The organism is Bacillus sp. B1-b2, from assembly GCF_009183415.1.
In the GTDB taxonomy this organism is placed as follows: domain Bacteria; phylum Bacillota; class Bacilli; order Bacillales; family Cytobacillaceae; genus Niallia.
Window position 1 is genome coordinate 1 of the sequence record NZ_WEHU01000018.1, and the last position, 57,671, is coordinate 57,671.

47 protein-coding genes and 1 pseudogene (1 of these 48 running past the window's edge) are annotated in these 57,671 nt (G+C 33.7%); 23 read left to right on the plus strand and 25 right to left on the minus strand.

Annotation, left to right across the window (positions count from 1 at the left end; translation table 11 throughout):
- Positions 1 to 280 precede the first annotated feature (280 nt).
- The gene (locus F9279_RS16475; protein ID WP_152115016.1) at positions 281 to 634 is read right to left on the minus strand and encodes a YlbF family regulator; all 354 of its coding nucleotides are present in this window, start codon (positions 632 to 634) and stop codon (positions 281 to 283) included.
- 214 nt (positions 635 to 848) lie between these two features.
- On the opposite strand from F9279_RS16475, the gene F9279_RS16480 reads away from it, so the two are divergent.
- The 7 genes from F9279_RS16480 (at position 849) to F9279_RS16505 (ending at position 8,330) form a co-directional block, all read left to right on the plus strand.
- Positions 849 to 2,237, plus strand: a complete 1,389-nt coding sequence (locus F9279_RS16480) for a YheC/YheD family protein (RefSeq protein WP_152115018.1) — start codon at positions 849 to 851, stop codon at positions 2,235 to 2,237.
- On the plus strand, positions 2,230 to 3,330 hold the full coding sequence (locus F9279_RS16485) for a YheC/YheD family protein (RefSeq protein ID WP_152115019.1): 1,101 nt from the start codon (positions 2,230 to 2,232) through the stop codon (positions 3,328 to 3,330). Before F9279_RS16480 ends, F9279_RS16485 begins: the two co-directional genes overlap by 8 nt.
- Positions 3,296 to 4,660: a YheC/YheD family protein gene (locus tag F9279_RS16490; protein WP_152115021.1), complete on the plus strand. Its 1,365-nt coding sequence runs from the start codon at positions 3,296 to 3,298 to the stop codon at positions 4,658 to 4,660. Before F9279_RS16485 ends, F9279_RS16490 begins: the two co-directional genes overlap by 35 nt.
- A complete protein-coding gene (locus tag F9279_RS16495) occupies positions 4,657 to 5,829 on the plus strand; it encodes a YheC/YheD family protein (RefSeq protein ID WP_152115023.1) in 1,173 nt (390 codons plus the stop codon). The genes F9279_RS16490 and F9279_RS16495 overlap by 4 nt, the downstream gene beginning before the upstream one ends.
- Before the next feature lie 44 nt (positions 5,830 to 5,873).
- Complete coding sequence (locus tag F9279_RS25270) at positions 5,874 to 6,047, plus strand: hypothetical protein (protein ID WP_193224610.1); 174 nt, start codon at positions 5,874 to 5,876, stop codon at positions 6,045 to 6,047.
- Positions 6,048 to 6,178: 131 nt separating this feature from the next.
- The gene (locus F9279_RS16500; protein ID WP_152115025.1) at positions 6,179 to 7,096 is read left to right on the plus strand and encodes a PucR family transcriptional regulator; all 918 of its coding nucleotides are present in this window, start codon (positions 6,179 to 6,181) and stop codon (positions 7,094 to 7,096) included.
- Positions 7,097 to 7,232: 136 nt separating this feature from the next.
- The gene (locus tag F9279_RS16505) at positions 7,233 to 8,330 is read left to right on the plus strand and encodes an ABC transporter ATP-binding protein (protein ID WP_152115027.1); all 1,098 of its coding nucleotides are present in this window, start codon (positions 7,233 to 7,235) and stop codon (positions 8,328 to 8,330) included.
- Between the two features lie 602 nt (positions 8,331 to 8,932).
- Here the strand turns inward: F9279_RS16505 and F9279_RS16510 are convergent.
- The gene (locus tag F9279_RS16510) at positions 8,933 to 9,175 is read right to left on the minus strand and encodes a hypothetical protein (protein WP_152115028.1); all 243 of its coding nucleotides are present in this window, start codon (positions 9,173 to 9,175) and stop codon (positions 8,933 to 8,935) included.
- A gap of 257 nt (positions 9,176 to 9,432) precedes the next feature.
- Here F9279_RS16510 and F9279_RS16515 point away from each other — a divergent pair, with 257 nt between their 5' ends.
- Positions 9,433 to 9,639, plus strand: coding sequence for an alpha/beta-type small acid-soluble spore protein (locus F9279_RS16515; protein ID WP_152115030.1), 207 nt, complete (start codon positions 9,433 to 9,435; stop codon positions 9,637 to 9,639).
- A gap of 103 nt (positions 9,640 to 9,742) precedes the next feature.
- Here the strand turns inward: F9279_RS16515 and F9279_RS16520 are convergent, their stop codons facing one another.
- The 5 genes from F9279_RS16520 to F9279_RS16540 all read right to left on the minus strand — a co-directional run bounded on the left by F9279_RS16520 (position 9,743) and on the right by F9279_RS16540 (position 17,943).
- Positions 9,743 to 11,755: an ABC transporter ATP-binding protein gene (locus tag F9279_RS16520; protein ID WP_152115032.1), complete on the minus strand. Its 2,013-nt coding sequence runs from the start codon at positions 11,753 to 11,755 to the stop codon at positions 9,743 to 9,745.
- Entirely contained in the window at positions 11,752 to 13,512 is a 1,761-nt protein-coding gene (locus tag F9279_RS16525) for an ABC transporter ATP-binding protein (protein WP_152115034.1), read from the minus strand. The genes F9279_RS16520 and F9279_RS16525 overlap by 4 nt, the downstream gene beginning before the upstream one ends.
- 399 nt (positions 13,513 to 13,911) lie before the next feature.
- Positions 13,912 to 15,195, minus strand: coding sequence for an MFS transporter (locus F9279_RS16530; RefSeq protein WP_152115036.1), 1,284 nt, complete (start codon positions 15,193 to 15,195; stop codon positions 13,912 to 13,914).
- A gap of 460 nt (positions 15,196 to 15,655) precedes the next feature.
- Positions 15,656 to 16,108 (minus strand): helix-turn-helix transcriptional regulator, encoded by a 453-nt coding sequence (locus F9279_RS16535; RefSeq protein ID WP_152115173.1) that lies wholly within the window; start codon positions 16,106 to 16,108, stop codon positions 15,656 to 15,658.
- Between the two features lie 680 nt (positions 16,109 to 16,788).
- The gene (locus F9279_RS16540; protein WP_413463219.1) at positions 16,789 to 17,943 is read right to left on the minus strand and encodes a methyl-accepting chemotaxis protein; all 1,155 of its coding nucleotides are present in this window, start codon (positions 17,941 to 17,943) and stop codon (positions 16,789 to 16,791) included.
- A 401-nt stretch (positions 17,944 to 18,344) separates the two neighbouring features.
- On the opposite strand from F9279_RS16540, the gene F9279_RS16545 reads away from it, so the two are divergent.
- Positions 18,345 to 18,896: a GNAT family N-acetyltransferase gene (locus F9279_RS16545; protein WP_152115042.1), complete on the plus strand. Its 552-nt coding sequence runs from the start codon at positions 18,345 to 18,347 to the stop codon at positions 18,894 to 18,896.
- Between the two features lie 425 nt (positions 18,897 to 19,321).
- The gene (locus F9279_RS16550) at positions 19,322 to 20,701 is read left to right on the plus strand and encodes a hemolysin family protein (RefSeq protein ID WP_152115044.1); all 1,380 of its coding nucleotides are present in this window, start codon (positions 19,322 to 19,324) and stop codon (positions 20,699 to 20,701) included.
- 79 nt (positions 20,702 to 20,780) lie between these two features.
- On the opposite strand, the gene F9279_RS16555 is transcribed toward F9279_RS16550, so the two are convergent.
- Positions 20,781 to 21,476 (minus strand): response regulator transcription factor, encoded by a 696-nt coding sequence (locus tag F9279_RS16555; protein WP_152115047.1) that lies wholly within the window; start codon positions 21,474 to 21,476, stop codon positions 20,781 to 20,783.
- 303 nt (positions 21,477 to 21,779) lie between these two features.
- On the opposite strand from F9279_RS16555, the gene corA reads away from it, so the two are divergent.
- Both corA and F9279_RS16565 read left to right on the plus strand, forming a co-directional pair.
- Positions 21,780 to 22,727 (plus strand): magnesium/cobalt transporter CorA, encoded by a 948-nt coding sequence (gene corA / locus F9279_RS16560; protein WP_152115049.1) that lies wholly within the window; start codon positions 21,780 to 21,782, stop codon positions 22,725 to 22,727.
- Positions 22,728 to 22,821: 94 nt separating this feature from the next.
- Entirely contained in the window at positions 22,822 to 23,457 is a 636-nt protein-coding gene (locus tag F9279_RS16565) for a pentapeptide repeat-containing protein (protein WP_152115052.1), read from the plus strand.
- A 187-nt stretch (positions 23,458 to 23,644) separates the two neighbouring features.
- Here the strand turns inward: F9279_RS16565 and F9279_RS16570 are convergent, their stop codons facing one another.
- The 4 genes from F9279_RS16570 to F9279_RS16585 all read right to left on the minus strand — a co-directional run bounded on the left by F9279_RS16570 (position 23,645) and on the right by F9279_RS16585 (position 31,615).
- Positions 23,645 to 29,716 carry an InlB B-repeat-containing protein gene (locus F9279_RS16570; RefSeq protein ID WP_152115054.1) on the minus strand — a complete coding sequence of 2,024 codons (6,072 nt, stop codon included), beginning with the start codon at positions 29,714 to 29,716 and terminating at the stop codon, positions 23,645 to 23,647.
- A gap of 734 nt (positions 29,717 to 30,450) precedes the next feature.
- A complete protein-coding gene (locus tag F9279_RS16575; RefSeq protein ID WP_152115057.1) occupies positions 30,451 to 30,747 on the minus strand; it encodes a hypothetical protein in 297 nt (98 codons plus the stop codon).
- A gap of 122 nt (positions 30,748 to 30,869) precedes the next feature.
- Positions 30,870 to 31,127 carry a hypothetical protein gene (locus F9279_RS16580; RefSeq protein ID WP_152115059.1) on the minus strand — a complete coding sequence of 86 codons (258 nt, stop codon included), beginning with the start codon at positions 31,125 to 31,127 and terminating at the stop codon, positions 30,870 to 30,872.
- A 65-nt stretch (positions 31,128 to 31,192) separates the two neighbouring features.
- On the minus strand, positions 31,193 to 31,615 hold the full coding sequence (locus F9279_RS16585) for a DUF4181 domain-containing protein (protein WP_152115061.1): 423 nt from the start codon (positions 31,613 to 31,615) through the stop codon (positions 31,193 to 31,195).
- Between the two features lie 317 nt (positions 31,616 to 31,932).
- Between F9279_RS16585 and F9279_RS16590 the strand changes: the two genes are divergently transcribed.
- From F9279_RS16590 to F9279_RS16605, 4 genes and pseudogenes are all read left to right on the plus strand, one after another.
- Positions 31,933 to 32,820 (plus strand): YitT family protein, encoded by an 888-nt coding sequence (locus F9279_RS16590; protein ID WP_152115175.1) that lies wholly within the window; start codon positions 31,933 to 31,935, stop codon positions 32,818 to 32,820.
- 192 nt (positions 32,821 to 33,012) lie between these two features.
- Positions 33,013 to 33,807 carry a GDSL-type esterase/lipase family protein gene (locus F9279_RS16595; protein ID WP_152115063.1) on the plus strand — a complete coding sequence of 265 codons (795 nt, stop codon included), beginning with the start codon at positions 33,013 to 33,015 and terminating at the stop codon, positions 33,805 to 33,807.
- On the plus strand, positions 33,800 to 34,711 hold the full coding sequence (locus tag F9279_RS16600) for an ABC transporter ATP-binding protein (RefSeq protein ID WP_152115065.1): 912 nt from the start codon (positions 33,800 to 33,802) through the stop codon (positions 34,709 to 34,711). The genes F9279_RS16595 and F9279_RS16600 overlap by 8 nt, the downstream gene beginning before the upstream one ends.
- A pseudogene (locus F9279_RS16605) lies at positions 34,704 to 35,684 on the plus strand (ABC transporter permease). The gene F9279_RS16600 and the pseudogene F9279_RS16605 overlap by 8 nt, the downstream one beginning before the upstream one ends.
- A gap of 46 nt (positions 35,685 to 35,730) precedes the next feature.
- Here F9279_RS16605 and F9279_RS16610 read toward each other — a convergent pair.
- Together F9279_RS16610 and F9279_RS16615 are read right to left on the minus strand one after the other, a co-directional pair.
- On the minus strand, positions 35,731 to 36,060 hold the full coding sequence (locus tag F9279_RS16610) for a DUF3889 domain-containing protein (protein WP_152115068.1): 330 nt from the start codon (positions 36,058 to 36,060) through the stop codon (positions 35,731 to 35,733).
- A gap of 36 nt (positions 36,061 to 36,096) precedes the next feature.
- The gene (locus F9279_RS16615; protein ID WP_226793632.1) at positions 36,097 to 37,071 is read right to left on the minus strand and encodes a M14 family zinc carboxypeptidase; all 975 of its coding nucleotides are present in this window, start codon (positions 37,069 to 37,071) and stop codon (positions 36,097 to 36,099) included.
- A gap of 195 nt (positions 37,072 to 37,266) precedes the next feature.
- Here F9279_RS16615 and F9279_RS16620 point away from each other — a divergent pair, with 195 nt between their 5' ends.
- Positions 37,267 to 37,512, plus strand: coding sequence for a YhdB family protein (locus tag F9279_RS16620; protein ID WP_152115073.1), 246 nt, complete (start codon positions 37,267 to 37,269; stop codon positions 37,510 to 37,512).
- Between the two features lie 779 nt (positions 37,513 to 38,291).
- Here F9279_RS16620 and F9279_RS16625 read toward each other — a convergent pair.
- Complete coding sequence (locus F9279_RS16625; protein WP_152115075.1) at positions 38,292 to 39,830, minus strand: bifunctional GNAT family N-acetyltransferase/carbon-nitrogen hydrolase family protein; 1,539 nt, start codon at positions 39,828 to 39,830, stop codon at positions 38,292 to 38,294.
- 225 nt (positions 39,831 to 40,055) lie between these two features.
- On the opposite strand from F9279_RS16625, the gene F9279_RS16630 reads away from it, so the two are divergent.
- Entirely contained in the window at positions 40,056 to 40,502 is a 447-nt protein-coding gene (locus tag F9279_RS16630) for a disulfide oxidoreductase (RefSeq protein WP_152115077.1), read from the plus strand.
- Positions 40,499 to 40,972, plus strand: a complete 474-nt coding sequence (locus F9279_RS16635; RefSeq protein WP_152115080.1) for a thioredoxin family protein — start codon at positions 40,499 to 40,501, stop codon at positions 40,970 to 40,972. The genes F9279_RS16630 and F9279_RS16635 overlap by 4 nt, the downstream gene beginning before the upstream one ends.
- A gap of 376 nt (positions 40,973 to 41,348) precedes the next feature.
- Here F9279_RS16635 and F9279_RS16640 read toward each other — a convergent pair whose 3' ends face one another.
- The gene (locus F9279_RS16640; RefSeq protein WP_152115083.1) at positions 41,349 to 41,744 is read right to left on the minus strand and encodes a DUF5365 family protein; all 396 of its coding nucleotides are present in this window, start codon (positions 41,742 to 41,744) and stop codon (positions 41,349 to 41,351) included.
- 170 nt (positions 41,745 to 41,914) lie between these two features.
- On the opposite strand from F9279_RS16640, the gene F9279_RS16645 reads away from it, so the two are divergent.
- Positions 41,915 to 42,841, plus strand: coding sequence for an RluA family pseudouridine synthase (locus F9279_RS16645; protein WP_152115085.1), 927 nt, complete (start codon positions 41,915 to 41,917; stop codon positions 42,839 to 42,841).
- An 83-nt stretch (positions 42,842 to 42,924) separates the two neighbouring features.
- On the opposite strand, the gene F9279_RS16650 is transcribed toward F9279_RS16645, so the two are convergent.
- The 3 genes from F9279_RS16650 to F9279_RS16660 form a co-directional block, all read right to left on the minus strand.
- Entirely contained in the window at positions 42,925 to 43,179 is a 255-nt protein-coding gene (locus F9279_RS16650) for a GlsB/YeaQ/YmgE family stress response membrane protein (protein ID WP_152115088.1), read from the minus strand.
- Positions 43,180 to 43,740: 561 nt separating this feature from the next.
- Positions 43,741 to 44,568: an aldo/keto reductase gene (locus tag F9279_RS16655; RefSeq protein WP_152115091.1), complete on the minus strand. Its 828-nt coding sequence runs from the start codon at positions 44,566 to 44,568 to the stop codon at positions 43,741 to 43,743.
- A 78-nt stretch (positions 44,569 to 44,646) separates the two neighbouring features.
- The gene (locus tag F9279_RS16660) at positions 44,647 to 45,492 is read right to left on the minus strand and encodes an SDR family oxidoreductase (protein WP_152115093.1); all 846 of its coding nucleotides are present in this window, start codon (positions 45,490 to 45,492) and stop codon (positions 44,647 to 44,649) included.
- 412 nt (positions 45,493 to 45,904) lie between these two features.
- On the opposite strand from F9279_RS16660, the gene F9279_RS16665 reads away from it, so the two are divergent.
- The 3 genes from F9279_RS16665 to F9279_RS16675 all read left to right on the plus strand — a co-directional run bounded on the left by F9279_RS16665 (position 45,905) and on the right by F9279_RS16675 (position 48,323).
- Entirely contained in the window at positions 45,905 to 46,522 is a 618-nt protein-coding gene (locus tag F9279_RS16665) for a DUF47 domain-containing protein (RefSeq protein WP_152115096.1), read from the plus strand.
- Positions 46,523 to 46,536: 14 nt separating this feature from the next.
- Positions 46,537 to 47,535, plus strand: coding sequence for an inorganic phosphate transporter (locus F9279_RS16670; protein WP_152115098.1), 999 nt, complete (start codon positions 46,537 to 46,539; stop codon positions 47,533 to 47,535).
- Between the two features lie 212 nt (positions 47,536 to 47,747).
- Entirely contained in the window at positions 47,748 to 48,323 is a 576-nt protein-coding gene (locus F9279_RS16675; protein WP_152115101.1) for a YitT family protein, read from the plus strand.
- A 31-nt stretch (positions 48,324 to 48,354) separates the two neighbouring features.
- On the opposite strand, the gene F9279_RS16680 is transcribed toward F9279_RS16675, so the two are convergent.
- The 6 genes in view from F9279_RS16680 to F9279_RS16705 are tightly spaced (at most 13 nt apart) and all read right to left on the minus strand, a layout consistent with a single transcriptional unit that may run on beyond the window.
- On the minus strand, positions 48,355 to 51,222 hold the full coding sequence (locus F9279_RS16680; RefSeq protein ID WP_152115103.1) for an ATP-binding protein: 2,868 nt from the start codon (positions 51,220 to 51,222) through the stop codon (positions 48,355 to 48,357).
- Entirely contained in the window at positions 51,212 to 51,577 is a 366-nt protein-coding gene (locus F9279_RS16685) for a response regulator (protein WP_152115105.1), read from the minus strand. Before F9279_RS16685 ends, F9279_RS16680 begins: the two co-directional genes overlap by 11 nt.
- A gap of 13 nt (positions 51,578 to 51,590) precedes the next feature.
- Positions 51,591 to 54,836, minus strand: coding sequence for a hypothetical protein (locus F9279_RS16690; protein WP_152115107.1), 3,246 nt, complete (start codon positions 54,834 to 54,836; stop codon positions 51,591 to 51,593).
- Positions 54,836 to 56,248 (minus strand): glycosyltransferase family 2 protein, encoded by a 1,413-nt coding sequence (locus F9279_RS16695; RefSeq protein ID WP_152115109.1) that lies wholly within the window; start codon positions 56,246 to 56,248, stop codon positions 54,836 to 54,838. Before F9279_RS16695 ends, F9279_RS16690 begins: the two co-directional genes overlap by 1 nt.
- Entirely contained in the window at positions 56,248 to 57,288 is a 1,041-nt protein-coding gene (locus F9279_RS16700; protein ID WP_152115110.1) for a HEAT repeat domain-containing protein, read from the minus strand. Before F9279_RS16700 ends, F9279_RS16695 begins: the two co-directional genes overlap by 1 nt.
- A 2-nt stretch (positions 57,289 to 57,290) precedes the next feature.
- Positions 57,291 to 57,671, minus strand: partial view of a diguanylate cyclase gene (locus F9279_RS16705; protein WP_226793635.1) — the 3' end only. Its footprint extends 945 nt past the window's final position; 381 of the gene's 1,326 nt are visible here — the last part of the coding sequence; its start codon lies beyond the right edge, outside the window; its stop codon occupies positions 57,291 to 57,293.

Sequence of the window (57,671 nt, forward strand, 5' to 3'; positions counted from 1 at the left end):
GACGAACTTTATCGAGGATAAAAGAAAAATCAATATGCTTATCTATTTTTCGTAAGAGATGATTAGCAGGAACAAGTTCATCTAAAAGAACAAATTCTACTTCATTTTGAGTATGAGAACGGGAATTTAACATCTAAATCACCAACCTATGTTTGATAATTATATTATATCAAATTAACGCGGTGAATAGATGAAGTTATCATTAAAAAGAATAGCTGTCGAGACTTTCTCGACAGCCTGAGAAGGATGCCTTTTGGCACCCTTCTTTCTCATTTCAATATTAACCTTGGACAGAACCATATAATTCTTCTAGCGGCTTCATGATAATTTGATTTAATTCTTGAATTACCATGCTCATGCTTTGTTCTGCTTGCATTAATTTTGCAATTGTTTCATGCTGTTGAACAAGTGCAACTGTTTTTTGGGCTTGTTCTACTTCTTCTTGCGTAATTTCTTGTCCAGACATTTGCTTTTGTTGTAATTGTAGTTGGATATTACGGAAGTTATCGAACATCGCTTTTGCAGAAGAATCTCCGTTCACCATATCGTACATTTTTCTTAGTTCCGTATATTCGTTACTTTGACGTATTGCTTGTTCTAGCGCATTAGCAGAATCGTGTATGTTGACTGCCATTTAAAACAACTCCTTTTTCATTAACAATTGTCTCCACTATAACAAACTATGCTATATAATACCAGAAATACCTCTATTTCTGAAATTTGGCCATTGTCCACCACAAAAGTAATTCACAACTTTCTTTGCTTCTCATACGATATATCAACAACTTTTATAGGCATTTATCTATTATCACTAGACTTTAAGACTTGATTGTAAATGGGGAATACTTATGACCAAGAAATTTTTACAATTGTACCGAAATGAGGAAGACTTTCACCCTGAGCTAGACGGATTATCCATAGCGCTAAGTCCTTCCTTTCTACATTTCTTAAAATGGAATAACAAGAATGAGATAGATATTACTTTAGGGAACAGATCTCTTACTGTTAAGGTTTTCACCCATTCATTTCATAAACAAGATATCATATTTAGTCCTGAGCTAGCTAATGAATTACGATTACCTAGTGATAGTAAGTCCTTTCTGATTCCGTATTCCGAAATGACAAGTTTAATACTTGGACCTGTTATTGGTATTATTACAGAAATTAATTCGTCAAAAAATGAAGTGTCCCTTCCTTCCCTACAATCATTCTGTGAGGAATTAAAAAAAGAACTGATCAATATTGGTGGTTTTTTTTATATTTGTGGATTACAGGACTTTCATGACGATTATGTAAATGGATTCTATTTAGAGGATGGGACTTGGAAGAATCTGAGACTTCCCTATCCTCAAGTTATGTATAACCGCCTACATTCTAGACATACAGATGCTAGTTCCATTTTCCAAAACATTAAGAGCGATCTAGCAGCAAAAAATATCCCAATCTTTAATAGTAGATTTTTTTCCAAATTAGAAATATATGACCTTCTAAAAGAGTTTCCACAAATACAAGCACATTTACCAGTTACTGCAAAACTTTCTAAACAATCTTTATTTCAAATGTTAGACACTTATTCCACTATATATATAAAACCGATACATGGCAGTTTAGGTAGAAATATTATACACTTACAAGTTAATAAAAATGAATATCAAACCATGCTCTCTACAGGAAAAAACAAAGGAAAAAAAAGAGTATTTCATTCTAAGGAGAAATTATGGGAGTGGATTACTTCCCATGCTCAAAAAAGAAGTTATATCTGCCAACAAGGAATTGATTTACTCAAATGGAATGACTGCACCCTTGATTATCGAATACTTTGTCATAAAAATGCTGATTTATTATGGAATACTACTTCCATTGTTGGCAGAATTGCTCCTAAAGAATCTTTTGTTGCCAATCTTGCGCAGGGTGCAGAGATGAAATCGGCAAAATCATTACTAGAGGACCTTTTTGGTTTAGAAGAAGCTAGAAAGAAACTCGAATCAATGAAAGGAATTTCGTTAGAGGTTGCGCACATGTTAAGTAACCAAACACATGGCCTTCTAGGAGAATTAGGAATAGATATTGGGTTAGATGGTGAAGGAAATATATGGATTATAGAAGTAAACTCTAAACCTTCTAAAAAAATACAGGACCAACTAGAAAAAAGGAAACCTTCTACAAAAGCACTAATAGAGTATTTTATTACTTTAGCTTTTTTCCCTGAGATAAAGGAGCACGAAGCAGATGAATAATTTCGGTATTATGTCTCTTTCCCTAGATCATGAACAAAACTATATCCACCAATTAGCTAAATTCGGAAAAGAATATCAGTTTACTGTGTTTCATTTTGTACCATCAAACTATAATCCTCTTACAAAACTAGTGAAAGGTAAACAGTATGACTCCAAATTAGAGGATTGGGTAATGACAGAATTTCCTATTCCTTCTATTATATATGATCGTTGCTTCTACTTAGATGATTCACACTCTATACAATGCAAAAACATTGTACAATGGTTAAAACAGAGAGAAGATATCCAGTTTATTGGGTATGGATTACCAGATAAATGGACTATTTATCAAGTTCTTCATAACTCTAAACTTTCATCCTATATACCAACTACTTATTTATTAGAAACAGCAGATCAATTGCCGCTTCATGAAAGGAGACCATTGATTATAAAACCAATAAATGGATCTCAAGGTAATGGACTTTATTTTATTCACCAAGTAAAGAAAGGCATATTAGTTAAAACAGATAAAAAAGAAAAGAAAGTGGAGCATTTATTTCACCATATTTTTGTCTTTCGCAAATGGTTAAATCAGCTTTTAAAAAATAGTAACTATCTATATCAAGATTACCTCCCATTATACAACATCGATAATCAACCATTTGATATACGTTCATTATTACAAAAAAAACCAACTAACAAATGGGAAATTGCTGGGATGGGAATTCGTCTTGGTGAATCAGGAAGAATTATTTCTAACTTAAGTGCTGGTGCAGAAATAGTACCTTTCAAGGAATGGTTTCAACACTCAAATATCGAAATGAAAAGCTTCCTTTTACAAGAACTAAAGGATATTCTACTCCAGCTTCCTTCTATACTGGAAGGATCTTTTCCATCTCTCTTTGAATTAGGAGTAGACATTGGCATCACCCCAACTGGCTCACTATGGATTCTCGACGTAAATTCTAAACCTGGTAGAAAAGTGCCATTGACCGTTCATCCAGAAAATAGGGAAAAGATACTCAAAGCACCAATCCTGTATGCACAAAGCTTAGTTGATGGAAAAAGGAGGACTGAAAATGAAGAAGTTATATCCTATAGAAATAATTCATGATACTTCTCAAACCATCTTTACTCCAAGTGATTTTACTCATTCTACAACCTTAAAAATGATTGCCTTTGGTACATTAAAAAAAGAAGTCATCATAAAAAAGCATAAAAATTGGAGAACTACTATTGGAATAAGTAAGGATCTTTTTGAAGATCTACACCTCCCATCTGAACATTCTAATCTACATCTTTTTACAGACGAAGATACCTTATATATAGGACCTCTAGTCGGAATCTTCACATCTGGATTTTCTACGATAAAAGTACGACCGATTGGAGAACGATCCATTCTATTTTCTAAGCTTCTTTCTGTACAAAAAACAGTAGGGGTGGTTGCTTTCCTCTTTGGAGAACAGCATATTAACTGGGACAAAGGAACAATTAATGGTTTTTTCTACGAAGATGGTTGGAAAGTAATCGAAGTACCACTTCCAAATGTTGTGTATGATCGAATTCCTAATCGTAGGATTGAAAACCTTAAGAGAATTAAGAAAGTGAAAGAAAGATTACAAAAGGACTATCTCATTCCTTGGTATAATCCTAGCTTCTTCAATAAACTAGATATATACGAACGCCTCTTACAGGAAGATAGCATATCTGACTATTTACCAGAAACACATGCATTCACTTCTATCTCCATGGTAGAAAGAATGCTAAGTAATTTTGGTAATGTTTTTCTAAAACCTAAGAATGGAAGCTTAGGAAAAGGAATTTATCAGGTACTCTATGACAAAAAAGAAGGCTTTTATTATGTAAGATATAACGATATAAACGAAGGTAATAAACTAATAAAATTTGATCATCTTGAAGGACTCATTAATCATCTTTTTGAAGATCACGACCCATCCAATTACCTTGTTCAACAAGGCATTCACTTAGTCCGTTTTGAAAAAAACTCCATTGATTTTCGTGTTCATACGAATAAAAATAAGAATGGCGAATGGGAAACAACAGCGATTGCAGCAAAGATTGCTGGAAATGGGAGTGTAACAACTCATATGAATAATGGCGGTGTTGTGAAAACACTCGAAGAATTAGAAGAACTTCCATGGAAAGCAGATGAAATAGAGAAAAAGTTACACAAAGCGTCTCTTCAAATTAGCGCAGCACTAGAAAACCAATTAGTAGGAACAATCGGCGAAATTGGTTTTGATTTAGGATTAGATAGACGTGGCCGTGTATGGTTATTTGAAGCAAATTCAAAGCCAGGGAGAAGTATATTCAAACATCCCTCTTTAAAAAAATTCGATTTAGAAACGAGAAGAAAATCATTAGAATATGCTGTCTATTTGATGGAGCAAAGCACCAAAAGCATTGAGGATATGGTTCAATGAACCTTTTTTATAATGAAACGACGGAAACGTGGTATACCAATGAAAAGTATTATACTTTTGGCCATTTAGAAGAGAGCCTTGCTGTAAATGAGCCTGATCCTGCTCATCCTTCCTTCACTCTTACAACTTCTGATAATCATCTGGGTCCATTAATTGGGATCATGGTTGCTAGAAATAAACAAAAAAAGCTGGTTGGAAATGAAACACTTATTAAGGGATTACAGGAAGAAGTAAGTCATCTAGGTGGAATTCTTATTCTTTTTCCACCTGAATGGGTGAATTCGGATTATGTGAATGGTTTTGTTTATTGCAGTACTAATAATAGATGGATGAATGCGAAGGCACCTTTTCCAAACATTGTCTACAACCGCATTCCATTTCGTTCAAAAGAAAAACAAGAGGTGTTTTATCAAGCTTTAAGCTACTTCCAAAAGAAGAAAATCCCTTTTTTCAATCCCTCATTTCTTAATAAATGGGAGCTTTATCAACTATTAAGTAAGGATAGTACAACAAAAGATTTTCTCCCTAAAACATTTCTTCTAAGCGATTATAATCAATTAATGGACATAGTAGAAACGTATAAAAATGTTTATATCAAACCGATTGAGGGGCATAAAGGGCAGGATATTTATCGAATAAGAAAAACGACGAACCATGAATATATGTTAAGCTCAACCAGACATACAGAAGTTCTTACATCTCTTGAGGGGTTTTGGAAGGAAAAATGGCAAGAGAACCATTTTCTTATTCAAGAAGAAGTAAATGCAGCTCTTTATCAACATAATCGATATGATTTTCGTATATTAGTCCATTTCAATAAAGGAAATTATTCTGTATCTGGAGTCGGAGTAAGACAATCTAAACAGCAAGATGTTACTACTCATATTCCCTCAGGAGGAAAACTCATTCCATACGAGGAGGTAGAAACAGATTCACATAACCTCTTCATTCAAGCACTCGCAGAAAACTGTGGTAATCTTTTATCCTCTCACTATGGTTTCTTTGGCGAATTCTCCATAGATGCATGTGTAGATAAGGAAGGAAAATACTTTCTCTTTGAAATAAACTCTAAACCAATGCTATTTGACGAATCATATATTGAAAATACAAGATACAAAAGACTATCCCAATTATTTTTCGAATTAACTAAATTCCACTACCAAGAATGAGAAAAGCATCATTAATCCATCCTAGTATTAGGAGGGATGTTACAATGAAGAAAGCCAAAAAAGATATAGAATTTGAAGGTAAAGATCAAGCCTATCTAGACATAGACAGAATGATAAACGAAGGATTAGCTGGTGGAACTGTTGTAAATAGAGAAACAGCTACCAATATAGAAGAAGCAAGAGAACTTCCAGAAGAAGAGAAACCAATTACACAATAGAACAGGCAAGATTTTTGCCTGTTCTTTTCTATGATGGAATAGTAAATAAAAAAGGCTTTCACTCTTCTCCTTGCTCAAATTCTTCCATTCATTATAAAATAAAGGAAAAGATTTATTTAGGAGGTTACTCTTTGAAGCATAAGTTACTCGCCTATTATAACAACACATTGGAACAATCAACTCCTCCTCTTCCATCCCAATTAGAAGAATACCATTGGTTTAAGATAAACGATCAAGAAGGTTGGATAGGCATTTCTAAACAAGAAACAGAAGCATCCCAGCTAGAATTACTACAAGCATGCTTTGATTACTTTCAACCAGATGTACATAGTAACAATGAAGCCTATTATTGGAATCAATATTTACATCTACAAGGAGAACAGCCTACACTAAAAGACATAGAATCATTACGAATGGTCCAATTTACGATACATGGTGACGCAATAGATAAGCATATTATAGAGTCAGCGTTTAAAGGATTTATCCATTCCAATAGTCTACTTTTATGGAATGGACCTACAGAAGGTTTATTAATAGAGAAAAACAATCAATTTTTAGAAGAAGAAGATTTTATTGCACTTGCACAAGCATTACAATCGGATTTCTATTTCTCCATTTATTTCTATATGGGAAAAGTACTAAGCACTAAAGATCAAATTCCTACTATATACATGCAAGAGCGAAATCTCTTTAGAAAAGGAAATGCGCTAATGCCGTCCAATGATGTACTTTCATTAGAAACAATTCTTCCTAACTTACTAATAAGCAGATTGCATGATGAGGAAATTTCTTTATTTAAAGAATGGTTTTCTATCTTTCAGCATGATAAAGAGCTATTATTAACGATTAAAACGTTTATTGAAAATAACGGTCATAGCACGAATGCAGCAAAACAACTCTTTATCCATCGCAATACCTTACAATATCGATTAGAGAAATTTACAGAAAAAACTGGCTTTCAGTTAAAAAATTATAATAATTACTTTATTACCTATTTAGCCTGTCTCTATTATTCAAGTGGGAACCTCTCTACAAGTGACCATTTATAAGCAGTATTACTATGATGAACCGAGCATTTAGGCATTTTGCTCAAAATATTGTAAGCGTTTTTCGTGCATCTTGCCAATTTGAAAACGGTATCAAAAATGGTACATTATAGATATCAATTAGTAGGGGGCAAAACAAATGGCTGAATTAGTGTTAAATAATATTTATAAAATATATGATGAAAAAGTAACGGCAGTTAAGGACTTTAACTTACACATTCAAGATAAAGAATTTATTGTATTCGTAGGTCCATCTGGATGTGGTAAGTCTACTACACTTCGTATGATCGCTGGTCTTGAAGATATTTCTAAAGGTGATTTCTTTATTGATGATGTTCGCGTAAATGATGTAGCTCCAAAGGATCGCGATATTGCGATGGTATTCCAAAACTATGCATTATACCCACATATGACTGTTTATGATAACATGGCATTCGGATTAAAATTACGTAAGTTCCCTAAAGCGGAGATTGAAGAAAGAGTGAATAATGCAGCTAGAATTCTTGGCTTGGAAGAATACCTAAAAAGAAAGCCAAAAGCTTTATCTGGTGGTCAACGTCAAAGGGTTGCACTAGGTCGTGCAATTGTCCGTGATGCAAAAGTATTCTTAATGGATGAACCTTTATCTAACTTAGATGCAAAATTACGTGTTCAAATGCGTGCAGAGATTTCTAAGCTTCACCAAAGATTACAAACAACTACTATCTATGTAACACATGACCAAACAGAAGCAATGACAATGGCTACTAGACTGGTTGTTATGAAAGATGGAGTTATTCAACAAGTTGGTGCACCTAAAGATGTATACGAAAAACCAGAAAACGTTTTCGTTGGGGGCTTTATCGGTTCACCAGCAATGAACTTCTTTGAAGGAAAAGTAGTTGATAATAAATTAGTTCTTGGTGATACTTCTTTCATTATCCCAGAAGGAAAGTTAAAAACGTTACGTGAACAAAACTATGTTGGCAAGGAAATCATCTTCGGAATTCGCCCAGAAGATATTCATGATGAATTATTATTCTTAAGTAGCTCTGAAAACACGAAGTTTGATGCAAAAGTAGAAGTGTTTGAATTAACTGGTGCAGAGAGTCTTGTGTATTCTACATTAAATGGAAAAGAATTTACTGCTCGCCTTGATTCAAGAGCAAATCTTTCCGCTGGCCAAACAGTTCAATTAGCATTTGATATGAACAAAGGACACTTCTTCGATAAAGATACAGAAAGTCGTATTCGTTAATCAAATATTTCACAAAAAAGCCAGAGAGAGCAACATTTTACTCCTCTGGCTTTTGTTATTACAAATGTGACATTTAGCTTAAGTGGTTAGAGGTGAATCTCCCCCAGTGAGAATGCTCTGGCTTTGTTACTGACTAAACTCTAACGGCCGACGTTTAAGGGTCTCGCTCCTATGGGTTAGAGAATTAGAAAAGAACACTTTTAGAAAAATAGTCGGAGATATCCTCTTATTTTCGTTATTTCCATGTAAAATAGCTTAAATAGACGGAGAATTAGGCTTATTCCCTTAGAACACATAAATTCGGAGGAATTTTCCATACTTAACCGGAAAACTCCGCTTATTAGCATAGAAATAAACATTATTTCCCCATAGGTAATTTTCCGACTTATTATTGATGATTCCTACATATTGGCTGTGAATTAAAAATTATTTGACATCACAAGGAAGCTTTTTCGCAAACAGTATTAGTGAGACAGTCCATCCCTGAAAATGCTCTGAACCACACTGAAAGCAATCCCCTGTATCGTAAATCAGCCCCTATTTAGGGAGCTGATTTAGCTTTACTTTCTGTAACCAGAGAGGATAAACATTCCTCTTTGTCTCTATTCTTTTATAAAAACAACCTCTTCCACTAAACAACTTTCACAATAAACAACATGTGGACATAAATGTTTTGCAAGATCTTCATATCCATCCTCTAATTTCATCTGTTCAATTGGCATATATGGACTATAATCATCATAATAGTCCATTAATCTTCCCTTGTCTTCCACGCGATTGCCACAAGAAGAACACACACTTTTTAACTCTTCTAACCCATTACAAATAGGACAAACATACTCCATCTAATTGACACCTCGCTTTTATTACACTTAGTTTTTGTTTCGTCATAAAAACTATCCAACCCTTAGATTAGGAATTATTTGGCTATAAACTTATTAGAATAAGAACAAAGAATTCAACCATAATAATAGTACAAGCAACAAACAAGCTTCACTTCAAAAAAAACATTGGGTTAAACCTAGTGGTGGTAAGTATCTTACTAACTGGTGCAATTCCAGTTGACCCAACCAAAAAATACTATTTAAGGAGCTGGAAACACATGGCAAACAACAATTCATCTAATCAACTTTTAGTACCAGGAGTATCTCAAGCTCTAGATCAAATGAAATACGAAATCGCTTCTGAGTTTGGTGTAAACTTAGGTGCAGAAACAACTGCTCGTGCTAACGGATCTGTTGGTGGAGAAATCACAAAACGCTTAGTACAAATGGCTGAGAAACAATTAGGCGGATACCAAGGTCAATAACAACTATATATAAGTGACTAATAGCCCTCCTGTTATCAGGAGGGCTTCTTATCTTGTGTTTTGAAAACCACTTTTATGCTTAATGCTTATTCTACTAAAAAGATTAACTTACCAAATCTTCCCCTTGTTGCATTTGGTACATTTGATAATATCTTCCTTTTTCCTTCATTAGCTCTTCGTGATTTCCTTTTTCTACAATTTCACCATGGTCTAAAACAATGATTTGATCAGCATTGCGAATGGTAGATAATCTATGCGCAATGATAAAGGTTGTTCTGCCTTTTTTTAGTACATCCATTGCCTTTTGAATAATTTGCTCTGTTTCAGTATCAATACTACTTGTTGCTTCATCTAATATAAGAATAGCTGGATTAAATGCTAGAGCCCTAGCAAATGAGATAAGCTGTCTTTGTCCACTAGATAAAGTACTTCCCTTCTCAATTACAGGCTCATCATATCCATTTTCTAAGTCTTTTAGTACTCGATCTGCTCCTACGTCTTTCAGAGATTTTTCTACCATTTCTCTAGTAATACTAGGATCATTCAAGGTAACATTTGAGAAAACAGTGCCTTTAAATAGAAATGGATCTTGTAGAACTATCCCCATATGCTTTCTTAAATCCTGTCTAGACATAGTTGTGATATCTTTTCCATCAATGGATATGGTTCCTGATTGTATATCATAGAATCGGAATAATAAATTCATAATCGAACTTTTACCAGAGCCAGTATGACCAACAAGTGCAACAGTATCCCCTTGTTTAGCTTCGAATGTTATATCCTTCAACACATAATCCTTTTCTTTATAAGCAAAATATACTTGGTCAAACTTAACATTTCCTTTGTATCTCTCCACCGTAGGCTCTTTTACATCTATTCCTTCTTCATCTAATAATTCAAAAACTCGATCTCCAGCTACTAAGGCCTGCTCTAAATTGGCTAGTTGATTCACAATGCCTTGTACTGGTTGAAAAAGACGGTTGATATAATCTACAAACGCATAAAGCACCCCAAGTGATAGAGCTACATTTACAGATAATGACTGACCTGCCACATACCAAATGAACAATACAAATACAATGTTTCTCAAAACATTTACTAAGTTATGTGATGTTAAGCTATTCAAATTTAACATCTTATTTTGATACTGAAAGTGCTCTTTGTTTAACTCTTCAAATTCTGCTTTCATTTGTTTTTCTTTACCATATGCTTGTATGATATGCATACCTTGGATGGATTCATTAACCATCCCATTTATATCACTAATTTTTGCTCTAATAACATGATTATATCGAGAAGCAAACTTACGATACCCTATCATCCAAACATATAGAATAGGTAATAAAATTAAACAAATAGCAGCAAGTTTACTATTTAGAATAAATAAAGCAATGTAAATACCTATAATATTAATACCACTAGAGAAGAAATTAGAGAGAACTGTTACATATAACTCTCTGATTGCTTCTGTATCATTGGTTACCCTTGCTACCACTTTACCTGCTGGTAGATTATCGAAATAATTAATAGGTAAACGTTGAATTTGATTAAAGATATCTTCGCGCATTTTTTGAATAATTCGATTAGCTGACTTTTGTAATAAATAGTGTTGACCATATTGAAAAACCGCAGAAATACATACTAAAACGAAATAGAAACCTAATAGCTTCATAATTGGTGTGATTTCTGGTTTATAAAAGGAAAACACCTCGGACTTCGTTAATTCTGTGCCTGTATATGTGGATGTTGAATCATTATAGGTAATAGTTAAGATACCGTTCGAGAATGATTTCTTTCCTTCTGGTGAAAAATCCCCTTCTACAAAGATAAGCTCTCTTCCTACCTGAACGATTCTAGCAGAAGATAATTTCTCTTCATCTCCTAAGAAATTCGCGTCTTTTTTATAATACGTTCCATTAAAGGATACTGCTTGCTCACTTGAACTTGTTTCATACCAGACAGATTCAATATCTGTAATATGATCATCTATTACCTTCTTTGCCACAAAGGGTCCAGCAAGATCCGCAAAAACAGCAATGGTTAGCATGATTAATGCACCAATGATAATTCCTTTAAAGTTTAGTGCATATCGAAATAACCTTTTTCCTGTCGTCATGCTTGCACCTCCGATCCGGCACTATTTACTTTTACCTGTTGTATCATATATTGCTCTTTATACCATCCGTTTTTGTTCATTAGTTCTTCATGTGTTCCATATTCTGTGATAAGTCCGTCTTCCATCACTATAATTTGATCTGCATGCTGAACTGCTGTCATGCGATGAGTCGTAATAATGGTAGTTTTGGCCTTTCTTTCTTCTTTAATATTACCGATAATTCTTTGTTCTGTTTTTGCATCTACAGCAGATAAGGAGTCATCTAAGATTAAAATTTCTGGTTTACGAATTAGTGCTCTAGCTATCGAAATACGTTGTTTTTGCCCACCAGATAATGCAACCCCTTTTTCTCCTACAAGGGTTTCTAATCCTTCTGGAAGCATCTCAATATCTTGGTCAAAGGACGCTAGTTTAATTGCCTCCTGTAATTGTTCCTCAGTTGCTTGATCTAGACCGAATAAAATATTTTCTTTGACTGTTCTAGAAAAAAGCACATGATCTTGCGGAACATACCCAATCCAGCTTCTTAACGTTAATAAGTCAATTTGATCCAAATTCGTTCCGTTAATACTAAGCTTCCCTTCACCCCTTGGATACTCTCTAAGAAGTTGTTTAATAATCGTCGTTTTTCCACTACCTGTTTTCCCGACTATTCCAACCGTTTCTCCTCTTTTAATGGTTAAATAGATATCTTGAAGATTTTTACGGTTTGAAGACGGATATTTAAATTGAGCATCAGAAAAACGAATAATCTCTGGAATTTCTACTTTTTCTGGTTGAGAAGGGCTTGCTACATCTGCCTCGTAATCAAGAGTCTCTTGTACTCGATCTAATGATGCATTTCCTCTTTGCATGACGTTCATTAATTCACCAATAGCAAACATTGGCCATACAATCATTCCTAAATACACATTGAACGAAACAAGTTCTCCAATCGTTAACTGTTGTTGAAATACTAAATAAGCACCATATCCTAGACCAATTAAATAACTCATTCCAACTAATATACGGACAGTTGGTTCAAATAAAGAGTCTATTTTAGCTACCTGTAAATTCTTCTTATATACATCCTCTGTATAACGATGAAAACCCTTTTCCTCTTCTTTTTCCAATACATAAGCACGAACAACTCTCACGCCTCCAACGGACTGAAGAACACTATCATTCATATCACCAAACGCATCTTGAGCATCCGTAAAGCGCTGATGTATTCTATTTCCATAGATTTGCATGATAATAGCCATAATCGGAAGTGGAATGATGGCAGCAAGTGTTAGCTTCCAACTTACTGTAAGTATCATTGTTGCTAATATGGTTAACATAAATGCTGTTGAATCAATTAAAGTAAGGATACCAAATCCAGCAGTAACAGAGACTGCTTTTAAATCATTTGTTGCTCTTGCCATTAAATCGCCTGTACTATTCTTCTCAAAGAAGGTCGGAGTCATTTTTAATAAATGATTCATAAACTTACTTCTTAACGTTAACTCCAATATATTTGCTCCACCAAACAGCTTATACATCCAAAAGTATGTAACGATGTAAGTGGTTATTGTAATCCCCGCTACAAGAAGAATGTAGAAGAGTGTTTTTTCACTTGTTAATGTTCCTACCGCTATTTCATCAATGAACATTCCTAAAATTCTTGGTGGCATTACTTCAACAATACCAACAAGAATTAATAATGTAATGGCAATAGTGTAACTTTTCCAATGCTCCTTAAAAAACCATTTTAACTTAAATAAAATCGAAAACATGTTATCATCCCCTATTCTGCCGAACTAACTAGCCACTTTCTAAATCCTTAATATTTGTACCTTTTCCTTTTACTGCTACAATCATCAGCTTTTCCTCCCTAACTTAAATAGTTATTAAAAAATAGATGAAGAAAAGATAAGTGCACAAAAAAGAGACAGACCGCAGCTATGCGATCTGTCTCTTTTGGCAGAAAAATGCATAGGTTACTGTGTAAAGTAACCCCATACATCCCTATCTATAAACGGGTTAGAGGCTACCGATGGATTTAATTGTCTGCTTGTTCCATACATTTACTTTTCTCATCGGTAACCCTCCCTTCTTTTCATTAATTTTCCAATATATATGAAGATTAACATGTAATATTTCGAAAGTCAATTGCAAATATTTCGAAAATCTAATTAATGATGTAGTTGCAATTCTTTCTGTGTTGTTTCCTTTTCTTCATCCTCTTTAGCTAAACCAGGCAAAACAATACTATAGTAAATACCAACTATGATAAAACATATTCCTACTGCCCAATAAATTCCTTCAATTGTAAAAAAAGTTGGGAAGCCAATAGTAATAATACCTAATGTGATTGATTGCGAAAGCATCATTAATGGATTAATCCAACCTTGCACTCTTCCCATCATCTTCGGCTCAATTATTGCAGGTAGCCAACCACCAATTGCAATATTAATGACTGGTAATCCCAATCCTAAGAAGAAACTAATAATAAAATAGATAAGAAGGTTAGTCGCAAATGCGGAGGCAATAGTCATGACAGAGATATAAAAGATACCAAATATAATCAGCTTGAATAACTGTATTTTCTGAGTCAAAAGAGAAGTAATAATACTCCCTATCATTACACCTGACCCAAATACAATTCCTAAATAGATAGACATTTGTTCATAAGAAATAGGGGCGAGTTTATATTTCAAAATAAATACTTGCATTACACTAAATCCACCATTTACAACACCAAAAGCAATAAAGCCATAAATTAAGGAAAGTAATAATTTATTCTCTATAATATATTTAAATCCAATTAAGAATTCCTTCCAAATAAATGCTAGTCGCATATCTTTCATCGTATGTTTCCCATTAGGTAATCTAACTTCTTCACTAAGCTTCATGGATCGAATAAGCATCCCGCTTGTCAACAAGGTAATCACATCTACAATGATTGCTCCATATACCCCTACTGTCCAATAAGCAAAAATTCCTAAGGCATTTCCAAATAACATAAATAAACTTCCTACAAATTGATTAAGACCTGCAGCTGTCGCGAATTCTTCTTTCTTTAGTATTCCTTGTAGAATTCCTTGTTCTGCTGGAAAAAAGAATTTTTGGACACCACTTCTAATAAATAATATGGTAAAAATAAGAGGCAGAGAGTCTGTAGCGATGGCACCAATAAGACATAGAGAAAGAAAAGATGCTATTATATCACAATACATAGCTATCTTTTGTCTATCTACCCGATCTGCAACGACTCCTACCAAGAAAAATACAGCTAACGTAGGTAGAGAGTACATTAATTCCGTTATGGTCGCATACTGAGGCTTTTGCGTAAATCGATCTAATATGTAATACATAAATGCAGTTAAGCCAATAATACTTCCCATCTGAGAAGTAACATTTGCCATAAATAATCGTGTAAAAGTAGCATTTCTAAATACTTCCATCATTCTTTTCATTATTTACCACTCATCCTTTTCGTTGATGTGTTAATTGTAGCGTTCCAACGAAAAAGCCTGAACCATCGTTTGGTTGTTTTTAGCTACGCCTGCGGACGGAAATTATATCCATTTTTAAGTCTGAGGACTTTTAGGTATTATTTTATATATGAAAAACGAATGTGATACAAGTAATTGAATCACTTGAAAAAGAACGACCTAAACAGGAGCAATTTAGAAAAAGAAAGTGTGAAAGAAAAGTAAATTTGTACATTTTTTAAACAGTCTAAAGGGTACATCATTACCTGATATTCGCAAGTAATCTCTCCTATATTCCCATTCTTTACTTGTTTAAAGATAAAAAAGGAAACAAAAAAACCTGAACTTAGTGCAAGAAAGTTCAAAGGCTTCTTAGGGGTTTATCTATTAGTTTAATAGTTAACATCTAATCTCTACTCTTATTCTTCTTATGTATACTGTATCATTTACCAACCAATTCATTAAAGCGATCTTTTGAGTCTTGTTCTTCAAAGCTTGAGAAAATACGAAAATGGTCTTCATCTATAATTCTATAATGCTGACTAATAATATTTTGTTGCAGGATAAATCCATTTATTTTTTCTACTTCTCTCCACCAAACTTTACCACCTAGTGTTTTTTCCTTTCGATAGTCCATTCCTTCACGAGCAACTGTTTCTAGAACTTCTAATGGTTCATTCCCGAATAAAAAACGTACTGTTTCTGTTTCTCTAAAAAGGGCACACACTGTAACTACGGTTGACCAACCAGCATATAAACGGCCTTTTTCAATTTGCACTAACGTTTTTTTGGATAAACCAATAACCTCTGCCATTTTATCCTGTGTATATCCAGCTTCTGTTCTAATTAGTTTCATTTTTTCTGATACGCTTTCAATAATTTCTTCTCTAGTCAAATTCGTTTCATTCCCTTTATTGGTTATGTGTAATTTTACACCTATATCAAACATTATAAGATAACCTCTCCATAAATATCAATTTTAAACTAAAGAAGAGTTTGAGTTTTCCTTCTTTCTCTAGAAAAGTAGTTATTAGAATGGTTTTTTGAAGATTATTCATAGATTGCGACTGGGTTCCTTGGAATTCTTATTGCTTGGAGAATTAGGTAAATCACTCGATAGATAAAATAATCGGAGAAAATCCCCTTATTTCGTTTCTCCCATTAAAAACAGCTCCAATAGTCGGAAGAATTCCGCCTATTTCCTTAAAATACATGAAAACCTCGTTTTTTTCCTTACTTAACCGGAAAAGTTCCGCTTATTATCTTTAAAAATAAGAGTCTATCTATAGTTAACCGGATATTCTCCGCTTATTTTTTGAATACTGAAAGTTGCAAGGAAAACGAAATTATTTAGCACTATAGAGAAGTTTTCTCCTACCTTACTGTAAGCTTTTTGGTCCCTATGCGCTGGGTTCTCTTTACCATAATAAAAACCCAAACTAATACAAAAATAAAAATTTGTAACAGTTTGGATTCTATAAATTTTTATCCTTGAGTCCTAGCATTTTTTGCTTGGAAATCATCTAATATAGGTGTGTAAATAACCTTTTTTCCAATTAACAGTTGGAAGCCTTGTTAAGCATTATATTTATCTAACCAAGTAATTAAATGCTCATTATTACTTTTTAATTTTTCGGCTGATTTTGCTACATTTCCAATAGAAGCAATTTGCTCATCTGTCGAAGAGGCTATTTCTTCTACTGCTGCAGCAACGGATTCTGATACTTCGGAAACATTTGTAATAGATTGGAAGATATGACTACTTTGCTCTACCACTTTATTTAATTCTAGTGTCAGCTGTTTTACTGCATCCATGCTATTTGATACTGCTTCTCCAATTGTTACAAATTCTTTTTCTGTTTCCTTTACTGCGTTATCTAGCTCACTAGATTGTGTTGTTGTTTCGAAAATAGCTTGAACAGTAATTTCCATTTCTTTTTCTATATTTTGTATCATATCTTGAATTTGCTTAGTAGCTGTGTTTGTTTCCTCAGCCAAGTTTCTTACTTCATTTGCAACCACAGAGAAACCTTTTCCATGCTCACCAGCTCTTGCTGCTTCTATACTTGCATTCAAAGCTAAAAGATTGGTTTGTTCTGCTATACGATTAATAGTGGATGTAATCTTTGAAATATCTAATACCTTTTGATATAGACTTGTAATTCCGATACTTACATCATTAGTAGATTTATTTGTATTTTCATTACATTTCTTAAGATCATCAATTGTTTTTTGTCCATTATTAGAGGCATTTTGAGCATTTTCTGTAGCATTTTTAATGATTTCGTTTCTTTTATCCATATGATCAACAGACTGTGTTAAACTATCAATCTCTTTCTTAACTTCCTCTAATTCTGCTGCTTGGGTTACGGCACCTTGAGCGATTTCTCCCATTGCTCGTCCAATTTCTTCTGAACTTGCAGAAGTCTCTTCTGCTACAGCAGATAACTCTCCTGCTTCTGAGACAATATTTTCATTCACTTTTTTCATATTAGTAACAATAAGCTTATACTGAGTTGCTAATTCATTAATGGATTCACTTATCATACCAATTTCACCTTTTGAAGTATGTGTAAATGTTGCTGTTAAGTCTCCAGCAATTAAACGTTGAATCCCTTCTTCCATTTTATTTAAAGCTCCCAATCTTCTTTTCCATATAAGGTGAAAAACGAAAGAGCTAATAATTAATAATATAATGATTGCACCAATAATGATGAAATAATCTGTCATGGCGTAAGATACTGATTGAGCATCATTCTGTACAATAAATAAGCCTACACCTGCACCTACCACAGCAGAAATAATAACGAAAGTATTCGTCCATATTAACAATCTTACTAAAAGGCTACTCTTTTTTCCCAATGAAATCTTCCCCCTATCAGCTTCAATACTTAATTATCCGTTGTTTTTAAAACGCTTTCATAACTTCTACCTACCAATATTCCATTTATAGGTATCTTAAATATTATCTATATATGTATCATCGGCATTTTCTTTACAATCTTTAATACTTTTTGCATTTTTTTCAAGTAAGTAATCAAGGTCTATTTCACTCACTAGCCATTTCATTTTTTTTGCATATGATACATAGATAATTCTACTTCTTACATCCAAAGAAAGGATGACTTCCTTTGTTTAATATCTTTGTTGATCCTCACATTAAACTTAGATTATTAGAAACCACCGATGCAAACGAACTTTTTCTTCTTGTTGATAACAATAGGCAGTATCTCCGTGAATGGCTTCCTTGGGTTGATCAAATTTATTCTCCTTATCAGTATCAAAATATCATTCCTATGTGGCAACAACTATTTACTGATCGAACAGAGCTAAATGCTGGTATATACTTTCACAACCGATTAGTTGGCATGATCTCCATCCAACAAATTGAATGGGCTAACAGAAAAGCAAGCATAGGCTATTACTTAGCAGAAGATGCACAAGGAAATGGGATTATGGCCAAATCTGTGGCAGCCATATTAAATTATGCCTTTTATTACTTAAAATTAAATCGCATGGAGATTCTCTGTGGTGTAAAAAACCATAAAAGCCAGGCAATACCTGAGAAACTGCTTTTTCAAAAAGAAGGAATGATTAGAGATGGAGAATTCTTATATGATCATTATCATGACCTGTATAGCTATAGTATGCTCGCTCGCGAATGGGCTTCACACTTCGAATGATTCCCAATTTTCTTGTTTTATATAATTAGAGATTAGGAGGGGAACCTGATCTCTTTTTTCATTTTAATTGAACGCTTATATGTAATTGTAATAAATTGATGAAACTACTAATATATTTATATATAATACACCATTTACATTTATAATCATAAATTTCCAACAATCCCTCTCCATATTTGACTGAATAGTTTGGCTTCCCGTATAATGACGATAATTAAAAAGTGAGGTGGTATGATGGGATTGTTTATTCTAGCTTAAGTATACATATAAATACTTATACACAAGCCTTTATTATACTACTCAAAAAAACATTCAACTTTGTTCCTGAATTCTTCTAGAGAGAAAAAATATACAGAAATTCCATTCAAAACAGAATAAATCAGGAGGTGACTCCTTACTCGGACCAAACGAGCTAAGGAAACTTATTGGACATATTTAACTTAGGTATCATTGCACTACTTATTGCTTTAACAGCATTTTTTGTAGCTTCAGAGTTTGCTATTATAAGAATACGTAGTTCAAGAATTGACCAACTAGTTGAAGAAGGAAATAAGTATGCACGCGCTGCAAAGAAAGTTACCAACAACCTCGATGAGTATCTCTCCTTATGTCAACTTGGTATAACAGTAACTGCTCTTGGGCTTGGTTGGATTGGGGAGGAAACGATTCAACATCTTATTTCTCCTATGCTTCAACTAATCCAAATCCCTGAATCTGTTGTTACAGTCTTTTCCTTTGCCATAGCTTTTACCATCATTACCTTTATTCATGTTGTCATTGGGGAATTAGCACCGAAAACATTCGCTATTCATAAAGCAGAACGAATTACCTTATGGGCAGCAAAGCCTTTAATATTATTCTATAAAATACTTTATCCTTTCATTTGGCTATTAAATGGTTCATCCAGAGTAATTACAAGAATGCTTGGATTAAAACCAGCTTCTGAACATGAGCTTGCACATTCTGAAGAAGAGCTTCGTATCATTGTATCCGAAAGCTTTAAAAATGGAGAAATTAACCACTCTGAGTTTGAGTATGTTAATAATATTTTTGATTTTGATAACAGAATAGCAAAAGAAATAATGGTTCCCCGAACAGAAATGATCTCCTTAGACCAAACAAGCACTTTAGAGCAATTACATCGTCTCATTATAGAAGAACAATTCACTAGATATCCTGTAACAGATGGTGATAAAGACCATATAATTGGGATGATTAATGTGAAAGAAATAATGACTGAATTATTAAAGTCAGGTGATTTACACACCAAAACCTTAAAACCATACATTCGTCCAGTAATTCGCGTAATTGAAACATTTCCTATCCAGAATCTCTTATTGAAAATGCAAAGAGAAAGAATTCATATGGCCATCTTAATGGATGAATATGGTGGAACATCAGGACTAGCAACAGTAGAGGATATTATCGAAGAGATTGTCGGAGATATCCGAGATGAATTTGACAACGACGAAATCCCGAATATCCAAAAAATGAAGGAAAATCATTATATAATCAGTGCCAAAACACCTATAAATGAAGTGAACGCTTTGCTTGATATTGAGTTAAGTGATGAGCTTATGGATACATTAGGTGGATGGATTCTTACATCCAATTATGATGCAGTAAAGGGAGATAGTGTACTATTTGCTTCGTATACTTTTACCATTCTAGAAATGACAGAACATCATATTCAATATGTAGAAGTTGTGAAAGTGAAAGAACCTGAGGTAACATCTAATCGTACTCAGCATATCGGTCTAAAACAATCTATCTCTCCCACTACTTCAGAGGCAGAGATCATTTAGTGAAGAATCATTATCCTGAGGGTAGCTGAGCTATCCTCAGAATAATATAGCCCCCTTGGGTACCTAAGTAAACCTTCCACTAATCCACTATGGACTCATCAAATTTATAACCAACACCCCAAATCGTATGAATAAAAGGCTGGTCCTTTGTTCCGATTTTATTTCTTAGACGTTTAATATGTACATCTACTGTTCTTTCGTCGCCATAAAATTGATAGCCCCATACTCTATCTAATAATTGTTCTCTTGTGAATACTTGTTTAGGATTACTTATTAGATAAAATAATAGATCGAATTCTTTTGGTGTTAAGTTAGATAGTACCTTATTATTATAATAAACCTCTCTTGTTTCCTTACTAATTCTAAAATGTTCTGTTGATAAGATATTATCATCTATCGTATTTGTTGTATCTTTTTGAAATCTTCTTGTAACGGCTTTAATTCGAGCCATAAGCGTTAATGGACTAAAGGGTTTAGTAACATAATCGTCTGCTCCCATTTCTAACCCTAAAACCTGATCTGATTCACTATCTTTAGCTGTAAGCATAATAATGGGAACGGTACTAACTTCTCTAATTCTTCGACAAATGATTACTCCCTCCATCTCAGGAAGCATCCAGTCTATAATAATGATATCCCAATCCTGATTCTCTAAGAAGAAATTCAAAGCTTCTTTTCCATTATGAATAAATTTCCCTTCATACCCTTCCTTCAGAAAAAACATTTCTAACATGGAACAAACACTTACATTATCTTCAATAACAAGTATCTTCATTAATTATCATTCCCTATTCTTTAAATGCGTTTCATGTATACTAATTATAACAAATAGTATGCTAAATCTACTTAGGAGCATAACCCAAAAGAGAAGAAAATGTCTATACTAACATTATTTCTTGCCAAAAGTATCACTAGAAGTAGTACAATTATTTAGGTGAAATAGGTATTATATCTTCCCTACTATTAAAAGCTATAAAAGAATGAAGCTAAAATCAATAATCATAATAACTTAGGCACCATAGAAATCCTAATTCATGACAAAGAAAGCAAGAAACTTATATATAATTGGAGTTAAAAAATGATACATACCCTAGCCATAACGTTTGACAATCAATTAATAGAACATCTACCGATTGAAGAATTAGTTCGTGGAAATTACGCGTGGTACTGGATCGATTTCGATCAAGCAACAACACATGAAATTGATTATTTATATCATCCACTAGAATTCCATCCATTGTCTATTGAGGATTGTCTCCATAATTTACAAAGACCTAAAATAGATTATTTTGATACATATACATTTTTTGTTACACACTCTTTAACCCCCTCTAATGGGGATAAAGGGGAACTAAATTTATTTGTTGGAGAAAATTACATTGTCACCTTTCATCAAGAGCCGTCTACAGTCACAGAACGAGTAAAGGCAAAGCTGAGTAACGAAAGTGTATCTAACTGGACACAATACAGTATTCTTTATCATTTACTGGATCAACTTGTTGATGACTATTTTCCAATAATGTATAGAATAGAGGATTCTCTAGCGGAAATAGATGATAATCCTACTAACCGAACAATGGAAAAGCTTCTAGACGAATTATTTGGTACTAGACATAAACTTCTTTCCTTAAGGCATTCGGTTGTTCCGATGAAAGACTTGATACATGCAATAATGAACACCGAAAAGCTCTCTGATGGTACCATTAAACGGGAGTACTATTCAGATATTTATGATCATTTATTAAAGCTTGCTGAACTCATAGAATCAAACCGAGAATTAACAACAGATATAAGAGATAGCTATATATCATACAATTCTCATCACTCTAATCGAGTTATGCAAATATTAACCGTAATCACGACCATTTTTATGCCTTTAAGTTTCTTAGCTGGTTTGTATGGAATGAACTTTTTACACATGCCAGAATTACACTGGAAATACGGCTATTTTATTTTGCTATTTATTATGGCGACTATCGCAATCAGCATGTTCATCCTTTTTAAAAGGAAAGGCTGGTTTAAATAAGATTCTCCTATGAATACTATAGTAATTTCTATTTTTAATGAGGCTATTCTTTTTGCTAGTTAGCTAACAATATATGATGAAAGTAGGTTTATTTATGAAAATAACAATACCAAAAATCTCACCTGAATTAGTGGTTAAGAATTTTAGTGATATTTATTATGAAGAAGATCCAATACTTGAGATGTGTACTATTACTAACTCAGAATTTACAAATGAAACTTTAAATAGAGTACGATTAATGAATGCGGTGATAAAGAATTGCAAATTCACTAATACTGATTTTAGCAATATCGATATTACAGACGTTGTTTTTGAGAATTGTGATTTTTCTAATGCAAACTTAAGTGGCTCTTCTATCCACCGAGTTGAATTTCTAAACAGCAAACTATTAGGAACTACCTTTCCAGAGTCTAGCTTTGGCAACGTCCTATTTGAAAATTCCATACTAAATCTTTCTACATTTGGAAATTCAAAGCTTGAGAAAATAATATTTAAAGATGTTTCATTAAAAAGCTCGGATTTCTACGATTGTAAATTCAAAAACGTAGAGTTTAATACATGTAACCTCGATGGTGCAAACTTTGAACAAACTTCATTAAAAGGAATAGATATTAGTTCCTCTCAATTTGATTCACTTGTTGTATCGATCGAAGACTTGAGAGGATGCAAAGTTTCTACTCAACAAGCCATTCAATTTGCGAGCTTATTGGGATTAGTCATAAAAGATTAATTACTCTGTGTAAACTAGTAGAGATACTTATTCCACTGCATGATAAGTTAAAATGTAACAAGCTGTTTAAAATTACGCAAAAAAACTTGGCCAACTCTTTCTTTGGCCAAGTTTTTTGCAGTTCTATGCTAGTAGGCAAGTCAATCCACCTAACTATCCTTTTCTAATCACAAGCTAATTAACTGTTTTATTTATTATTAGCAAACCTTCTTCTTACTAAGAAAAAACCGATTAATCCTATTAAAACTAAGAAACTCCCAAATAACAACCAATTGTAAGAATTACTTGCTGTATCAGGTAACGCAGACTCTTTTGTCTCTTCATCTTTAACTGTTTCAGCTTGTTCATTCTTTGTTACAGTCTCAGTAGCTGTATTATCTGTTATTTCTTCTCCTGTTGTATGGTCAATCACATCATCTGCAAAGTACTTAGATGCTCCTTCCATATACATAACGGTAAACGTAGAGAACTTTGTCACATCAAATTGGATATTAAGGTTGCCAGATTCATCTTTTACAATAATTCCAGGTAATACTTCTTTTGTTCCATCACTATGCTGGATAAAAACAGCTAGGTTATCAAGCATTTCAGTTGTTAACGATACATCTGTTGGCAATGGCAACATGATCGTTACCAAATGATTTTGCATGTTTGTTTCAATCTCCATTGGACGTCCAAGTGCTTGGATTTCACTATTTGAATCTTGAAGTATAGCTTTAACCATCTGCTCCTGCTTAGCTTGTTCTTCTATTATTTTTTTATCTGCTTCGTTCTTCACTGGTACAACTCGGAAATATAGATCTTTGTTGAAATCTGCAATGGATTTATTTGGTACGAAAATATTAACATCATTTGTTTGAATTTGGAGTGCAGATCCTCCTTGCCCTAACAATTGCAATGCATTACTTGGTACTTCTACCTTTGTCTCAGATACCTCATCATTGGAATCAGGAATGAAAAGAGTAACTACTTTTTCTACCTTATTTTCCAGTTTTTCTAATACATTTTTCGTATCTTCTAACGTAAGGTTAACTAAATCTGTAATTTTCCCATTTACGAATGTTGTTCGTTGCACTTTTGTTTGTGCAAGCACATCTTGCTTATTATCGGAAACCACATCAATCGTTATTTCTTTTGTAACATCTTTTGGCTTTTCAGCACGTGTAACTTGAAGAGAATAAGTTTTCTCTGAAACTCCATCTGGAGCAGTAACTTTGATTTTAATCATATTTTCCCCAACAGAAAGTGGGATTGTTGCTTCAGATGAACTATTATCTACAAGTTGCTCATTAATTTGCACCTTACTTTCTATTTCTGATCTTAAGAAAGTAATCGTTAATTCAGTAACCTCGTTCTTAACCGAAGCTGTGTATGTTGTTTTCTCTTTATCAAATGTAGGAGTTAAACTAATATTATTTGATAAATTGATAGCAGCAAGTGTATTGTTTGCTGATATCCATTTCACATACAATGTTTGATTTGTTGTTACTGATTTTTCAAAATCATACACCTTTGTTAGCTTGCTATCGGAATACCAGCCTGCGAACGTGTACCCTTCTTTTGTTGGTGCTTCTGGTTGTACTGCTTTCTCATTAAACTTCACTGTTTCTGATGCTACTTTACTTCCTCCATCTGTAGCGAAGTTTACTTGATATTCATTAATCGTCCATTTTGCAAATAAAGTTACATCTGCTTTTATTGGACTTTCAAAGTCATATTGTGTTTCTAATTTACTATCACTATACCATCCTGCAAATGTATAGCCTTCTTTTGTTGGTGCTTCTGGTGATGTTGCTTTTTCATTAAACTTCACTGTTGCGGAGGTTACTTTGCTTCCTCCATCTGTATCGAAGTTCACTTTATACTCATTGATTGTCCATTTCGCAAACAAGGTTACATCAGCTTTCACTGGACTTTCAAAGTCATACTGTGTTTCTAGCTTACTATCACTATACCATCCTGCGAACGTGTACCCTTCTCTTGTTGGTGCTTCTGGTTGTGCTGCTTTCTCATTAAACTTCACTGTTGCGGAGGTTACTTTACTTCCTCCATCTGTATCGAAGTTTACTTGATATTCATTAATCGTCCATTTTGCAAATAAAGTTACATCTGCTTTTATTGGACTTTCAAAGTCATATTGTGTTTCTAACTGATCATCACTATACCATCCTGCAAATGTATAGCCTTCTTTTGTTGGTGCTTCTGGCGTTATTGCTTTTTCGTTAAACTTCACTGTTGCAGAGGTTACTTTGCTTCCTCCATCTGTATCGAAGTTCACTTTATACTCATTGATTGTCCAATTTGCAAATAGAGTTACATCCGCCTTAACTGGGCTTTCAAAGTCATATTGATTTTCAAGCATACTATCGCTATACCAACCTACAAAAGTATAACCCTCTTTAGTTGGTGCTTCTGGCGTTACTGCATTTTCGTTATATTTCACTGTTGCAGCAGCTACCTTACTTCCACCATTTGTATTGAATTTTACTTGATACTCGTTCATTTCCCATTTTGCGTACAGTATTACATCTGATGTTACAGGCTTTTCAAAGTCATATAACTCAGTTAATTCTTTATCACTATACCAACTTACTAACGTGTATCCTTCTTTTGTTGGTGTTTCTGGAATAACGGCCTTTTCATTATATTTCACTGTTTCGGCAGCTACCTCGCTTCCACCATTTGTATCGAAGTTTACTTGATACTCATTAATTTCCCATTTTGCATATACTGTTGCATCTGATGTTACAGGCTTTTCAAAGTCATATAACACAGTTAATTCTTTATCACTGTACCAACCAACAAATGAATAGCCTTCTTTTTTCGGCATTTCTGGTTTTGATACTGACTCGTTTTCTTTCACAGACTGCTCTACTACATTACTTCCACCATCTGTATCAAATACGATGAAGTACGTAGGCATTGTTCCAAATGGATAAAGAGATGGATATTGTCCTGTTTTTATACCCCAAATGGAGTTAAAGTCCCAACCGGCTGCAGTGTATGAATCTTTTTTCTGCATTGCTACTGTAGATAAAGGTTCCCCTTTTCCTATATCTGATTGAGAGCTAGTTTCTTGATTATAATAACTGCTAATAACGGAGCCATAGTTTAGTCCAACTAAGCCACCAAACCCCATAGACCCTGTTACTGCTCCAATGGAATAACTGTTCTTAACTACAGTTGATCCTCCCTGATTGATTCCAACCAATCCACCGACATAATAGTTACCTGTTACTGCTCCTAGTGCATAACTATTATTGATAAGAGAAGAGTTTTCTCCTGCAAGACCACCTAGTTTGTTCAGACCAAATACATCTACATTCGCATAGTTGTTATTCATGTTTGCTGTACTTCTATTACTACCAACTATACCACCTATTGAATATCGACCTGATACCTTACCAGTAACATGGCTATAACTGATTGCCCCATCATTGTTTCCAGCCAGTCCTCCAACATAATCAGAACCTATAATATTCACATTTTCCAATCCAATATTATGGATAGAACCTTCCATCCCTATATAAGCAAACAGACCAGCATAATTCACATCTGTACGCTCTATACGAAGGTTTGTAATATTATAACCGGCACCATCTAATTCACCTGTAAAAGCTTTACCTGTATTAAAATCACCTATAGGTTGCCAATTCGTGAATCCACTTAAATTAATATCATTTTCTAGTTTATAATGAGCCGTTAAATTGTCTCGAACTTTATTTAATTGCTCAGCAGTTGTAACTAGGTAAGGATCAACTTCTGTCCCAGAACCTTTCATAGCATTCGGATCTTTCCATTGTGCATATAAAGTGATTGTTTCTTCTTTCATCGTAAAGGAATCGCCTTCTGCAAAAGAAGCTCCAGTTCCATCTGCTTTTGTATTCCAGCCATTAAAGATAAAGCCTGTTTTTGCTAAATTATCTGTGTTTCCTTTTACTGTAACATTGTCTTCTTTTTTATATTTCGTGCCATCACTAGGTACAGAACCTTCTGTAGCACCATTTTCATTGTATTTCACACGGTATGTTTTGATCATTTCAAATGGTTGTAGTGATGGATAGCTATTACCACTATTTTCCCATGTGTAATCAAAGTCCCAACCTGCATCTGTAAATGTAGAGATTTTCTGCATTTCTGCTGTTGAAAGACCATTACCTTTTCCTGAATCCACCTGATTGGTTGTTTCTTTATCATAGAAACTATTACTTATGGAGGCATAGCCACTGTTTAATGCGATTAGACCGCCTGTATTTGTTCCAGCAACATTACCAATCGCATAACTATTACGAATGGATCCATTTCCAGTGTTTACTCCAACTAAACCTGCGCCATATGCTCTCGCTGATACATTTGAGGTTGAATAACTGTCACTTACAGTTCCCGACATATTATAACCGACTAATCCGCCAAAATAGGAACCAACTGAAGGAATTGCTGTTACATTCCCATCAGAATAACTCTTTGAAATTGTTTTCCTATTTTCTCCAACTAGTCCACCAACTTCATTATTCGCTCCTGTTACCGTTCCTTTTGCATAACTATCACTCATAATTCCATTGTTAGTACCAACTAACCCACCTACAATTGCAGAACTACCATGAATTGTTCCACTAATTAAACCACTATTACTAATAGTACCATTATTGATTCCTACTAAACTTCCAACTATGTTAGTACCGGTTACTGATACACTTTCTAAGAAAGTATTGCGAATTGCTCCACCTGAATATATAGAAGAAAAAAGTCCTGTCCCCATAATATTACTATTCATTTTTAATTCAGTAATAGTATGGTTAGCTCCATCAAAACTTCCTCTAAATCCAGCATTATAGGTACCAATTGGTTGCCAGTTTATATAACTGCTTAAATCGATATTATTCCCTAATTTAAAGTGAGCCGTTAAATCATTTCGCACACTGTTCAATTCATCAGCTGTTGTAATAATATAAGGATCCTGCTCTGTACCCGAACCATTCATGGTAAAAACTGCTTTCCAATTAGCATACAGAGTAATACTTTGATTTCCTATATTAAACGTTTCATCTGCTTTATAATTCGTTCCACTACCATCTGCTGTCGTATTCCAGCCATTAAAAGCAAAACCTGTTTTTTCTAAATTTCCAGTGTTTCCTTTAATAGAGACTGCTTCACCATTTTTATAACCTGAATCATCAACAGGTATATCGCCTGCTGTTGCTCCGTTTGCATTATACGTCACTTCATAATTAGGAACATATCCAAATGGGTGAAGTGTAGGATATTGTCCATCGCTAATTGTCCAGATATTGCTAAAATCCCAATATGCACTTGTAAAAGTGGTCTTTTTCTTCATGTCTACAGTTGACATCGGTGTACCATTGCCATAATTTGATTGACCTGATGTTTGTTGATCATAGTAGCCAGAAGTAACATAGCCACCATTACTAAAACCAACTAATCCACCAACATAGCTATTACCTTCGACTTTTCCGGAACCATAACTAGTTTTAATACTGCCGTTATTAATCCCATTTAAACCACCTACATATGTTGTTCCCTTGACATTTGCTTGTGAGTAACTATCTGTGATAATTCCTCCATGGGAACTTGTCCCAACCAAACCACCAACCTGATCCGTACCAGTGACTGTTCCAGTAGAATAACTTCTGCTAATTGTTTTATCACTTATACCAATTAATCCACCAGCCGTACTACCACCAGTTACATTACCACTTGCATGGCTATCACTAACAGGTCCAGAATTCGATCCTATTAATCCACCTATTTGATGAGATGTTCCTTGGATAGTTCCATTTTCAGAACTACTATTACTAATTGTTCCTTTATTGTATCCTACTAAACTTCCAATCAAAAATTGCCCTTTAACTGAAGCATTCTTTAAGTGAACATTTTTTATGGTAGCGTTAGTTTCTACACTACCAAATAACCCTAATCCATATGTTTGACTATCAATTGTTAATCCACTAATAGTATGATTATCTCCATCGAAACTTCCTCTAAATGATGGTCCTGAAGAATAATCTCCTATTGGCTCCCAATTTGGATAATTACTTAAATCTATGTCATTACCTAACTTATAGAAAGCATTTAAATTATCACGAACTTGATTAAGTTCTTCTGCAGTTGTAACGATAAATGGATCTTGTTCTGTTCCAGAACCATTCATACCTGTGCCTACTGCATAGCCGATACCTGGTGGTTGTATAATCGATAACAACAATACCCAGATAAGTATTATGGAAAATATGCGCTTCATCTTTTACTTCCCCTCTTAATTTCACTAAAAAGAAAACCTAATGGATAGACTGACTATTACTTTCTAATCGTTTGAATCTATAAGTATCCTAAACAACCACCCCTTTCTATCCTACTATAGTAATATATCGGTATATCTCCCTCATCCCAACATAGGAAATTAGAGGATTAAATGTATCTTATTTCCAAATATTAGAACCCTTTGACCTAACGTCTTACATTAATATCCAAATACTTTTATATAACGGACCTCTTTTCCCACTTGAGATCTAGCTTTTTCATAAACGCATGACTTTTTACCTACTATCTTCATTTTCATAGTTACTTTCTAATTTGGATACATTTACCGATTATTTTCCTATCTTTTACTTCACTTAGTGTTTGGAAAAATGTGATTTTACATGGAAATAAATCTAAATATTAACAAGATGACGAGAAGTATATTTATAATAGATATGATAAATATTTACTATCTTATATAGTAAATACTACTTTCCACTAATCCTTCCATTTGCAAACTAGTGGAAACAGAAAATAGCCCTCTTATTATTAAGAAGGCCATTGATTAGATATTGTTTTCTTATGGAAAAGCCTATAGATTCGTTACTATGCTTAAAATTAAGCTTTGAGAGATAATCTTTTTTTAATAGTAGATAATTGTAGAAGATTATTGTGTTTCTTCAATAGTAATGCACTGTGGAGAGTGCATAAATGTATCAGACGTATTTTTATCATTCATTTCATTTCTCCAATATCCTTAGGACTTTTTTTATCTCTGACTATAACCACTAACATATATGTGCTAAAACATAAAATAATTAAAATCGTTATCGGTAAACCATATGAAGCACTTAATGAAAATATAGTATTACTAATGAAATGAAAAAGGCTTAGTGAAAATAAGAAGCCTATATAAATTGTTTTTCTCATTGAGTCTACAATAACACCAACCTGATTATATCCAACATATGTTAGTGATAGCCAAATGAAAAAAGGGAAGAATAATAAGGTGAATAGTATAAAAATAACCATGAATTACCTCCTTATGCTAAATACTCAGCATGCTCTGCCCATCGTATAAAATCCACTGGCTTTACAGTTCCCGTATATTTTTTATAATATAACGCTAGAAGTTCTATCCTGACCACTCCTTTTTAAGCTTTTATTTTCTTCATGAGAGCAAACTTGTTTGTAGTATATAGAAGATAGTTCTGTTTCTTCGTCTTAATATAGATTCGATCAGTCGTTCCATATGGAGTTCCAATTCTTACGGCGGTTTTATCTACTCCTCCATATGTATCATCTTCTATAAATTCCACTATTTCCTCTATCGGAATTCTAACCTCTGTTAGCTGCCAGTTAATGATTAATTCTTTAGCTGTTTTTTTTATTTCTATTCCTAATGGAAACATATCATTTTCTCCTCCCGAGTATTATTTATTAACCCATATCTTTTAAATGTCATCACTTTATATATCTAAATCTCAAATAATCCTAAAAATTGAAATAATACAAAAATCAATAGTAGTGTGAATAACAACTGAATAATAGTAAGTTTATAAGCATTAGGATTATCCGCATATTTTCGTTCCATAACAGCTCGAACTATTTCGGATATAATCAAAAATAAAATCATGATAATCCAAGGCTGTAGAAACCAATAAGTAAAATCACTTGATAGATATACAGGTAAAGAAAGTAACATACCGACCATTGCGATGACTCTAATTGTCCAATCAATTCTTTTATGCTTTTGATTTACATGGTTATAGGAGAAGAAATTATGTTCTTCGACTTTCAACCATTTTCTCATGGTGGTATGAAAAGCAAACAGCGCTAAGGGAACAAAAACTAATAATATAATCATTATGAGTGTAGTAATAGGTTCTGTATCATACATACTAATTCCCCCTCCTAAGCTGATAAAATTTAGTACAACCAAGTAGATATATACATTTATTTACATTAATATACTAATAATATCTACGATTAAGTCTTAAAAAAGATTCAGATGTTATCTTCTCTTTTTAAGCTTTTCTAAATACATCAACCTAGATATCAGCAATTGTGTAAATATTATGATAAGATAAACATAACTCACGTACCTCTTTCTTCTTTCTTATCCCCTACATATTCGTTATTTCTAGTTATTAAGTTTTTCAAAGTATATAAACGATAAATCTAACATGGGAGGAATTCACATTGGAGTCATTTCAAATGCAAACAGATGTAGTGGTGGAGCAGCCTCATCATAAGCTGCTACCGAAAAAAGTACTAGCCAAGAGAATATTCTTTATTATTTTAGGAAGTATTTTGATGGGAGTAGGAATCGAGGAATTTCTTGTTCCAAATCAAATACTAGATGGTGGGATTGTAGGTATTTCTATTATTCTGTCCCACTTAACAAGCTGGAAACTTGGCTATTTTATTTTCATTCTTAATATTCCTTTCTTCTATATTGGATATAAACAAATCGGAAAGACATTTGCCTATTCCACTCTTCTCGGAATCACCGTTCTCTCCATAACCACCATTTCTTTACATGATGTACCTGTGTTTACCTCTGATTTACTTTTAGCAACCGTTTTTGGTGGAATCATATTGGGCATTGGAGTAGGGATTGTTCTGCGATTTGGCGGTTCACTTGATGGTACAGAAATACTAGCACTCCTATTCAGCAAAAAACTTCCTTTCTCTGTCGGCGAAATCATTATGTTTTTTAATGTATTTATTTTTATTTGTGCTGGATTTGTTTTTTCTTGGAACCGTGCCATGTACTCTCTTATCGCTTATTTTATTGCATTTAAAGTAATTGATATTGTAATAGCTGGTCTAGATGAATCTAAATCAGTCTGGATCATTAGTGATGATTCTGACTTAATCGGTGAAACAATAATAGCTAGATTAGGACGTGGAGTAACCTATCTAAAAGGAGAAGGTGCATATACAGGAGATAATAAGAAGGTCATTTTTTGTGTCATCAATCGTCTTGAAGAAGCCAAATTAAAAACGATTGTAGAAGAATTAGATCCGTCTGCCTTTCTTGCCGTCGCTAACATTTCAGAAGTTCGTGGAGGAAGATTTAAGAAGAAAGATATCCATTAAAAGCATTTAAAAATCCATACTTTTTCGTTCTTCAACAGTCTAAGACTTCCAACTGGAGGTCTTTTTGTCTGCGTTAACATTTGTTTTCCTCCTTTTCTTTAAGGTATATTGTTGATTATAAATATTTAAAGCATAATAGGTTTAATTACTTCTGTTTTTGTAAAAAATTTCATTAGTTAGGAGGGAACATATTTGAAGAAAAATACTACCATTAGTATCTTACTTTTATCCACCGTCGTTTGTGCTCTTTGGATTTTTGGACTTGGTTGGGTATTAGTGGATTATTATAGCCAAACAAGTACGAAAATCGAAACAGCCTCTGATGTAGAAAAGCAGGATGATGAAAGTACGGATATTCGTTTACTTGCCCTAGGTGACTCGTTAACAAGAGGGACTGGGGATGATACAGGAAAAGGGTATATTGGCTATTTAAAAGAACAGCTTTCCGAGAAAACAGATAAGAAGATTACCTTATATAATTATGGAATCAAAGGGCTCACTTCAACAGATTTAACAGAACAGATAAAACAACAAGAGATTCAGAGGCAAGTGTCAAATGCTACTATTATCTTCATTACGATTGGTGGAAACGATTTATTCCAGGGAGGAGAATCCCTTCAAAATATAAACGAAGATTCTATCCTCAGCTTGGCAGACTCCTATAAGACTAATTTAGAGGAGGCATTATCAACACTCCGTCTTCATAATGAACAAGCTACCATTTATTTAATCGGATTGTATAATCCTTTTAGTGATTTAGAAGATAGTGCTTTAACTTCTCAAGTAGTTCGTAATTGGAATAATCAAACAGCAGAAATAAGCGCTAACTATGCTAAGACCATTTTTGTTCCTACATATGATATCTTTCAGCAAAATGTACAAACCTATTTATATACAGACCATTTTCATCCAAATAAACAAGGATATCAACTAATGGCAGACAGAGTTGCATCCCTTATTTCATGGGAGGTAGATGAAGATGAGTGATATCACATTATCTGTTCAACATTTACGTAAAAAAATTGGAAAACGTGAAATTATTAAAGATATAAGCTTTGAACTAAAAAGCGGAGAGGTATTTGGCTTCTTAGGTCCTAATGGAGCTGGAAAGACTACTACTATAAGGATGTTAGTAGGGTTAATTAAACCTACTTCAGGAAGCATACAAATTTGCGGATATGATGTTAATAAAGATTTTTCTAAAGCGATGGAAAGACTAGGATGTATTGTAGAAAATCCTGAATTGTACCCTTATTTAACGGGGTGGGAAAACCTAGAATATTTTGCGAGAATGCTGACAAATGTGGATGATACCCGGATACAAGAAATAGTAGATCTAATTGGTCTTACCGATCGTATACATGATAAAGTAAAAACCTATTCACTAGGTATGCGACAACGACTCGGAATTGGACAAGCTCTACTAAGCAAACCGAAAGTATTAATACTGGATGAACCTACTAATGGATTAGACCCTTCTGGAATTAGAGAGATGCGTCAGTTTATCAGATATTTAGCTAAAGAGGAAGGATTAAGCGTGCTAGTTTCTAGCCATTTATTAAGTGAGATTCAATTATTATGTGATCGCGTATCCATTATCCTAGATGGAAAAATTATTCACACTGAATCAGTTCAAACCTTACTCACACAAAAGGAAAAATTAATATGGCGTTTTTCGCCATTAGAACAAGGTGCTCAACTATTAAGACAAGTTTCTCCATCTGTTCAAATTCAAGGAGATATGGTGATTACTCCTTATATAGAAACAGAAGTATCTAATTGGAGCAGATTATTAATGGAAGGAAATATTGAAATAAAGGAAATGAATCGTCAAATCCCTTCTCTTGAGCATCTTTTCCTCGAACTCACTGGAGGCGAGTCCAATGGGTAAATTAATTTATAATGAAATGCTAAAACTTGTAAAAAGCAAAAGGATATTCGTTATAACCATCATTATCGGCATTATGATTTCCATGTTCACATATGCTCAGTTTCGTGAAATGGAAAATGTAAAGAAAAGAATTGGAGACACTGATTGAAGAGTAACCTTACAGCAATCTATTATTGATATGCAAAACAGAATAGGCTCTAGTGGTATTTCCGAAGAATGGCGCTCACAGCTAAAAGTACGGATTGATCAAAGTCAATATTATTTAGATCATAACATTAACCCACAAGAACCTGGCGCTCCTACATTTTTGCGGGTCTTTCTAGATAACTCTATTCAGTTATTACTTCCTTTAATGGTGATGATTGTATCAGCTGATTTAGTTTCTTCCGAAAAAAGTCTTGGAACCATTAAGCTTTTATTAACAAGACCCATAAAACGATGGAAAATATTAATGAGTAAATACCTTACTCTTATACTAACTATTTCTATCATTTTGTTTATTTTTGGTTTATTCTCTTATCTCATTTCTGGCTTGTTTTTTGGATATGCAGGGTGGTCTGCTCCTGTGCTTACTGGATTTACAGTAGAAGCTGGGGAATTAAATACAGCAAATGTGCATTTAGTTCCACAATGGCAATACTTGATAATGGTATTTGGTCTTGGATGGTTTGTTTCCCTAGTTGTCGGAACTCTATCCTTTATGATATCTGTATTAATTAGGAGTACAGCAGCAGGAATGGGAGTTATGCTTGCATTCTTAATTTCTGGAACCATCATAAGTTCTATTGCCTCTTCTTGGGAGTCAGCTAAATATTTATTTATGGTTAATTTACGCCTAACCGATTATTTACAAGGAAATATACCACCTATTGAAGGCATGTCCCTTCCCTTTTCTTTAACTGTTTTGGCAGTTTGGGGAATAGCTGGATTAATTATTTCTTTTGTAGCATTTACAAAAAGAGATATTTATTAATAGAAAAAGTGTGTTACCTATCGCTTTTTAGGTAACACACTTTTCCTTATTTAGGTTCCTCTACCGTTAAAGAGATGAATTTATCTTCTGTTGTTTTGTGGTTAATGGTTACTATAACTGTTTTTTCTTTCCCATCTTCCTTTACTTGGAAACGAAAAGAATCCTGCACTTCCTGTGAAGATATTTTTTTCCTACCTACATATTCATAATCAGTAACTGCTTCTTCCGGATAATCTGCTTTCACTACAGCTATTGCGATACTTCCATACTTTTCATAATCTAACTTTTGAACAGCAATGTTATGAGATGGGAACATAAATGCCATCATCAAAACGATAACACTCCCCATTAGGATAGTTAAAGAACGACTTTTCATAGTTACCTCCACCTGCTTTTTCTTATTTTTCCTTCTCTATGGTGATTTTATGTATGTTTTCGCTTCTTCTATTAACAAGAGTGGAATTTCTTCATTTCTTCTCCATTCACTTGCAAAAGAACTTATAGGAGGATTCGTTTCTTCTACTAAAGGGCAGATTTCAATTGTAAAAGCTGGCAATTGATAAGTAGTTATAAACCAATCTGTATAGCCTCCACCTACTGCATCCTCTTTCGGCTCTCCTAATTTATAGCCTGTTTCTTTGGCAATTGCTTCTGCTATTTTCTTGTCTCTTTGCTCATTATCATTCTTATATTGCCAAAATATCTCTTGCCCAGATGAGTGATAGGATACTGCAAGAACTGGTTTTATTTGCTCTGTAAGCTTAACAATTGCATTTGTTTCTCTTGCTTCTAACGGTTTTTGCCCTTTATAGTTTTTGTAAGAAGGTTTTTCACTACCATGCTGTAATGCTTCCCATCCAGCTGGATATTGTCTATTTAAATCAATTCCAAGACCATTGCTTTTCCAACTACTAAAATCCGTTGAACCATTATTCATTTTCAAGATTCTTCTTTTAGAAAGAAAGGGGAATTTTTCTATGTCTCCTTGTTGAATGGTAACTCCATCAGGATTCAACATCGGTACAAACCATATAGAAAATTGATCTAAGTAATTTTCATTTGCTTGTAAAGATATTGCTGTTTCTTCTACCATCTTCATCGTCAATAGGGAAGTAATCCACTCTCTTCCATGATGTGCTCCCGTAATCATAATATTGTTCTTTCCTTTTCCAACCTGTATTGCATATAGCTTCCTTCCAAACTCAGAATTCCCAAATGAAATAATACGTAATTGGTTTTTATATTTACTTTTTAAGATCCATACATCTTCTTGGTACTCCTCATATGTATAAGACTTCGTTGTATTAATAATTGAGGCAGCATGAACAAAGTCCACTTCATATAAGGATATTATTACAATTGCAATGGCCATTATTAAGTATTTCATCATTCCCCTCCTTCCCTTTTATTTTGCGAAAACATCCCTCATCTTATTCTTTGAACTAAGATAAAGAAAGTATTATTTATACAGGTAAAATTAGATAATCCCATTGATTCAACATAACCAAGATTTAGTGGGTAACAAATCTGATGTTCCTCATATACTATTCATATCTCCTTCCCAGATTAGGAGGCAAGAGATATGAACAAAACAGATTATGATCGAGCACTTTACTATACACATCGATCAGAATGGGATAATCTCCTCATTTTGATGGTGAGAACACATGACCATTTTCTTTCCAAAAAAATTGAACAATTTCTACACGCCTATAACTTTGAACATGATTATTCTGTCATAGAAAAAAACTTATATTCATTATTACGTTATATCGACCACGCCAACGAGCTAGCGGAAGATGAATGGAATCACACAACCACTATGTAAAATATAGAATTCCACCAAAAAAACCACGGCTTTGGCCGTGGTTTTAGACTGTTGAAAAACAAAATTGACTATGGACAATTTGTGGAAATAGAGATAAACCCTCTCGTAACACAATGGATTTTTCTATGTACTTTCCCATTCAAATATGGAAATAGTAAAAAATTGAAAGAGCTATGAAATAATGTATGATTCTTCGTACCATAGAGAATTTGGAAAAGACCACTTTTAGAAAAATAGTCGTATAAATCCTCTTATTTTCATTACTTCTATGAAAAACAACGGAAATAAACGGAGAATTACGCCTATTTCCTTAGAACACATGAAATCGGAGGCATTTTAATTACTTAACCGGAAAAATCCGCTTATTAGCAAGGCAATTAACATTATATTTACCTTTAGTCGGAATTCTCCGCTTATTTTTGATGATACCTACAAATTGGCTGTAGAAATTTTTTTAAACAAAATTATTAATATAAGCTTAAGAAAAAGAAACATAGAAAAAAAATGTATTTTTCCAGATGATTTATGTTTCAATGGTGGGACTCCTATGGAATCTGCGAAAGCTTTATACCCTGCAGGCAAAAGACAGACCTCGGCTAAAGCTCCGAACCCCATGGAAAGCGAACCCGAACGCCTGTAACAGAAACCAAAACCTTATTTAGCGAGTTCATTACTTATACAAATTCTCGACATACACATGTTATAAAAATTGGAGGCATTTTCATTGACATCATCTATTTTCAAAAAGGTGAAACCACGGCTAAGCCGTGGTTTTGCTGCTACTTCTTATACTCCACCCTATACACATCAAATCTTCTATCCTTCAATTGGCGAACAGTTCCTCTTTGTCGTTGGCGTCTTAGTATTTCTAAGTCTACGTCTCCTATCATAACCATTTCTATATTAGGATTGGTTTCCCCCACTATCCCATCTCTCGCAAATTCAAAATCAGAAGGAGCAAATATCGCAGACTGAGCATATTGTATATCCATGTTTTCTGTTTGAGGTAGATTTCCTACTGTCCCGGCAATAACCGTATATACTTGATTCTCCACTGCTCTTGCTTGCGCGCAATATCGAACGCGTAAATAGCCTTGGCGGTCTTCTGTACAAAATGGTGTAAAGATGATTTTTGCTCCCATATCTGTTGCAATACGAGCGAGCTCAGGAAATTCAATATCATAGCAAATTTGAATAGCTATTTTTCCACAATCTGTATCAAACACTCTAATCGCATCACCTCGTCGAATTCCCCACCATTTGCGTTCATTAGGAGTGATATGTAATTTATATTGCTTTTCGATTGTTCCATCTCTCCTAAATAAATACGCAATATTATAAACTTCTTCATCATCCTCTTTCACAAGATGAGAGCCACCAATAATATTGATATTGTATCTTAGCGCTAAATTAGTAAAAAGTTCTATGTACTGCTCTGTATATTCTGTTACCCTTCGAATAGCCACACTCGGTACCTTTTCATGCATAAAAGACATTAGTTGAGTTGTAAGTAACTCTGGAAAGACAATAAAATCTGATTCCGCATCTGAGGCAACATCTGTATAATATTCCACTTGATTAGCAAAATCCTCAAAATTATCAATCTTTCTCATCAGATATTGAACCACACATATTCTTACTGGATAACTACTCTTAAAGAAGCGCTTCGATTTTGGTAAATACTCTACATTATTCCATTCCATTATAGTTGCATAACTTTTTGATTGGGTATCATCTGGCAAATAATTATTATTTATACGCATTAACGTAAAGCCATTTATTAATTGAAAGGACAAAACAGGATCATATATGCGATGATTTAAAACTTCCTGAACATACTCTCTCGCTGTCATTTTGTCTTCATATTTATAGTAATTCGGAATTCTACCACCAATAATAATACTTTGTAGATTTAGACTTCTAGCAAGTTCTTTTCTCGCTTCGTATAAGCGATGACCAATCTTCATTCTTCTAAATTTAGGAGCTACCATTACTTCTATTCCATATAAGTTATATCCATCAGGGTTATGGTTAGAAATATAACCTCGATCTGTTACTTCATCCCAAGTATGCCTAGCATCATATTCATCAAAGTTAATGATCAAACTAGAACAAGATCCAATAATCTCCCCATCATATTCTGCAACAAATTGACCATCCTGAAAAATATTGATATGGCTATGTAATTGGTCCTTTGTCCAAGGTTCCATTCCTGGGAAACATACTGCTTGAAGTCTCATTATATTATCTATATCACGATATTCCATATTACGTATTACTAGTTTCCGCTCAAATTTTGATAAATCCAATTTTGACATAGTATTATACTCCCTTATAAAAAATTCTCTTTTCTACATAAATGAGATACATCTAGCATTTAATAGAGTTAGACTACTTCTTTCTACATTTCCCTATTTTATTGAAATGTAATCTTTTTAGAACACAAGACAAGTTTGTTTACATCAAATTTAATAACATTTATACTTTTTCTATACTCTTGTCTCTTTATTGAAGTAGGAGAGAATAAAACGAAGGAGCATTATATGGTTGAAAAAGAAAAGCAAAAAGACCCTAGAGAGAATATCCTCTATTTAGCATGGATTGCCTCTGTTATTAGTATGTTCGGCAGTCTTTATTTTTCCGAAATACGAGATTTTGTTCCATGTAATCTTTGTTGGTATCAACGAATTCTTATGTACCCTTTTGTCATTATTTTAGGAATAGCTGTTATTAGAAAAGACTATCAAATCGCTTTTTACACGATGATTCTTTCAGGAATAGGTGGATTAGTTTCTATCTATCATTACTCCATGCAGAAAATCCCCACTTTATTTGAAACGTCCCATGCATGTGGTCCTGTTTCTTGTACGGGATCCTACATAAATTGGTTAGGATTTATCACTATTCCTCTTTTAGCACTAATTGGATTTACTATTATCTTTACGTGTAGCTTGATTGTTTGGAGAAAAACAAAGGAGATGAACAAATGAAAAAAGTACTCTTTTTCACTATATTTACTGTAATATTATTTGTTGGTATTTTTCTATTATCTAATTACCAGAAGGATAAGGCACTTGAAGGAAGCTTATATGATAAAACAGATTTAAATGCTGCAACGATTGACCAGCTTGAAGATCCTAATTATCAAAATATAATTGTACCTGACGATTTAGATACTAAATTAGCGGATGACGGTACTGCTACTGTCTATTTCTTTAGCTCTACTTGTATTTATTGTAAACAAACAACACCTGAATTAATGCCATTAGCAGACGAATTAGATGTGCATATTGACCAATACAACTTACTAGAATACCAAGATGGTTGGACAAAGTATAATATCGAATCAACTCCTACCCTTGTTCAATTTAAAGATGGGAAAGAAGTTGGCCGTATTGTTGGGTATAATGAGCCTGATGTATTTAAACAGTGGCTTGAGGAGTATAGTGTAACGGAGTAATAGAAGGATTTGTAGATATAATATAGTTGATATGTGTTTTGGGAGGTTTTCCGAGACTTCCGGTCACGGGTCAACCGGAAGCCTCTTCAAATAATGAAATATTGTTTACTATATTATCTGTTCATATAAGTACTCTTTAATCTCTATATCACTTTTTAAAATAGATTTTAGGAAGATTAAATAAAATTTTTATGCTAATGATCTACGTTCCAGGGGTGAGACTCCCTGTGGGCTCAGCTCGAGCCCCACGGAAAACGAATCCCTGTAACGAAAATCATCCCCCCTATTTCAGAGAGATATATAAATAAACTCCTTCATAACCTCCTACTACATTATCCAGGACTATATTGACAAACTGAAGATACAGCTATTTTTTCTATAGCAAATACTGATTATCTGCTTCTATATACATGCTAAATTCGCCCTGTTTATTGTTGCTTCCTTGATTCACCATAAAATTATCTAAATCAAAGGGAAAAAACAAATCAAACTCTTCTAAAATCTGCACATTTTTTTCAAATAAGTGCTGATAGTCCTCTTTTTGATCAGGATCTTCTAAAATATTGATTAAAGTTTGAAGACTTGCGATAACCTGATATGATGTTTTTAAAGTGCTTGAAACTTCTGGTGTTATCGCTAAAACCTGTAATCGCTCAAAAGCACGAATCTCTTTATCCGAGAAATAATAAGGAAAAATCTTAGAATAAAATGTATGAATGAGTTCGTTGATTCTTTCCTCTTGTGTAGGTGTTGATGCAAAAACTACTTTCATTAACTAAAAACCACCCTTTTTATTTCTTTAAGCTTAAAGTATTATTAACCATAGTCTAACATAGGACTTGCTTCCATTTCTGTGGTAATTAAAACCATGATAGGTTGGATAACCTGTTTTTATACATATATAGGAAATGAAATCAAGAGAAAAAGGAGGATACCTTAAAAATGAATTTCGAACGTAAAGGAGATTGGCTGCTTCTTAAAATCCCTACACAATGGGAAAACAAAAATATAGAAGAAATATTCGCTTCTTACTTATGCGCTTCTAGAAAACAAATTCATCTGTTTAAAATGGAAAAGAAGGTACAATTAAATAACCAAAATGTACCTTGGACAACTACTGTTCATAAAGGAGATTCACTTAAAATTAAACTGTTTCATAGCCAGCCAAATACGATAACTCCAACATATATGGACTTATCTATTCTGTATGAAGATGATTTTCTTCTTATTGTAAATAAGCCTGATTCGATGGACACTCATCCAAATGATCAAGTTGATACAACATCCTTATTAAATGGGGTTGCTTTTTACCTGTTAGCTAATGGGGAGGAACGTCAACTTAAGCATATTCATCGATTAGACAGAGATACAACTGGATGTATTCTTTTTGCTAAACATGAGTTAGTAGCAAATATGCTTGACCATATGTTAAGAGAAAGAGATATTAAGCGAACTTATATTGCAGTAGTACATGGCCTGTTAAGCAAGAAGAAGGGCAGTATTGATAAACCAATTGGAAAAGACAGACATCATTCTAACAGAAGAAGAATTGCAGAAAATGGACAGCATGCAGTGACTCACTATCAATTACTAAAAAAGTACCCTAATAAGAATTTGTCTCTCCTATCATGTACCTTGGACACAGGCAGAACACATCAAATTAGAGTTCACTTAAGTTCTATCAAGCACCCACTTGCTGGAGATACCCTATATGGAGGAACTCCAATTTTTACAAGACAAGCATTACATGCAGTAAACATCCAATTCAAACATCCATTCACAGAGGAAACGCTCTCCATCTATGCACCACCAATGGATCAGCCTGAGATTTTCCCCCATGAAGATTGGAACCATTTACTAAGAGGATAGAATAGGAAAGTTTGCGAAAACCCAAAATTTGATTCTCTACATAACAAAACGAGCCAATCAATTGGCTCGTCCGTTTATTATTATTAAGTTGTTTTACGCATACCACGCATAATCAAGCTTAGAATAAATACTAATACTACAGCACCAATGATACTTGGAATTAAAGCAAAGTCAGCAAGTGTTGGGCCCCAATCTCCAAGAATTAATGAACCTAACCAAGCTCCTACAAAACCTGCAATAATATTACCTATAATACCACCTGGAACATCTCTACCTGCAATTAGTCCTGCAATCCAACCTATAATACCACCTATAATTAATGACCATAAGAATCCCATTTTATAACACTCCTTTATCCATTGTTGTGAAAAAATCTAACACAATTAAGATAGAATGATTTAACTCGAGCATCTAGTCCGTACGGAATTTCTATCCCTATCTGCTTGTACTCTATATTTACCACCCTTGCTTTTTTTTAAACCACCTTACTTATGGAAAAAAGAAATTAGAAGAAAAGCTGGAGAAACTTATAAGCATCTCTCCAGCTTTTCGTTTCCAATATTAGATTAGAGCCAAGCTGCATCTAAACTATATGCTCCAGCTCCAGTCAATGCCACTGCAAGCACAGCGATAATATAGTAGAGATTTAATTCGTAACCATTTGATGTTGCAAAGAAACCATTCTTAAAAATAGAACTTAATATTCTTATTGAAAAAAAATTTTTTATTAACAGGTAAAAAAAGACAGAGTGCTTTTCACTCTGTCTCTTACTTTAATTAAACTATTATATGATTTAAAAACTTTACACATACGCCACCTAAGCTAAATGAAGCTATCATCAACATCACTAGATAACTTTTCCTTCATGTAAAGCATATTACCCTTCACTTATTATTAATTAGAATAGGAATTTGTCAGGATCACTTCCTAATCTTTCATTCATATTCAACCGATCAATTTGATCCATTTCAACTAGGCTTAATTGAAAATCATACAGATTTGTATTTTCTTTTAATCTTTCAGGTTTTACTGTTTTTGGTATCACAATATGACCATTTTGCAAATGCCATCTTAAAATAATTTGGACAGGTGTTTTTCCATGTTTTTTGGCAAGAAATTTTAATGTAGGTTCATTGATTAATCTTCCTTTTGCTATAGGAGACCAAGCCTGTATTTTTATATTCTGTTTTTTGCAGTAGTCTTTTAATTTTTCTTGTGTTAACCGAGGATGAAGTTCTACTTGATTTACAACTGGCTTTTCGTTCGCATAAGCAAGTAAGTTTTGTAAATGATGCTCTTGAAAATTACTAACACCGATTGCTCTTACTAACTTTTCTTGATATAACCTTTCAAATGCCTTCCAAGTTTCTACATATTTATCCTTACCTGGCCAATGAATTAAATAAAGATCAATATAGTCAAGATCTAACTTTTTTAGGCTAGCTTCAAAGGCACGTAAGGTGGAGTCATATCCTTGATTATCATTCCATAATTTCGTTGTTATGAACAACTCTTCCCTTGAGATAACGCTTTCTTTAATAGCTGTTCCTACACCTTCTTCATTTCGATAACTAGATGCAGTATCAATGGATCGATAACCTATTTGAATAGCCTTTTTAATAGTTTGAACCACTTCATTTTCATCCACTTGAAAGACTCCGAGTCCTAATTGCGGTATTTCCACTCCGTTATGAAATAAAATAGTATCCTTCATTGAATGAGCCATTCTTAACACCTCCAGAATTCAATACGCCATTTTTATTATCCTCGATTGAACAATCAGTGTGCTCTGCTAATTCACAATTTATGATTTATTAATCATAAATAGAACTAATTTTTCCCAAAATTTCCATGGAAGCCATTGTCTTGCTAACATCATTTGCTTGACTCCTCTTCCTACAGAATAACGTAACCTTGGGGAATTCTCATTAGCAATTTTATAGACTTTTTTAGCTACTATGGACGGACCTTCGTAATGTTTACTACTATTTTCTAAATAAGACTCTATTTGTTTGAGGTAATTCCAATATGGTGAGGTTTTTTTTTGTGACTCAGTTGCCATCTTCTTTCCACTTGTCCAAATATTGGTACGAAAGGAGCCAGGCTCTACTAAAGCAACATAGATAGAAAAAGGTAATAATTCCAATCGTAAGGCTTCACTCCACCCCTCTAAAGCAAATTTTGAAGAAACATAAGGGCTTATTCCAGGAAACCCCAATAATCCACTTATACTACTAATATTAATAATTCTTCCTTGCTCTTGTTTACGCATGATAGGAAGGATACTTTGCGTTACTCTTATCGTTCCATATAGATTGGTATTCATTTGTTCTTGATATTCAAGGATAGATACTTCCTCTGCAAATCCTGCGCCTGCGTAACCTGCATTATTGATTAGCACATCCACTCTATTAAGCTCTTCTATGTAGGTTTGAAATTCCTTTACGGAACAGTCTATAGTAACATCTAAAGGTAATATTTTTATATTTTCTTCGATGCCTCTTTCCCTAGCTATATCCATCAATACCATTCTCTTCGTTATATCTCTCATTGTTGCAACAACAAAAAAACTTGAGGTAGCAAACTCTATTGCCATTTCTAACCCAAATCCACTATTTGCACCTGTAATAACCACCACTTTTTTATCCAATTAAACACCTTCTATTATTATGTTTTATGTAAGCTGACTTTCTACACATTATGTATTACTTAATACTTTGCTTCCCTTTTTATTAATTTATCATGATTAACTGTTATTGTCTGTTTTATGTAAGCTATTCGCAAAAAGTCTATTCAAATAATAATAACATCCCAAAATTAAATCTTTGGAAATGAATAATGCGTAACTTATCTAGACAGAGGTAATACTTAAAATGAAAGAAGGAAATAGCTCAATTGTAAACTAATTATAAATTTTGTAAAAAAGTAAACAGTATTAAGTAAACCTAATATTAATTTTTTGTAAATTTTAATACAAAATACTAGGATATTCGACATATTTCCTTTACAATATGTAAGTCTTGGTCAAATTTTTTGTTATATATTAATGGAGGTAACCACAAATGGTTTTTAAGAAACAAGATAAATTTGCAGTATTACTAAAAAATATTGCTTCTAATCTTAAAGAAGGAGCAGATTACTTCGCTGATTATAAAATTAAAAATGTAAGTGATCTTAAAATCTTTTCTGAAACAATGAAAGAGATTGAAACAAAAGGTGATACCTATGTTCATGAGGTTATTACTGAATTAAATAAAGCTTTTATCACTCCTATTGAAAGAGAAGACATTCTTGCACTATCCATGAGCATGGATGACGTATTAGATGGATTAGAACATAGTGCTGCTTTACTTGAAATGTACAATATTATAAGTGCAGATGAATATATGCTTCGCTTTGTAGAAGAAATTAAAAGCTGTGCTATTGAAATTGATAAAGCGGTTGATTTATTAACAACGAAAAAATTACCTAAGATTAGAGAATACGCTATTAGAATTAAAGATCATGAATCTAAATGTGATGGTATCCTACGTCAATCTATTAAAAATTTATTCGCTGTAGAGAAAGATCCTATTCGCATTATTCAATATAAAGAAGTATATGAAAACCTTGAGGATATCGCTGATTATTGTCAAAGTGTAGCAAATACTCTTGAAAGTATTATTATGAAGAACGCGTAAGGAGCCTTAATTGCATGAATACATTATTAATACTCACTATACTAATCGTGGTATTTGCTTTAGCATTTGATTTCATTAATGGGTTTCACGATACAGCCAATTCTATCGCAACTGCTGTATCTACTAAAGCCCTTAAACCGAAACATGCTATCATTTTAGCCGCTTGCATGAATTTCGTTGGCGCCATGACCTTTACTGGTGTTGCCAAAACTATTACAAAAGGAATTGTAAATCCTTTTGAATTAACAAATGGCTCCCTTGTAATTCTTGCCGCTTTGATTGCTGCAATTATTTGGAACTTAGTCACTTGGTATTACGGAATCCCAAGTAGTTCTTCTCATGCTATTATTGGAGCAATCGCTGGAGCTGCTATTGCATCTTCTGGTTTCACTTCGCTAAATTATACTGGCTTTATCAAAATTATTGAAGCCCTTTTACTATCACCAATTATTGCATTTGTAGTTGGTTATATAGTTTATACTCTCTTTAAGCTATTTTTTAAAGATTTAAACTTAACAAAAACAAATAGACGTTTTCGTTATTTCCAGATTTTCACTGCTGCGCTCCAATCTTATACACATGGTACAAATGATGCTCAAAAAGCAATGGGGATTATAACCATGGCTTTACTAGCTAATGGTTATGTAACTTCAGAAGATGTACCTTTCTGGGTACAATTTGCTTGTGCTCTTGCAATGGGATTAGGAACATCTGTGGGTGGATGGAAAATCATTAAAACGGTTGGTGGCAACATTATGAAGATTCGTCCAGTAAATGGCGTTGCAGCTGATATCACAGGAGCTGCCATCATTTTCGGATCGACTCTTATTCATTTGCCAGTTAGTACAACTCATGTTATTTCTTCTTCTATCCTTGGAGTTGGTGCTTCACACCGCTTAAAAGGCGTAAAATGGGGAACGGCTCAAAGAATGCTTATTACATGGGTAATTACATTACCTATTTCAGCATCTATTGCTGCCATTTGTTATTTTATTTTAAATATGTTCTTATAATTAGAGAAAGCCACCGTTTATGGTGGCTTTTTTTGCGATGTAAGAACATTTCATGCACTTTCATTAAGATGAAAGAATCATTTATAATATTTTACTGGTTAGTACATATTTTCAGCGTTTAACTAAACTCACACCCAATTTAAATCTTCTATTTCTTTATTTTTCATCATATGCATGTAATAGTTGGACAAGAATGGATAGGATGATGTGATTTGTTAGATAAAATGGCTGCTATTTTTATAGGAAGTCTCTTAATTGGAATAGGAGTAAATGGATTTTTAGTTCCTCACCAACTTTTAGACGGAGGATTAATTGGAATTGGTCTAATTCTACATTATCATTACGATATTCCAACAGGCTTTATGATGATTCTTATGAGTATTCCTTTATATATTCTCGTTTGGTTTTATAACAAAGAATATTTTTTCTATGGAATAGTTGGTTTTTTAGTATCTTCTTTTTCTATTGATATGTTCTCCTTTCTACGAGAAACCTTCCATGTCCAAATGATTATTAGTTCAATTGTAGGTGGAGCTATTATTGGAATCGGAATTGGTTTGATGTTAAGGTTTGAAACAAGCACCGGCGGAACAGATTTAATCGCCCAGATCCTATCTAATATTCTCTCTATTCATGCAGGAATCATTATTCTTCTCATTGATGGAGTAGTATTAATAAGCGGCTATAACATCGTTGGATTACATACATTATTAGCTTCCTTTATCACGATCCTTTTTGTAGCTCTATTTACTACCCTCTTAGGAAAAAAACCAATACCAAAAAGCTGACCTAAGAATCTTATCTTAAGCCAGCTCTCTATTAATTATCTTTCGGTATTAAAACCTGCCCAACCTTACCCATTTTTAATAAGGTTTGTATAATAGATTTAGAAAGTTCACTAGGTGGATATGGTTTTACTAAGTAATCCATTGCTCCAAGTGATATACCTTTTTCCTTCTCATCAAGAGCCGTCGATACTATTACAGGTATATACTTTAACTGCTCTGACTCCTTCAGCTTTTTCATGATCTCCCATCCATCTAGTTGGTCATCCTGTAGCATGATATCTAATACAACAGCATCTGGTGGGTTCTCTGCTAAATATTTTATTGCCTCTTGTCCATTTTGAAAATAGGTAACTTGAAATCCATTATCTTGCAATTCATGAACAATTAATTCACCAAGACTTACATCATCTTCTACAACCAATACCTTATAATGTTGTCTTTGTTCCATTTGCTGATCATTTTCCATTATATTGGCACTAACTACCTTTGCAGCTGGGAAAACAAGGATGAAAGTACTTCCCTTTCCATACTCAGATTCCACTATTACTTTTCCATCATGTGCATTCATGATTTCCTGTACTATAGCTAACCCTAAACCTGTACCACCTATTTTTCTTCTATCAGAGTTATCAACTCGATAAAACTTGGTAAATAGCTTATCCATAGCAGATTCAGGAATTCCTAACCCTTCATCAGATATAGCTAGTTTAATTTGTTGAGAATCCTCATAAAGTTTAATCTCTATCTTGCCACCATCTGGTGAATATTTAATAGCATTACTTAAGATATTCGTGATAACCTGTTCTACTTTTGCCTTATCTCCTAATATAACACTTTCAGCTAATTTATTAATAACGGAAATAGTATGCGTAGAAGTTGCATTAATTTGTAAATGATCTTTAACTCGTTCTACAATAGGCAGTAGTTCAATGTATTTTTTCTCATATGCTTGCTTACCTGCCTCCATACGTTGAACATCTAAGAAATCATTTATTAGAGAAGTCAGTCGTTTTGCTTCTCCATAAATAGTATTCAAATATTTCTTCTGCTTTTCTACCTTTAAGTCACGATTAATCATTAGTTCTGTGAAGCCTAAAATACTTGCAAGTGGTGTTCGTAATTCATGACTTACCGTACTAACAAATTCTGATTTCATTCTATCTACTTCATACTCTTTTGTAATATCTCTATAGACAAATACCGATCCGAATTTATCTGTTCCTCTGTGAAGCTCTTCCATGTAGATATTAATGACTTTACCATCCTTTGTGAAAGCAACACAAGATTGCTGTTGCTTCTCTTTTATAGAAGCCTCCATAAAGTCAAGCAACTCTTCAGTTTCTACAAATTGCATCTGTAAATACTTCATCCATTCATCCCATGAGCAGCCTACATAAAACACTGTTTCTTTTGGGTCTCCCACTAAGCTAGAGAATTTCTTATTCACTAATATAATTTCACCAGAATCACTTACTAATTGGATACCTTCTTGAACTGTATTTAGAATATCTCGATTTAATACACGATCTTTTTCTGTTTGCTCAAATAGATATATCTTCTCTAAGGATATCCCAATTTGTTTTGCTAACGAAATAAATTCTTCCTTGTCAAAAGTCGTAAATGCATCACTAAAACGACTTAACATAATAACAGCGATAATGTCATCTTTTGCATTTAAAACAGGTATATAAAGATCATGCACATACCCTTTTTCTAAATGATATCCTTTTTCCTGTACAGAAAGCTCTCTTGTTAAGATAAATGGCGCCTTGTCTTTTTTCAAACGATCAAACATACCAGTGAAAAGATAATCCTTGAATTGCTCCGCTCCTTCTGGTGCAATTCCATATGAAGCATATGCACTATCCTCCAACATAACTATGATCCCTCTATCTGCTCGTAATACCGCTGAAAGATTTCGAATAATGCTTTCTAGTACATCTGTTTTGAAAAGGCTACTAGATATCCCATTTATTAAGCTATTTCTACGTTTTAGAGATTCTTCATTTAATTGAACCGTCTCTAGCACTCTTTCTAATTCTAGTTGCTGTGCTTGTAATTCATCTTGCTGTGCAAGTAGTTCTTCGTTATGAGCCGTTAAATCTTGTTCTTTCTCTTGAATACTTTGAATCATGTGTTTAAATGCCACGGATAATGTAGATAATTCATCTTCACGACTCTTATCCACATGAATTACAGCATGATTACCCTTTGCTATTTCATAAGCAGCTAATGCAAAATCCGACAATGGCTTTCCAATTCTATTCACCATTGTGCGACCAATAAAGAAAACAATGAAAATAACGAGTACAATATATACTAAAAAGCCGACCTGAAGTATGGCAATTTGCTTCTTCAAATGATCTACTTCTTTATTTAATAAATCATTTGTTGATAAAATATAATTATTTAAATCGGTTTTAATTCCGTTACTTCGTTCTGTTCCACCATCTGCAGCAATATTTGCCACTGCTTCTGTATCTCCATTTTCAAAATAGCGAAATGCTTCTGGAAGTATTCCATTAAAATAGTAGTCATGAAAACTCTTCAATTCTGAAACGAGAAGATAATCATCTTCCGTTACTGCTACAACGTTGAATTGATCAATTAATTTTTGTGCTTCTATTCCTTCTTCTATACTAGACTGTTTCATGTCACTATTTTTAAAAGCAAAATACCCTCTAGCATCGAACATAGCTTTATCTAGATGGTTATTTAAGTCTCTTACAATCGTTGTTTTTTCGACTAATGTACTTCTCGTTTCTACGTATTGATTATTTATCCTTTCTTGTTCAAAAACCAATAGAATGCCACCAATTAAAAATAATAGAATGAAAAAGCAAATCAAGGCAACAAACTGCCTTGATATACTTTTACGAAGGTATGATTTAATATTCATCGAGAATTTCCTCTACTTTATTTAATAGAGCAAGGGGACTAAACGGCTTTGCCATAAAATAATCTGCTCCCGCTGCAATAACATCCTGCTGCTCATGTGTTTGACTTTTAGCACTTAGCATCAATATTTTCAAATGCTTTTTCTCCTCATTTCCTCTTACCTTCTCAATAACTTCTAAACCAGTCATAATCGGCATCATATAATCAAGAATTAATAAATCATATTCATTTTGTTCAATTAGTCCCAAGGCCTCTTCTCCGTCTTGCGCCTCATCAATGGAATAATCATCTTCAAGCGTATCTACAATTAACATTCTTAATACTTCTTCATCTTCAGCCAACAATAATCGTTTCACTTTTATCTTCTCCCTATTCACCGATCTCTTGGAAGTAATCTTGTAGAATATAATAAGAAGATTTCAATCTTTCGTGAAAAGCTGGCTCTTCCCATTTATCCCAAGTATACAATTGAGTAGAATCAGCCATGATCATATTTTGGTCCTTTAGCTCTGGTAAGGAAGAGATTACACTCTTATCCTTTTCCATCACAACAGCCATTCTAATACCCTCTGTATATTCACTACCTTCTAACCCTTTTTCCCATAGATCTGCCATAATCTCTTTTTGACTTGGGTCCTTTACATTTAATAGAGCCCAAGGAATTCTTATTTCCAATGTTTTCTTATCGTTACTGATACTTATATCGGTTAAGCTGTTAAAGTCTTTATCATTAGGATTTCCACTTCCAAAAGTTAATTTTCCTGTGACATAGGATTGGAAAGGTATCTTTGTATCTGGTATTTCCAGTTCTTTATTTAGCGTTAATCGAATCGGATTAAATATACCACTAGCTTTATTTCTCGCATAAGTCTCCTCTTCGATCATTTTTAGAATAGATCCATAATGATAAGTAAAGCTATCATAATAACTATCCACAAACATCTCAGAACTATCTTTATCGGAAATATCTATTAAGAAATCTACTCCGAAATCTGTTTTAACCTCATTATTCGATAATTTAATGGTCGTTTGTCCTTGATTATCTATCGTGTCTAGAAGTAAATATGTATGATCCTTACTTAAATCTAGTGCAGCGTTATAATCTAGTCTGATATTAACCTGTTGCTCATCACTAGTTACATGAACAGTTTTCAAAACACTACTTTCTGATGAAGCGGTATAGATCGGAGAGACATTTAATCTATCCCAATCCTCTGTATTACCATCCACATAGATGGTTGGCTCATACTTCCCTGGATCAAAACTTAATAATCCAAAGTGTTGTTCATTTGTCTGGATATTGGACCAATATGGTCTTCGATCAGGATCATCATAATCCATAGTATTCCATGTTCGTTTGAACCATTCATCCTGCCATGTAAAGACTAAACCACCTGCATAATTTTCATCCAAAATCATTTGGAACATTTCTCTGTCCATATTTCCTTGCTGTGTTTCAGAGAGGAATCCTTGGTTCATGACGTTAATATTATCATGTGTTTTCCCCCTTGAGGATGGAACACCAAACTCAGCTATTAATACAGGCATGTTATGAGCTTCTCTTAAATCATGAAGGTATGCTGCATAATTACTTTGCTTTCCTTGTTTATTGATATAGCTTGAATAGCTTTCTTCAAAATTAAGAAAATCAGGATAGTAAGGATACACATGATAAGATGCAAATAATCCTCCATAAAACTTATCTGTTTTCTTAATATGATTTGGATCCACAACTGCCATATCCTCTTTCTCAGCAGGTTCTGCTGGGTGATCAAGGAGATCTGTTGTTACCCAATTCGTGAAGCTCATCGTGTGTTGCCATTGATAATTATCCGCTTCATATTTAGCTGTTTCATCCATCATACCAGCAAGCCATATTTCAAAAGGAGAACCATTTTCTGTTTCAAAATAAGTGCCCTTTAATTGTGATTTTCCTTTATAAAGCTCATCTGTATTTTTCACAACCTTAGGATCCCACTCAATACCAATCATATATCCTAATACATATTTTGATATATCAAGCGTGTACTCTCCTGATGCGTGACCTACACGTTCTGGTAATGTAGCGTTACCATGAACAATATCAATCATATACTTCAATTCTGTTTCAAAATCATTCTGTACTTCCTCTGCATACGCATCTTGCTTATCCACCAGAATTTCTTCATTAATCCAAGCACCATGGAAAAGATATAGTGGTTCCTCTGCAAGTTGATTATATTCATATAATGCTTCATAAAAAGCAGGTGGATGCAATGTATAAATACGAATGGTATTGGCATGCATCGCCCCAATATCTTTAAACCAGCGCATATATTCCTCTTTTGTAATAGCCGTTTCTCCTGGAAATGCTCCTGGTTTAGAGATTCCCATATTCACTCCCTTGACGACGAGGTTTGTCCACTTTCCATCCTTCAAGACTTGAACATATTCATCATTTGTTTTACTATTTAGGATAAAATTATTTTCTTTCATTGTTTCTACTTTATTCTTCTTAAGAGCTGAGTCATTATGCAATCCATCTTTTAAAATACTCTTCATAATAGGTACATACGTATTCCAGTAGAAGGAATTTCGATAAGTGATAAACTTCTTCCACACATCAAGTCCAACTGTTTCATAGATACTTGGTACTTCTGCTTCATCTGCATAATCACCTGCAAAATAATAGGAGGAATATTGCTCATTTGCATTTTTAATGATGGCAGGAAAGGTAGAAGGCAATCCGTATCCATCTAATACCTTTTTCCCTTTATCACTAACTGGTAAAGTGTAATTTGCAAGGATGTCCTGCTCGTCATTAGCACTTACAATATCAAACCAATACCCATATTCCGATTTAATGGATTGATTTAAACTTTCTTTTCCTTGAGTAGTAGTAGCAAACCGGACTTCTTCTCCATCTAACTCCTTGCCACTAAGTACAAACACATGATCATCTTTATTGATAAATACTAAGCCAGATCCAGTAAAACTCCATTTTTCCTGAAAAGTCTCCTCATAGTTTTCTTTCACCCAGACTGGGACCTCTTCTCCCTCTAGATCTGGAAAATATCTTCCTATCCAACCACTCCATGAAACATTTAAGAGGTTTGTAATTTTCTCCCTTGCTTCATCACTAGTTGGACTTGCAAACGTATTAAACTCTGCAATTAATGTTTTATTCTTTGACTGAAAAAGTGCATTTTCCACTTTTTCTACATCTTCCACTTGTAAACCACCATATATTTGATTAGATCGCTCTCCTAAAGTATTACTACCATAGAATTCTTCTTCATAGACCCCATATTGATCTGTCATATAAATAACATCATACTTATCTAAGCTCTCTGGTAATTCACTTATCTTGTATTCTCCATCTCCTGTTGGTTTGAACCCTTTGTAATCACTTTGCTTATAATAAGGCTCACCATTCGGTTTGAGATACTTTTGATTATTTAATAGCCATACTAATCCACTATGTTCTCGGTATGTGTCATCTGGGACGGTTTTATCCATTATCAAAATGTTTAATTCGTTAGCGGATTTCAGCTGCCAAAGCCAAAAAGGACTAGAAAGAAGTCCTACAAATAAAAGAATTAACACGAAAAAACCTACTGTCTTATTCCACTTCATTACTTCGAAACTCCTTTACGAGTCATATCTCCCCAGCTCTTCTCACCTTTTATTAACTGCCAAATTCCTTCACAGCGCCAAAAAACCGTAAGAGGACGATACCAAAATGTCTCTGTTAGTGAATAAAAAAATAGAGTAACAATATGAGATATTTTAGGATATTTACGTAAGCTCCATTCCTCTAATAACACAGCTGCCATGGAAAAGACAGAACCATAAATACAGGACAATAACAATATGACCAAAGCAAATTCCAAATAAATCCCACCGACAAATAAGGCTATAATGGTATAGATATATCCTAGTAATTCAACAATAGGTCCCATAAATTCGATTAGCCAAAAGTAAGGAAAAGATATAAACCCAATTTTTCCATACTTAGGATTGAAGGTTAGTTTTCTATGATTCCATAAACTTTCAAATAACCCTCGATGCCATCTTCGTCTCTGTCTTCTTAAAAATTTCATATCCTCTGGAACTTCTGTCCAACAAACTGGATCTGGTACATATATTATTTTCTTCTTTTCCTTTGATTCTTTTAGTAAGCGGTGAATACGGATAACCAATTCCATATCCTCACCAACAGTATCCGTTTGATAGCCTCCTGCTTGGATTACCCACTTCTTAGAGAAAACACCAAATGCTCCTGATATAATAAGTAATAGATTATGTCTACTAAGTCCGATTCTTCCCATTAAGAATGCTCTTAAATATTCAATTATTTGCATCACTACTAGTGGATGGTTGGATAAGCCTATTTCTAATACTTGTCCATCCTTTACAACACATCCATTCGCTATCCTGATACTACCTCCTGATGCAACCACTTCTTCATTACTATCCATAATTGGTTTCATTACCTTCAAAAAAGCATCTCTTTCTAATACCGAATCTCCGTCCAAGGAACAAATATAAGGAAAATGAGAAAGATTTAGTCCTACGTTTAAAGCATCCGCTTTTCCGCCATTTTCTTTATCAACCATATATAGCTTAGGTAATACTTTTGACTGATATATCCCTTTAATAGGCTTTGTATCAATCTGTTTTCGGATAACTTTATCTACTTTTACCATATCGTAGTATTTAATCATCTTTTCTAGAGTATCATCCTTTGATCCATCATTCACAACAATGATTTCATACTCAGGATAGTTAATACTTAGCAACGATCGAACACTTGGAATAATGCCTGCTTCTTCATTATATGCTGGTACAATAATGGAAACAGGCTTTGTATATAATTCATTCGTTATATCATCGAATGAGTCAGCTCTATTTAATTTATATTCTCTCCGTAGTTGAATGACTGAAATAAGAAGAATGGTGGCATAAAATAAAATAATAATCACCATATAAACAGATATAAATAATGCAAAGTATTGAACAGCCGTTGTCCACCATTGATAAGCCATCACTGTATAACTCCTTTATTTATCCATTCCAATGCCATGTCTTTAGCAAACATATCCTCAGAATAGTCCAATATTTCCTGTAGGACCTCTTTTCCATTTTTATAATACATTATGGATTCTGCTGCCTGTGACCGTACCCACCAAGAATTATCATGCATGAATTCTCTTAGGAAAGGAATGTAAGATAAATCCTTTCTTTTCCCTAATAACTTCGCAATCATCATTCTTTCTTGCCAAGATGGAGACTCAGCTAACGGAAGATACGTTTGTATAGATTGTACAAATCCTATCGATGATATTGCTTTTAAAGCTCTTAATCGTATCTCACCTTGATTCGATTGAAACACCTGCTCTAGAAAAGCAGTATGATCTATCTTTCCTCTTAAACTAATAACATCTAGTATCGCTAATTGAAGCGGTTCTCGACAGGATGGAAAGGAGGAAAGGAGAGCATAAAAAGGATCTGCTTCTAATCTAAGAAGCATGCTTCGGTAATCCTTTTCAGTTAATTCTTCATCATGATTAAGCAGCAGAAAGATTTGTTCATTTTGAAAACTCGAGAGAACACGGTAGATTTGAACTTTCTCTTCTAGTGAAATATCTCTCTTTAAATGAATCATTTCAACTAGTGCTTTCTCTAATTCAATCAAATGAAAATCTTCTATCTTATACAAGACATTCATTCTTCTACTCCAATTTCTTGCTCGAAGCTCTTTTAAATAATGATTTTTCAAGTACGTATTGGCTAAGCTATGTAATCTATTCTCTTCTTGTTCTCCTTCTATCACTTCTGAATAATGGCTCAGTATATTTTCTAGCGCTAATTTGTCCACCTTTGATTCATCTAACTCTAGTTCCAGCTCTTTATCGAATTGTAAGTATAGAAAGATTGGTTTCGTAAGCTGTTGTTCCCTTTTTTGTACCATATCGTTTTGTTTATTCTCTAAATACTTTCTTCCTACTAAATATAGAAATAAGATACATAAGAGTACGATCATTGTTACACTAATAATTTGCAAAAGCTCAAGTTCTTTTCCCACTATTAAATCATCCTCATGATCAACCTAGTTATTCTTGCTTGTAACTCTGTAATACTGAATGGCTTTGTGACATAATCATCAGCACCTAGCTTTAATGCCTCTGCAATGTCTCTTTCACTTTTTCTTCCTGTTAGCATTAAGATATGAGCATTATGGCGATAGGCCGTTCTCTTTACAATTTGTAATAATTCTAACCCATCCATTACAGGCATAATTCCATCTAATACAAGAAAATGCATGCCGTTTTCCTCTAAACGATTGGATTCTAAAAACTTCATTCCATCTTCGTAAACTCTAACATCTAAAGCTATATGTTTAATATCTATTGTTTCAAAAATATTAACTAAAATAGAGCGAATGAGCGAATCATCATCAACGATAGA

Bases quoted from the DNA above. Each gene is read 5' to 3' on its own strand.
- F9279_RS16475 (WP_152115016.1), bottom strand. From the start codon at position 634: ATGGCAGTCAACATACACGATTCTGCTAATGCGCTAGAACAAGCAATA.
- F9279_RS16480 (WP_152115018.1), top strand. From the start codon at position 849: ATGACCAAGAAATTTTTACAATTGTACCGAAATGAGGAAGACTTTCAC.
- F9279_RS16485 (WP_152115019.1), top strand. From the start codon at position 2,230: ATGAATAATTTCGGTATTATGTCTCTTTCCCTAGATCATGAACAAAAC.
- F9279_RS16490 (WP_152115021.1), top strand. From the start codon at position 3,296: ATGAAGAAGTTATATCCTATAGAAATAATTCATGATACTTCTCAAACC.
- F9279_RS16495 (WP_152115023.1), top strand. From the start codon at position 4,657: ATGAACCTTTTTTATAATGAAACGACGGAAACGTGGTATACCAATGAA.
- F9279_RS25270 (WP_193224610.1), top strand. From the start codon at position 5,874: ATGAAGAAAGCCAAAAAAGATATAGAATTTGAAGGTAAAGATCAAGCC.
- F9279_RS16505 (WP_152115027.1), top strand. From the start codon at position 7,233: ATGGCTGAATTAGTGTTAAATAATATTTATAAAATATATGATGAAAAA.
- F9279_RS16510 (WP_152115028.1), bottom strand. From the start codon at position 9,175: ATGGAGTATGTTTGTCCTATTTGTAATGGGTTAGAAGAGTTAAAAAGT.
- F9279_RS16515 (WP_152115030.1), top strand. From the start codon at position 9,433: ATGGCAAACAACAATTCATCTAATCAACTTTTAGTACCAGGAGTATCT.
- F9279_RS16520 (WP_152115032.1), bottom strand. From the start codon at position 11,755: ATGACGACAGGAAAAAGGTTATTTCGATATGCACTAAACTTTAAAGGA.
- F9279_RS16525 (WP_152115034.1), bottom strand. From the start codon at position 13,512: ATGTTTTCGATTTTATTTAAGTTAAAATGGTTTTTTAAGGAGCATTGG.
- F9279_RS16530 (WP_152115036.1), bottom strand. From the start codon at position 15,195: ATGAAAAGAATGATGGAAGTATTTAGAAATGCTACTTTTACACGATTA.
- F9279_RS16540 (WP_413463219.1), bottom strand. From the start codon at position 17,943: ATGACAGATTATTTCATCATTATTGGTGCAATCATTATATTATTAATT.
- F9279_RS16555 (WP_152115047.1), bottom strand. From the start codon at position 21,476: ATGAAGATACTTGTTATTGAAGATAATGTAAGTGTTTGTTCCATGTTA.
- corA (WP_152115049.1), top strand. From the start codon at position 21,780: ATGATACATACCCTAGCCATAACGTTTGACAATCAATTAATAGAACAT.
- F9279_RS16565 (WP_152115052.1), top strand. From the start codon at position 22,822: ATGAAAATAACAATACCAAAAATCTCACCTGAATTAGTGGTTAAGAAT.
- F9279_RS16570 (WP_152115054.1), bottom strand. From the start codon at position 29,716: ATGAAGCGCATATTTTCCATAATACTTATCTGGGTATTGTTGTTATCG.
- F9279_RS16575 (WP_152115057.1), bottom strand. From the start codon at position 30,747: ATGGTTATTTTTATACTATTCACCTTATTATTCTTCCCTTTTTTCATT.
- F9279_RS16580 (WP_152115059.1), bottom strand. From the start codon at position 31,127: ATGTTTCCATTAGGAATAGAAATAAAAAAAACAGCTAAAGAATTAATC.
- F9279_RS16585 (WP_152115061.1), bottom strand. From the start codon at position 31,615: ATGTATGATACAGAACCTATTACTACACTCATAATGATTATATTATTA.
- F9279_RS16590 (WP_152115175.1), top strand. From the start codon at position 31,933: ATGCAAACAGATGTAGTGGTGGAGCAGCCTCATCATAAGCTGCTACCG.
- F9279_RS16600 (WP_152115065.1), top strand. From the start codon at position 33,800: ATGAGTGATATCACATTATCTGTTCAACATTTACGTAAAAAAATTGGA.
- F9279_RS16610 (WP_152115068.1), bottom strand. From the start codon at position 36,060: ATGAAAAGTCGTTCTTTAACTATCCTAATGGGGAGTGTTATCGTTTTG.
- F9279_RS16615 (WP_226793632.1), bottom strand. From the start codon at position 37,071: ATGAAATACTTAATAATGGCCATTGCAATTGTAATAATATCCTTATAT.
- F9279_RS16620 (WP_152115073.1), top strand. From the start codon at position 37,267: ATGAACAAAACAGATTATGATCGAGCACTTTACTATACACATCGATCA.
- F9279_RS16625 (WP_152115075.1), bottom strand. From the start codon at position 39,830: ATGTCAAAATTGGATTTATCAAAATTTGAGCGGAAACTAGTAATACGT.
- F9279_RS16630 (WP_152115077.1), top strand. From the start codon at position 40,056: ATGGTTGAAAAAGAAAAGCAAAAAGACCCTAGAGAGAATATCCTCTAT.
- F9279_RS16635 (WP_152115080.1), top strand. From the start codon at position 40,499: ATGAAAAAAGTACTCTTTTTCACTATATTTACTGTAATATTATTTGTT.
- F9279_RS16640 (WP_152115083.1), bottom strand. From the start codon at position 41,744: ATGAAAGTAGTTTTTGCATCAACACCTACACAAGAGGAAAGAATCAAC.
- F9279_RS16645 (WP_152115085.1), top strand. From the start codon at position 41,915: ATGAATTTCGAACGTAAAGGAGATTGGCTGCTTCTTAAAATCCCTACA.
- F9279_RS16650 (WP_152115088.1), bottom strand. From the start codon at position 43,179: ATGGGATTCTTATGGTCATTAATTATAGGTGGTATTATAGGTTGGATT.
- F9279_RS16655 (WP_152115091.1), bottom strand. From the start codon at position 44,568: ATGGCTCATTCAATGAAGGATACTATTTTATTTCATAACGGAGTGGAA.
- F9279_RS16665 (WP_152115096.1), top strand. From the start codon at position 45,905: ATGGTTTTTAAGAAACAAGATAAATTTGCAGTATTACTAAAAAATATT.
- F9279_RS16670 (WP_152115098.1), top strand. From the start codon at position 46,537: ATGAATACATTATTAATACTCACTATACTAATCGTGGTATTTGCTTTA.
- F9279_RS16680 (WP_152115103.1), bottom strand. From the start codon at position 51,222: ATGAATATTAAATCATACCTTCGTAAAAGTATATCAAGGCAGTTTGTT.
- F9279_RS16690 (WP_152115107.1), bottom strand. From the start codon at position 54,836: ATGAAGTGGAATAAGACAGTAGGTTTTTTCGTGTTAATTCTTTTATTT.
- F9279_RS16695 (WP_152115109.1), bottom strand. From the start codon at position 56,248: ATGGCTTATCAATGGTGGACAACGGCTGTTCAATACTTTGCATTATTT.